Origin of the sequence: Aestuariimicrobium sp. Y1814, assembly GCF_050113895.1 — a bacterium.
GTDB lineage: Bacteria > Actinomycetota > Actinomycetes > Propionibacteriales > Propionibacteriaceae > Aestuariimicrobium.
The window spans coordinates 226,778-271,554 of the sequence record NZ_JBNJRW010000004.1 but is presented as its reverse complement, the minus strand read 5'-3'; the positions used below and the strand labels follow the sequence as shown (position 1 = coordinate 271,554).

The 44,777-nt window shown below is 69.9% G+C and carries 40 protein-coding genes, 1 tRNA gene and 1 pseudogene (1 of these 42 cut by a window edge); 22 read left to right on the top strand and 20 right to left on the bottom strand.

All coding sequences use genetic code 11. The features are described 5' to 3' along the window. Positions 1-247: 247 nt before the first annotated feature. Positions 248-1,465 carry an IS110 family transposase gene (locus tag ACQE3C_RS07090; RefSeq protein WP_434537930.1) on the top strand — a complete coding sequence of 406 codons (1,218 nt, stop codon included), beginning with the start codon at positions 248-250 and terminating at the stop codon, positions 1,463-1,465. A gap of 10 nt (positions 1,466-1,475) precedes the next feature. On the opposite strand, the gene pknB is transcribed toward ACQE3C_RS07090, so the two are convergent. From pknB to ACQE3C_RS07050, 8 genes are all read right to left on the bottom strand, one after another. Continuing rightward, positions 1,476-3,347 carry a Stk1 family PASTA domain-containing Ser/Thr kinase gene (gene pknB, locus ACQE3C_RS07085; RefSeq protein WP_434538484.1) on the bottom strand — a complete coding sequence of 624 codons (1,872 nt, stop codon included), beginning with the start codon at positions 3,345-3,347 and terminating at the stop codon, positions 1,476-1,478. 62 nt (positions 3,348-3,409) lie between these two features. Then, positions 3,410-4,843: a peptidoglycan D,D-transpeptidase FtsI family protein gene (locus ACQE3C_RS07080; protein WP_434538476.1), complete on the bottom strand. Its 1,434-nt coding sequence runs from the start codon at positions 4,841-4,843 to the stop codon at positions 3,410-3,412. Continuing rightward, positions 4,840-6,147 carry an FtsW/RodA/SpoVE family cell cycle protein gene (locus ACQE3C_RS07075; RefSeq protein ID WP_434538483.1) on the bottom strand — a complete coding sequence of 436 codons (1,308 nt, stop codon included), beginning with the start codon at positions 6,145-6,147 and terminating at the stop codon, positions 4,840-4,842. Before ACQE3C_RS07075 ends, ACQE3C_RS07080 begins: the two co-directional genes overlap by 4 nt. A gap of 116 nt (positions 6,148-6,263) precedes the next feature. Further along, positions 6,264-7,685, bottom strand: a complete 1,422-nt coding sequence (locus ACQE3C_RS07070; RefSeq protein ID WP_434538475.1) for a PP2C family protein-serine/threonine phosphatase — start codon at positions 7,683-7,685, stop codon at positions 6,264-6,266. Then, positions 7,682-8,152, bottom strand: a complete 471-nt coding sequence (locus tag ACQE3C_RS07065; RefSeq protein WP_434538474.1) for an FHA domain-containing protein FhaB/FipA — start codon at positions 8,150-8,152, stop codon at positions 7,682-7,684. Before ACQE3C_RS07065 ends, ACQE3C_RS07070 begins: the two co-directional genes overlap by 4 nt. A 1-nt stretch (position 8,153) precedes the next feature. Further along, on the bottom strand, positions 8,154-8,867 hold the full coding sequence (locus tag ACQE3C_RS07060) for an FhaA domain-containing protein (protein ID WP_434538473.1): 714 nt from the start codon (positions 8,865-8,867) through the stop codon (positions 8,154-8,156). 165 nt (positions 8,868-9,032) lie between these two features. Continuing rightward, the gene (locus tag ACQE3C_RS07055) at positions 9,033-9,437 is read right to left on the bottom strand and encodes a globin (RefSeq protein WP_434538472.1); all 405 of its coding nucleotides are present in this window, start codon (positions 9,435-9,437) and stop codon (positions 9,033-9,035) included. Next, positions 9,434-10,312, bottom strand: coding sequence for a hypothetical protein (locus tag ACQE3C_RS07050; protein WP_434538471.1), 879 nt, complete (start codon positions 10,310-10,312; stop codon positions 9,434-9,436). Before ACQE3C_RS07050 ends, ACQE3C_RS07055 begins: the two co-directional genes overlap by 4 nt. Positions 10,313-10,435: 123 nt before the next feature. On the opposite strand from ACQE3C_RS07050, the gene ACQE3C_RS07045 reads away from it, so the two are divergent. Further along, a complete protein-coding gene (locus ACQE3C_RS07045; protein ID WP_434538470.1) occupies positions 10,436-11,287 on the top strand; it encodes a hypothetical protein in 852 nt (283 codons plus the stop codon). A gap of 248 nt (positions 11,288-11,535) precedes the next feature. Here the strand turns inward: ACQE3C_RS07045 and ACQE3C_RS07040 are convergent. From ACQE3C_RS07040 to ACQE3C_RS07030, 3 genes and pseudogenes are all read right to left on the bottom strand, one after another. Further along, positions 11,536-11,612, bottom strand: a tRNA-Pro gene (locus ACQE3C_RS07040). Positions 11,613-11,700: 88 nt separating this feature from the next. Then, complete coding sequence (locus tag ACQE3C_RS07035) at positions 11,701-12,606, bottom strand: metallophosphoesterase (protein WP_434538469.1); 906 nt, start codon at positions 12,604-12,606, stop codon at positions 11,701-11,703. Further along, positions 12,554-15,116, bottom strand: a pseudogene (locus ACQE3C_RS07030) (transglycosylase domain-containing protein); the annotation flags it as partial. The gene ACQE3C_RS07035 and the pseudogene ACQE3C_RS07030, both read right to left, overlap by 53 nt. An 87-nt stretch (positions 15,117-15,203) precedes the next feature. Between ACQE3C_RS07030 and ACQE3C_RS07025 the strand changes: the two are divergent. Together ACQE3C_RS07025 and ACQE3C_RS07020 are read left to right on the top strand one after the other, a co-directional pair. Then, on the top strand, positions 15,204-15,374 hold the full coding sequence (locus ACQE3C_RS07025) for a DUF4177 domain-containing protein (RefSeq protein ID WP_434538468.1): 171 nt from the start codon (positions 15,204-15,206) through the stop codon (positions 15,372-15,374). Further along, positions 15,371-15,829: a RidA family protein gene (locus ACQE3C_RS07020; RefSeq protein WP_434538467.1), complete on the top strand. Its 459-nt coding sequence runs from the start codon at positions 15,371-15,373 to the stop codon at positions 15,827-15,829. Before ACQE3C_RS07025 ends, ACQE3C_RS07020 begins: the two co-directional genes overlap by 4 nt. A gap of 7 nt (positions 15,830-15,836) precedes the next feature. On the opposite strand, the gene ACQE3C_RS07015 is transcribed toward ACQE3C_RS07020, so the two are convergent. Then, complete coding sequence (locus ACQE3C_RS07015; RefSeq protein ID WP_434538466.1) at positions 15,837-16,577, bottom strand: Crp/Fnr family transcriptional regulator; 741 nt, start codon at positions 16,575-16,577, stop codon at positions 15,837-15,839. A gap of 111 nt (positions 16,578-16,688) precedes the next feature. On the opposite strand from ACQE3C_RS07015, the gene nth reads away from it, so the two are divergent. Genes nth through ACQE3C_RS07000 form a run of 3 tightly spaced genes read left to right on the top strand, consistent with a single transcriptional unit; the run spans position 16,689 to position 18,609 of the window. After that, a complete protein-coding gene (gene nth, locus ACQE3C_RS07010) occupies positions 16,689-17,375 on the top strand; it encodes an endonuclease III (RefSeq protein WP_434538465.1) in 687 nt (228 codons plus the stop codon). Beyond that, the gene (locus ACQE3C_RS07005; RefSeq protein WP_434538464.1) at positions 17,372-17,962 is read left to right on the top strand and encodes a redoxin family protein; all 591 of its coding nucleotides are present in this window, start codon (positions 17,372-17,374) and stop codon (positions 17,960-17,962) included. Before nth ends, ACQE3C_RS07005 begins: the two co-directional genes overlap by 4 nt. After that, a complete protein-coding gene (locus ACQE3C_RS07000; protein ID WP_434538463.1) occupies positions 17,959-18,609 on the top strand; it encodes an NUDIX hydrolase in 651 nt (216 codons plus the stop codon). Before ACQE3C_RS07005 ends, ACQE3C_RS07000 begins: the two co-directional genes overlap by 4 nt. A 6-nt stretch (positions 18,610-18,615) precedes the next feature. On the opposite strand, the gene ACQE3C_RS06995 is transcribed toward ACQE3C_RS07000, so the two are convergent. Genes ACQE3C_RS06995 through ACQE3C_RS06985 form a run of 3 tightly spaced genes read right to left on the bottom strand, consistent with a single transcriptional unit; the run spans position 18,616 to position 21,240 of the window. Next, a complete protein-coding gene (locus ACQE3C_RS06995) occupies positions 18,616-19,242 on the bottom strand; it encodes a phage holin family protein (protein WP_434538462.1) in 627 nt (208 codons plus the stop codon). 44 nt (positions 19,243-19,286) lie between these two features. Further along, a complete protein-coding gene (gene nhaA / locus ACQE3C_RS06990) occupies positions 19,287-20,474 on the bottom strand; it encodes a Na+/H+ antiporter NhaA (protein ID WP_434538461.1) in 1,188 nt (395 codons plus the stop codon). A gap of 7 nt (positions 20,475-20,481) precedes the next feature. Then, positions 20,482-21,240, bottom strand: coding sequence for a class I SAM-dependent methyltransferase (locus tag ACQE3C_RS06985; RefSeq protein WP_434538460.1), 759 nt, complete (start codon positions 21,238-21,240; stop codon positions 20,482-20,484). Positions 21,241-21,330: 90 nt separating this feature from the next. Here ACQE3C_RS06985 and ACQE3C_RS06980 point away from each other — a divergent pair, with 90 nt between their 5' ends. From ACQE3C_RS06980 to ACQE3C_RS06945, 8 genes are all read left to right on the top strand, one after another. Further along, positions 21,331-21,837 (top strand): mycothiol transferase, encoded by a 507-nt coding sequence (locus tag ACQE3C_RS06980; protein WP_434538459.1) that lies wholly within the window; start codon positions 21,331-21,333, stop codon positions 21,835-21,837. A 53-nt stretch (positions 21,838-21,890) separates the two neighbouring features. Next, a complete protein-coding gene (gene ssd / locus ACQE3C_RS06975; RefSeq protein ID WP_434538458.1) occupies positions 21,891-22,913 on the top strand; it encodes a septum site-determining protein Ssd in 1,023 nt (340 codons plus the stop codon). Then, positions 22,910-24,070: a TadA family conjugal transfer-associated ATPase gene (locus ACQE3C_RS06970; RefSeq protein ID WP_434538457.1), complete on the top strand. Its 1,161-nt coding sequence runs from the start codon at positions 22,910-22,912 to the stop codon at positions 24,068-24,070. The genes ssd and ACQE3C_RS06970 overlap by 4 nt, the downstream gene beginning before the upstream one ends. Further along, positions 24,067-24,885, top strand: coding sequence for a type II secretion system F family protein (locus tag ACQE3C_RS06965; protein WP_434538456.1), 819 nt, complete (start codon positions 24,067-24,069; stop codon positions 24,883-24,885). Before ACQE3C_RS06970 ends, ACQE3C_RS06965 begins: the two co-directional genes overlap by 4 nt. Next, complete coding sequence (locus tag ACQE3C_RS06960; protein ID WP_434538455.1) at positions 24,882-25,649, top strand: type II secretion system F family protein; 768 nt, start codon at positions 24,882-24,884, stop codon at positions 25,647-25,649. The genes ACQE3C_RS06965 and ACQE3C_RS06960 overlap by 4 nt, the downstream gene beginning before the upstream one ends. A 122-nt stretch (positions 25,650-25,771) precedes the next feature. Next, complete coding sequence (locus tag ACQE3C_RS06955; RefSeq protein ID WP_434538454.1) at positions 25,772-26,053, top strand: DUF4244 domain-containing protein; 282 nt, start codon at positions 25,772-25,774, stop codon at positions 26,051-26,053. Between the two features lie 82 nt (positions 26,054-26,135). Then, on the top strand, positions 26,136-26,480 hold the full coding sequence (locus ACQE3C_RS06950) for a TadE family type IV pilus minor pilin (protein ID WP_434538453.1): 345 nt from the start codon (positions 26,136-26,138) through the stop codon (positions 26,478-26,480). A 29-nt stretch (positions 26,481-26,509) separates the two neighbouring features. Continuing rightward, a complete protein-coding gene (locus ACQE3C_RS06945; RefSeq protein WP_434538452.1) occupies positions 26,510-26,848 on the top strand; it encodes an Rv3654c family TadE-like protein in 339 nt (112 codons plus the stop codon). Here the strand turns inward: ACQE3C_RS06945 and ACQE3C_RS06940 are convergent. Genes ACQE3C_RS06940 through ACQE3C_RS06930 form a run of 3 tightly spaced genes read right to left on the bottom strand, consistent with a single transcriptional unit; the run spans position 26,781 to position 31,400 of the window. Continuing rightward, positions 26,781-28,436, bottom strand: coding sequence for an FAD-dependent oxidoreductase (locus ACQE3C_RS06940; RefSeq protein WP_434538451.1), 1,656 nt, complete (start codon positions 28,434-28,436; stop codon positions 26,781-26,783). The two genes, ACQE3C_RS06945 and ACQE3C_RS06940, sit on opposite strands and share 68 nt — an antisense overlap. Positions 28,437-28,441: 5 nt before the next feature. Beyond that, complete coding sequence (locus tag ACQE3C_RS06935) at positions 28,442-29,953, bottom strand: FGGY family carbohydrate kinase (protein WP_434538450.1); 1,512 nt, start codon at positions 29,951-29,953, stop codon at positions 28,442-28,444. Positions 29,954-30,008: 55 nt separating this feature from the next. Next, positions 30,009-31,400, bottom strand: coding sequence for an FAD-binding oxidoreductase (locus tag ACQE3C_RS06930; RefSeq protein ID WP_434538449.1), 1,392 nt, complete (start codon positions 31,398-31,400; stop codon positions 30,009-30,011). A gap of 126 nt (positions 31,401-31,526) precedes the next feature. Between ACQE3C_RS06930 and ACQE3C_RS06925 the strand changes: the two genes are divergently transcribed. Both ACQE3C_RS06925 and ACQE3C_RS06920 read left to right on the top strand, forming a co-directional pair. Continuing rightward, positions 31,527-32,540, top strand: coding sequence for a YhfZ family protein (locus ACQE3C_RS06925; protein WP_434538448.1), 1,014 nt, complete (start codon positions 31,527-31,529; stop codon positions 32,538-32,540). Positions 32,541-32,577: 37 nt separating this feature from the next. Then, positions 32,578-33,753 carry an AAA family ATPase gene (locus ACQE3C_RS06920; protein ID WP_434538447.1) on the top strand — a complete coding sequence of 392 codons (1,176 nt, stop codon included), beginning with the start codon at positions 32,578-32,580 and terminating at the stop codon, positions 33,751-33,753. A gap of 18 nt (positions 33,754-33,771) precedes the next feature. Here the strand turns inward: ACQE3C_RS06920 and ACQE3C_RS06915 are convergent, their stop codons facing one another. Together ACQE3C_RS06915 and ACQE3C_RS06910 are read right to left on the bottom strand one after the other, a co-directional pair. Next, a complete protein-coding gene (locus ACQE3C_RS06915; protein WP_434538446.1) occupies positions 33,772-34,527 on the bottom strand; it encodes an HNH endonuclease signature motif containing protein in 756 nt (251 codons plus the stop codon). A 432-nt stretch (positions 34,528-34,959) separates the two neighbouring features. After that, on the bottom strand, positions 34,960-37,227 hold the full coding sequence (locus ACQE3C_RS06910; protein WP_434538445.1) for a DEAD/DEAH box helicase: 2,268 nt from the start codon (positions 37,225-37,227) through the stop codon (positions 34,960-34,962). An 89-nt stretch (positions 37,228-37,316) separates the two neighbouring features. Between ACQE3C_RS06910 and ACQE3C_RS06905 the strand changes: the two genes are divergently transcribed. The 5 genes from ACQE3C_RS06905 to ACQE3C_RS06885 all read left to right on the top strand — a co-directional run. Beyond that, a complete protein-coding gene (locus ACQE3C_RS06905; RefSeq protein WP_434538444.1) occupies positions 37,317-38,816 on the top strand; it encodes a DUF7059 domain-containing protein in 1,500 nt (499 codons plus the stop codon). A gap of 108 nt (positions 38,817-38,924) precedes the next feature. Next, the gene (topA, locus tag ACQE3C_RS06900) at positions 38,925-41,756 is read left to right on the top strand and encodes a type I DNA topoisomerase (protein WP_434538443.1); all 2,832 of its coding nucleotides are present in this window, start codon (positions 38,925-38,927) and stop codon (positions 41,754-41,756) included. A 12-nt stretch (positions 41,757-41,768) separates the two neighbouring features. Further along, the gene (locus tag ACQE3C_RS06895) at positions 41,769-43,199 is read left to right on the top strand and encodes a hypothetical protein (protein WP_434538442.1); all 1,431 of its coding nucleotides are present in this window, start codon (positions 41,769-41,771) and stop codon (positions 43,197-43,199) included. After that, the gene (gene tmk / locus ACQE3C_RS06890) at positions 43,196-43,816 is read left to right on the top strand and encodes a dTMP kinase (RefSeq protein ID WP_434538441.1); all 621 of its coding nucleotides are present in this window, start codon (positions 43,196-43,198) and stop codon (positions 43,814-43,816) included. Before ACQE3C_RS06895 ends, tmk begins: the two co-directional genes overlap by 4 nt. 92 nt (positions 43,817-43,908) lie before the next feature. Next, positions 43,909-44,777, top strand: the 5' portion of a protein-coding gene (locus ACQE3C_RS06885; RefSeq protein WP_434538440.1) for a DNA polymerase III subunit delta'. Its footprint extends 319 nt past the window's final position; only the first 869 of its 1,188 coding nucleotides appear in the window; its start codon is at positions 43,909-43,911; the stop codon falls past the right edge of the window.

Below are 44,777 nucleotides of genomic sequence, written 5' to 3'. Positions count from 1 at the left end.
TGGGGTGGACGAGGCGAATCGTCTTGTCTGCACCCCGGGTCCATCGGGCCACTGCCAGGCTGAGCGAGTCGCCCTTCGGGGACGACCTGGCTGAGAGTTGCAGGGCTCGGTGGCCCGGGACGCGCAGATCGGCCATAGGGCTATGCGCCAAGGACCCGGCAAGGTCCCGGAGCGCCTCAGTGAGCGACCGACCGTCACGTCCCGGACCGGAGTGCTGAATCCGTGGGCTGACGGAAGGAGCACTCTCATGATTGAGGCTACGCCCACCTACGCCGGGATCGACTGGTCCTGGCAGCACCACGCGCTGTGCATCGTCGACGACGACGGACAGCGCATCGAGGAAGCAACCGTGCCGCACACACGGCCCGGGTTGACCAAGATCACCACCCTGCTGCGTCGCCATGGCGTGGAACGGATCGGGATCGAGCGCGGCGACGGACCGGTGGTCGAGCACCTGATCCGCGACGGGTTCGAAGTCGTCGTGATCAGTGCACGGCAGGTGAAGTCACTGCGTGCCCGCTACGGCTCCGCGGGGAACAAGGACGACCGGTTCGACGCGTTCGTGCTGGCCGACGCGTTGCGCACCGACGCCGGTCGCTGGGCGATCGTGCAACCAGACAGCGAACAGACGATCGCGCTGCGGATGCTGGTGCGCGCCCGCCACGATCTGATCGATCACCGGATCGCCGTGCACAACCAACTGCTCGCAGTGCTGCAGCACAACTTCCCCGGCGCGATCGGCCTGTTCAGCCAGCTCGACATCCCCATCAGCCTGGCGTTCCTGCGCCGATTCCCCAGCGAAGCCAAAGCAGCCTGGCTCAGCGAGCTGCGGATGGCGCACTGGCTCAAGGCCAACGCATACTGCGGCCGCCACACCCCGACCCGGCTGGTCGACCACCTGCACGAAGCTGCGACCGGCCGCGTCAGCGGCGCGGCAGCCGAAGCCAGCGAGGTCATCGTGCTGACCCTCGTTGATCTGCTCGCCACCCTGCGTGATGAACAAGCCCGGCTCGAGGCCCGGATCAAGGAAGCACTCCTGGCTCACCCCGACGGCCCGATCTTCCAGTCCCTGCCCCGCGCCGGGACCGTCCGCGCAGCCACCCTGCTGGCCGAGATCGGCGACTGCCGGGCCAGGTTCCCCGACCCCCCAGCACTCGCCGCAGCCGCCGGCGTCGCACCATCGACCAGGCAGTCCGGCAAGCACCTCAACGTCGCCTACCGACGCGGCTGCAACAAACAACTCCGGGCAGCACTGGTCGACTGGGCCCAAGACACGCCCCGCGCGAACGCCTGGGCACGCGACACCTACGACCGCGCCCGAGCCCGCGGCTGCCGACACCCCCACGCAGCAAGAATCCTGGCCCAAAACTGGACCAGGATCCTGTGGCGCTGCTGGCACGACCACACGCCCTACAACCCCGACCTACACGGCCGACTCAACAGCCTCCTGACGAAGGCTGCTTGACATAGGGCTCTCAGCCCCCGGGCGTCGTGCTCGGGTCGGTCGAGCTGGCCGGTGGGCTGCTCGGCGGGGAGCTCTCGGCGGTGCTCTCCGGGGTGGACGGGTCCGGCGAGGACTCCGGCGGGCTGGACGGCGGGTCGGTCGACGGGGTGGTCACCGGTGTCGTGGGTGCCACCGCGATGACCACCACGATCGGCTGGGTCCGGTCGGCGGCGATGCCGTCACCAGGGGTCTGCCGGAACACCTGGCCCGGGGTCTGGGTGGACTCCTCGGACTCAATGGTGATGGTGAACCCGCTCTGCCGGGCCAGTGCCTCGGCCTCGGCCGCGGTCTTCCCGTTGAGGTTGGGCACCAGCGACATGCCGGTGGCGATGGTGATGGTCACCTCCGACCCCTCGGGCACCTGGGCGCCCTCGGCGGGGTTCACCTTGGTGACGTTGCCGGCGGTCGCGTCGGTGGGTTCTGCCGCGGGAGTGTCATCCTCACGTTTGACCGTGAACCCGGCAGCCTTCAAGGCATTCTCGGCCTGCTCGGCGGTCATCCCCGTGAGCCCGGTCGGCACCGTCGCGGTCTTCGGGCCGAGGTTCACCACCAGGTTCACCGGGGTCCCCTCGGGCACCTCGGTCGTTGCCGCCGGGTTCTGGCTGACCACCGTGTCGACGGGGTCCTCCTCCTGGTTGACGTAGTCGACCGTGCCCACCCGCAGGTTGGCGTTGATGATGATGGAGCGGGCAGCCTCTTCGGTCAGCCCCCGCACCGCGGGCACCGGCACATTGGTGGCCACCGGCTCGTCGATCGGCTTGAAGACCTGCCACAGGCCGATGCCGACGGTGGCCAGCAGGGCCAGGACCAGCACCCCCACGACGATTGGCAGGGTGCGCCGCTTCTGCTCGACCTCTTCCTCGTCGGGGTTGACCACGGCCACGGCACCACCGGTAGCCGCCGGGTCACCCTCGGCCGGCACCGCGGGCTGGGAAGCGGTCTGCCACGGCTCGGGCGGCAGCGGCACCGGGGTCTGCAGCACGGCGGTGACCTTCTCACCAGCCAGCAGCCGGGCGATGTCGTCGTGCATCTCTTCGGCGCTCTGGTAGCGGTCGGCCGGGTCCTTCGCCAGCGACTTCAGGACGATGGCGTCCATGTCCTTGGTGATCTCGGGGTCGAGCTCGCTGGGTGCCTGCGGCAGTTCACGCACATGCTGGTAGGCGACGCTGACCGGTGAGTCACCGATGAACGGCGGACGACCGACCAGCAGTTCGTAGAGCAGGCAGCCGGCCGAGTAGATGTCGGAACGGTTGTCGACGGTTTCGCCGCGCGCCTGCTCGGGGGAGAGGTACTGGGCGGTGCCGATCACCGCCGCCGTCTGGGTCATCGTCGCCGAGGTGTCCGACACCGCCCGGGCGATGCCGAAGTCCATCACCTTGACCACCCCGTCGGTGGTGAGCATGACGTTGGCCGGCTTGATGTCGCGGTGGATGATGCCGGCCCGGTGGGAATAGGCGAGTGCGCCCAGGGTGCCCTGGACGAACTCCAGGGCGCGCTCGGGAAGGATCTTGCGGCCGTCACGCAGCACGTCCTTGAGTGTGTGGCCCTCGATGAGTTCCATCACGATGAACGGCACCGGGATCTCGGTGTTCGGGTCGTCCGCCTCGCCGGTGTCGTACACGGCGACGATGTTGACGTGGTTCAGCCCGGCCGCCGACTGCGCCTCGCGGCGGAAACGGGCCTGGAACATCGGGTCGGTGGCCAGGTCGACCCGCAGCCGCTTGACGGCCACGTCACGGTCGAGGCGCACGTCGCGGGCCCGCCAGACCTCGGCCATGCCGCCGCGTCCGATGATTTCGTCGAGCCGGTAGCGGTCACCGAGCACACTGCCCTGCACCGACATGGTCTTCGTCCTTTCCATCGGCGGCATTTCGCGGGTCGCATCAAGTTCGTCGTTGTGGTCACTCATGGTCTCAGGGCCTCGATCACTGCTTTCGCGATGGGGCCGGCCAGTCGACCGCCGGCGATGTCATTGCGTTCCACTTCTGCATCTTCGATGAACACCGCCACGGCGATGTCCGGGTTCTCGCTGAAGGCGACGAACCACGCGTAGGGGGGTCGGTCGGGGTCGGACTGGGCGGTGCCGGTCTTGCCACCGACCCGCGCCCCGTCAACCTTGGCGGCGCTGCCGGTGCCCTCGTTGACGACCTTGACCAGCATCTCCTGCAAGAGTTCGGCATTGCCGGTGCTCATCGCCTTCTCGAGCCGGACCGGGCGGTTCACGTGCACGATCGACAGGTCGTTCGCCCGCACCTCCTTGACCAGGTGGGGCTGCATGACCTGCCCGTCGTTGGCGACCGCACCGATGACCATGGCCATCTGCAGGGGGGTGGCGGCGACGTCGAACTGGCCGATGGCGCTCAAGGCCGTCTGCGGGGAGTCGAGTTCAGTGGGGAACTTCGAGGCCGACCACGGCACGTCGGTGGCCAGGTTCTGGTTGTTGAAGCCGAACTTCTCGGCCTGGGCGCGCAGCTTGTCAGCACCCAACTGCATGCCGATGTTCGCGAAGGAGGTGTTGCAGGAGTTGATCAGCGAGAACTCCAGGGTGACCTGGCCGTCGCCGCAGTCGACCTGGTTGGTCAGCACGGTGTTGGTCAGCGGCAGCCGCAGTTCGGCGGGCGCATCCCACAGGGTGTCGGGGGCGGTGCCGTCCTCGAGGGCGGCGGCGGCCGTGATGATCTTGAAGGTCGACCCGGGCGGGTAGATCTCCCGGGAGGCCCGGTTGGCCAGCGGCCGGTTGGGGTCGTTGTTCAGCGACTCCCACGCCTCGCGGGCCACGTTCAGGTCGGTCGACGACAACGCGTTCGGGTCATAGGTCGGCAGGCTGACGTAGGCCAGCACCTCACCGGTGGCCCAGTTGATGGCCGCCACCGCACCCTTGCGCCCGGCCAGCCCGTCATAGGCAGCCTGCTGGGCGCGGGGGTCGATCGTCGTGGTCACCGAGCCGCCGGCCGGGTCCTTGCCGGTCAGGGCATCGACGATGCGGGTGAAGAACTGGTCGTCACTGGTGCCGGCCAACTGCTTGGAGTAGTTCAGCTCGATGCCGGCGGAGCCGAAGTCGTAGGCGTAGAAGCCGGTCACGTGGGCGTACAGCAGCGGCTGGGGGTAGGTGCGCGCGAAGGCGAATCGTCCGGTGCTGGGCACCGACTGGGCGATCGCCTGGGTGCCGACCATGATGGGCCCCCGGTTGCGGGCGTACTCGGCGTCGGTGACCCGACGGTTGCGGGTGTCGCCGTTCAGGGTCTGTGCGCGGCCGATCTCGAGCCAGCTGGCATTGGCCAGCAGCGCGAAGACCATCAGGGCGGCGAGCACGGCCACCTTCCGAATCGGACGGTTCATCGGTTCACCACCTGGGTCTGGGCGTTCGAGATGTCGGGGTGCACCAATTGGACCGGTTTGCGGGCCTGGTGGCTGATCACGACCAACAGGCCGACGATCACCCAGTTCGCGACCAGGGACGAGCCACCCTGGCTCATGAACGGTGTGGTCAGGCCCGTCAGCGGCAGCAGCCGGGTGACCCCACCGATGATCGCGAAGACCTGCAGCGCGAACACGAACGAGAGGCCGGCGGCCAAGAGCTTGACGAACTCGTCCGAGCTGGCCAGCGCGGTGCGCAGGCCGCGGGAGATCAGCACGGCATAGATCATGATGACCGCCATCAGCCCGGCGATGCCGAGTTCCTCACCGATGGCGGCGGCGATGAAGTCGCTCTTGGCGAGCGGGGTCAGGCCCGGACGACCCAGCCCCCAGCCTCGTCCGGTCAGCCCGCCCCAGGCGAACCCGAACTGGGCGCTGATCACCTGCAGGTTCTGGTCGTAGTTCTCGAACGGGTGCAACCAGGCGTTCACGCGCACCCGGACGTGCCAGAACAGCCGGTAGGCGAGCACCCCGCCGACGGCGAACATGCCCAGGCCGATGACCACCCAGCTGGGTCGTTCGGTGGCGACGTAGAGCATCATCACGAACAGGCCGAAGAACAGCAGCGCGGTGCCCAGGTCGGACTGGGTGACCAGCACCAGCATCGCCGCACCCCACATGATCACGATCGGCAGCAGGTCACGCAGTCGGGGGATGCGCAGCGGGCCGAGCTTGTGGCCGCCGAGGGCCAGCAGTTCACGCTTCTGCACCAGGTAGGACGCGAACGCGATCGCCAGCACGATCTTGGCCACCTCGGCCGGCTGGAAGGAGAACCCGGCCACCCGGATCCAGATCCGCGAACCGTTCAACTCCACGCCCAGGCCGGGTACCAGCGGCAGCATCAGCAGCCCCAGCCCGGCCAGGAACAGCAGGTAGGGGAAGCGGTCGAGGCGGCGCAGGTCGCGCAGGAAGAACAGCACCAGCGCGAACAGCACTATGCCCAGCCCGGTCCAGACGAACTGGGTGTAGGAGTCGGTGCGCGGTGGGGTGGGAATCAGGTCGATGCGGTGGATCATCGCCAGCCCGAGGCCGTTCAGGGCAATCACGCAGGGCAGGATCAGCGGGTCGGCATAGGGGGCCCGGAAGCGGATCAGCAGGTGGGCGCCGAGCGCCATGGCCACCCACAGGCCGCAGACCCAGGGCCAGTTGTCGGGCACGGCCCCGTTCATGTTCAGCCCGGTCAGCAGCCACCCGCCCAAACCGAAGGCGCACGCCACCAGCAGCATCGCCAACTCGGTGTTGCGACGCTTGTGGTAGGCCACCAGGACAGCCCCCGGGGTGGCCGTCCTGGGCAGGTCGGCCGGTGCCGCCCCGGCAGGGCCGACCAACTGCGGGCCAGCCATCAACAGCCCTCGCCCGGCGGCGGTTCAGCTGACGGGCTGGTCTGGGGGAGCGTCGGCACCTGGGACAGCACCGGTGAATCCTGGGGCTGCTGCGGCCCCGACGGCTCGGTGCTCGGGGACGCACTGGGGCTCGCCGAGGGGTCCGTGGTGGCAGTGGGGGTCGGCTGGTTGCGTTTGGCCTTGCAGGCGTTGGCCAGTACCCGCAGTTCGGCGACGGTGGAGCGGGCCGCATCGAGGTCGGACGCGTCGATGTTGCCCTGGACCTTCTGCTGGTAGTAGTCGGGCAGGTCGCTGACCTTGACGTCGGTGGTCTCGGCGGTGCGCTGGAACTTGACCCCCAGCAGCGACCCGGGCACCCCGTTGAAGATCGTCACGTCGTCACCGCTGGTGCCGACGTAGTACTGGGTGCGGGCATAGGCCGACCCGCCGACCCCGATGCCGAGCAGGGCCAGCAGGATCAGGACGGTGCTGAGCACCGGCGCGATCCAGCGTCGTGGCTTGACCAGTTCTGGGGCATAGCGAATCGACTCGATCTGTTCGGGGTCGATCACCACCGGGGCCGGGGCACGGGGCACCCGGTCACCGCCCTCGTCGTAGCGCGGCCCGTCGTCGCCGAGGTCGATGCCGGCCTCGGGCACATCGGGGATGCGGGTGGTGACAGCGGCACCGATCACGGTGGCGGGCGCGGCGTCGAGGTCGTCGTCCTGCGGCACCACGTCGGCCAGGACCACAGTGATGTTGTCGGCACCGCCACCATCGTGGGCGGCCTGGACCAGCCCGCGCATGACCTCGTCCAGGTCGTCCTTGGCCAGGTGCTCGGCGATGGTGGTGTCGGTGGCGAAGCCGCACAGGCCGTCGCTGCAGACCAGGATCCGGTCGCCGAGCTCGAGGTCGAACAGGAACGAGTCGGGGGTGTGGGTGGGCTGGCCGTTGAGCACCTTCAGCAGCAGGTTGCGGTGCGGGTGGGTCTCGGCCTCCTCGGGGGTGATCTTGCCCTCCTTGACCAGCGCCATCACCCACGAATGGTCGGTCGTGATGTGCTCGAGGGTGCCACCGCGGTACAGGTAGGCGCGTGAGTCGCCGATGTGGACGAAGCCGAGCTGCTCACCGGAGAACATCGCGCCGGTCACCGTGGTGCCCATCCCGTCGAGGGAGTGGTCGGCGGCGACCAGGTCGGCGAGCTTCTCGTTGGCCCGGGCCACGGCCCCGCCGAGCACCTCGAGCATCTCGTCGCTGGTGTGGCGTTCGTCGACCCGCTCGACGAAGCTGATCGCCACGGTGCTGGCCAGGTCACCGGCCGCCGCACCGCCCATGCCGTCGGCGACCACGAGCATGTTGGGCGAGGCGAAGCCCGAGTCCTGGTTGTTCTTGCGCATCGGGCCGGTTTCGGAGTGCGATCGCACGTCGAGGCTGAAGGTCATGGGCGTTCCAGCCTCATCACGGTGCGTCCGATCCGGATGGTGTCACCGGTCTGCACCTGCACCGGCGCGCTCACCCGCACGGTGTTCACGCTCGTGCCGTTGGTGGAGTTCAGGTCTTCCAGCCACCACTGGCCGTTGTCGTCCATGGTGATCTGGGCGTGCCGGGTCGAGGCGTAGTCGTCGTCGATGTTGAGCGCGGAGTCCGCGGCCCGGCCCAGGCCCACCACCCCGGCCAGGGGGATCGACAGCCCGGCCTGGCGCCCCTCGATGACGACGAGGCTGGTGGGGGCGTGGCGCGAACGGCGCTTCTTGCGTGGTTTGGCGGGGTGCTCCAGAGCTGTGTCGGGGCTGGTGGCGACCTGGCGTCCGAACATGTCGGTGCGAATGATGTTGGCGGCAAACAGGATGAACGCCCACATCATGGCCAGGAAGGCGAGCTTCAGCGCCCCGACGATCAGCTCACTCACATCATGACCCCGCCGGTGAATGCACCAGCATGCGCGTCGTGCCGATCTCGAGGCGGGTGCCATCGCTGATGGTGGCCTCACGGCACTTGGTGCCGTTGACGGTGATGCCGTTGGTGCTGCCGAGGTCCTCGATGTGTACTTGAAGGTTGGTGCCCTCGCCGGAGACGTGGATCATGGCGTGCTTGCGGCTGACGCCGGGGTCATTGATGCGCAGGTCGGCCTCGGAGCCGCGCCCGATCAGCAGCCCGGGTGGGGTCAGCGGGTGGCGCACACCATTGACCTCGAGCACCAGCGGGGAGCGGCGCGACCGGGGGGTGGCGGGGTGGCCCGGGGCGCCCTGGACCCCGGCCTCGGCCGAGCTGGTGACCGTGAACCGGCCGGTGGGCAGGCTCTCGTCGAGTTCGTAGTCGATGACGATCGGGCCGTTGAAGACGTAGCGGCGTTCGGCGGCGTGGTCGCGCAGTTCGGGCACGATCTCGGCGTTGAGCGTCTTGGCGTAGGGGACGAGCCGCTCGTAGTCACGCTTGGACAGGCCGACCACGAAGGAGTTGGGCACCAGCCGCTTGTCGCGGGTGAGCAGCTTCGCCTCGGAATCGAGCTCACGCTGCAGCCGGGCGGCGATCTCCACCGGCTGGACGTCGCCCTTGAAGGCGCGGGCGAACACGCCGTTGACGGCGCCCTCGATGGACTTCTCCATCTTGTCGAACAGGCCCACGCTCACTCCTTTCACAGTGCCTTGTCAGGGCAGCGGCACCCCAACATCGTCCATGCTAGCGACGGGTGGTCAGAGAACAGGGTACCTGCAGCGCGGGGCCGGGCCACTTGGGGCGATCTTCTCGGGGGAATCTCAGCCGTGGGTATGGCGAGCCGGGCCGCCGGGTCAGACGAAGGTGTTGACCATCGCGTGGGCGGCGCGCTCCAGGTAGTCGCGCAGGAGCGCGTCGAGTTCGGGGGGCAGGTCGGCCTGGTCGACGCCGGCCATGACATGGGTCAGCCAGCGGTCACGGGCCTCGGGGGTGACGCGGAAGGGGGCGTGGCGCATCCGCAGGCGGGGGTGGCCCCGGGTCTCGGAGTAGGTGGTGGGCCCGCCCCAGTACTGGGACAGGAACAGTCGGAAGCGTTCCTCTGCCGGGCCGAGGTCTTCTTCGGGGTACATCGGCTTGAGCAGCGGGTCGGTGGCCACGCCCTCGTAGAACACCCGGGCGATGGTGGCGAAGGTGTCCGCGCCGCCCATCTGCTCGTAGAGCGTCCTTTCGTCCGGGGTGGGTTCGGCGGCAGTGCTCACTCGGCGGCCCCCTGGTGTGCCCCGGTCAGCTGTTCGAGGGGGACGCGGTGGGCGGCCACCTTCTCGGGCGACCAGGGGCCGGTGTGCTCGGGGTCGGGGACGAACATGCTGGTCATCATGCTGGTGAAGGCGAGGCTGGGCAGGGTCCACTCGGCGAACTGGCCGGTCTGGAAGGGGTCGCCCTGCCAGACGGCGGTGGCCTCGGGGCTGGCGATGTCGTGCAGCGTCAGGCCTTCCAGCACGCCCATGCCGGCCCGGGCCAGGGCGACCGGGCTGACGTCCGGCAGGTGAGGCTGCATGCGGTAGCCCAGCGCGGTCATGAACGTCTGGTACAGCTCACCCATCTCGGTCAGGAAGGTGGCTTCCGTGGAGCGCAGCGAGTCCTGCAGGTCCTGCTGCAGGTCGGCCTCCTCGGGCAGCGTGGCCAGTGTGGCCCGCAGGGTCAGGTGCACCTTCCAGCCAAGGGAGCTGGTCAGCGACTGGTAGGTGTGCCGGGCGTTGAAGCGGCAGATGTCGATGGCCATCCGCAGGCGGCCCTCGTCGGTGGCCAACTGCGAGTCGGCGCCTTCCCAGTGCTCGAGCAGGTAGGTCACGCTGGCCTCGCGGTAGGCGGCTGCGACGGGGAAGGGGCGCTGGGCCAGGTTGCGCAGCAGGTCGGCGTAGAAGTGGTGCTTGGTGGGCCAGCGGCGGTAGACCGCGCTGCGGGCCACCCCCGCCTCGACGATGATCTCCTCGAAGCGCAGCAGGTCGAAGCTGACGCGCAGCCCCTCGTCCTCGACCCGGCGAACTCCCGCGGCGAGCATGCGCTCAGCGGTTTCCTGGTCGGAGAGCCGTTCGGAGCGGCCCCGGCCGAAGGGGTCGCGATCAGCGGGCATGCAAGTACTTCCATTCGATGGTGTGTATGGACAACGTACCAGTGTAGACAAGTACTTGTGTGTCTTCCGGCTAGCGGAAATGGTGGACAATGGAGGATGCACCCCTAGGAGAGCGAGACCCCCATGCCCAACGATCCTTTCGGCCGAGCGCACCGCTCGCCCCGATTGTCGGACCAGGAGACCGCTGAACGCATGCTCGCCACGGCCGGGCGTCGGGTGCAGGATGACGGCCTGCCGATCAGCTTCGACCTGCTGCGCTTCGAGGAGATCATCGTCGAGGCGGGGGTGGCCCGCAGCGCGGTCTACCGTCGCTGGCCCACCAAGAGCCACTTCTTCGCCGACCTGTTGCGTGACCTGGCCGGCGCCAACCACCCGGCGACGGCCCGCTACGAGCGCGAGAGCATCGCCTCAGCCCTGGGCGTGGCCCTGCAGAACACCGCCTCGCTGGCCACCGACGAGGGTCGCCGGTGGCTACTGGTCGAGATCCTGCGGCACGCGGCGCTGGCGAACTTCCAGTCGCTGGTCAACTCCCGCAGCTGGAGCACCCACGTGACCCTGATGGCCACGCTGAGCTCGCTGCCCGAGAACGCCGACCTGCAGGAGGACCTGCGCCGCGCGCTGTTCGAGTCGGACGAGGCTTTCTACGGCGAGATGGCGGCCACCTATGGCGCGCTGATGTTCCTGACGGGTCACCAGGTGCGCAGCGACCTGCCCGGGGTGACCACCATGACCATCGCCCAGCTCGGTGCTGCCGTGGTGGAGGGGCTGACCCTCAACGCGATCTCGAACACCTCATTGGCCGAGCAGCGGTTCACGATTGACCCGTTCGGTGTGGGCGAGGCGGAGTGGTCCCTGGCCGGTCTCGGCTTCACCCAGCAGTTGATGTCCCTGGTCGAGGCCGATCCCGGCCAGGCCGGCCACTGGGACGAGGCAACCATCGCCGAGCACGCCGCGATCCTGACCCAGTTCGCCTGAGCCAGTTCGCCTGGGAGGAGTCGGCCGCGCCACGTTTGCAGTCCGGCGCCACGTCTGCAGAGCCTGTTCGCGTCTGCAGGCCGAGCATGCGTCTGCATGTCTGTACGACGGGCAGACTCAGGCCCGGGCTGCGGATGGGGATTGGGGCTGCAAACAGGCCCCCGAACTGAACCAGGCCCTGAAGTGAACCAGGTCCGAAACAAGCGAAGTCCCGAGACATCCGCTGACGATGTCTCGAGACTTCACAATGGTCGGGGTGACAGGATTTGAACCTGCGGCCTCGTCGTCCCGAACGACGCGCGCTACCAAGCTGCGCCACACCCCGATGGCCCACCGAAGTGGACCGACGATGAGTGTATCCCAACCCGACCCGAACGCGCCAAACGAGGTCGGACGAGCATCTCGCTGCCCCGTCAGTTCGCCCGGGGGACCAGCCGCAGCAGCGTCGCCTCGGGGCGGCAGAACAACCGGTAGGGCGCAAACGGTGAGGTGCCCAGGCCCGCCGAGACGTGCAGGGCACTGGTTCGTCCGTCGACGCTGTGGCTGCTGAGGCCCTTGACGCGGTCGGTGTCCAGGTCGCAGTTGGTGATCAGGGCACCGGTCGGCAGGCAGACCTGGCCGCCATGGGTGTGACCGGCCATGACCAGGTCGAGCCCGTCACGAGTCATCGCATCGAGCAGCCGCAGGTAGGGGGCGTGCGTCACCCCGATAGAGAGGTCGGCGGCCGTGTCTGCTGGGCCGGCCACCGTGTCGTAGCGGTCACGCTCCAGGTGGGCGTCGTCGGTGCCGCGCAGCTCGATGGTGTGCCCGGCCACCTCGAGCAGCGCTCGTCGGTGGGTCAGGTCGGTCCAGCCCCGGTCGGTGAACCCGTCGCGCAGGCGCTCCCAGGGCAGGTCGTCAGCCTTCGGCTTGGACGCCACTGGCGCGGCGCTCGAGGGACGCAGCAGGTAGCGCGCCGGGTTGCGGAACTTCGGCCCGCGGTAGTCGTTGGAGCCGAACACGAACGCCCCGGGCACGTCCAGCAGCCCGTCGAGGGCCTCGTACAACGGGTCGATCGCCTCGGCGGAGGTGATGTTGTCACCGGTGTTGATGACCAGGTCCGGCTCCAGGTCGGCCAGCGCCGCGACCCAGTCCTGCTTGGCCCGCTGCGAGGCGACCAGGTGGATGTCGCTGATGTGCAGCACCGTGAACGGCTCGCTGCCGGGCACCAGCACCGGTGCGCTCACCCGGCGCAGGGTGTACATCCGGGCCTCGGCAAGGGCGTAGCCGAACACCCCCACCCCGAGGCCGGCCATTGCGGCCAGCACCGAGGTGGCCATGCCGACCCGACTCACCTATCGGGTTCCGTGGGCTGGGGCCCGCCACCGCGCCGGGTCGGCTGGGCTGCCGCGGTGGTGGCCGGCACAGTCGCCGGTGGCTGGGTGGCCGGGGCCTGGGTGGTCGGGGCCTGGGTGGTGGCGGGCGCAGTGGTGCGCGGCGCAGTGGTGCGCGGCGCCGGGGCCGGGCCCGAGGAGATCTGCAGGTAGATCGTCGCACCGACCGGCTGCTGCCCGCCCGGGGTGGCGCCCAGGAAGGTGCCTGCCCGGTAGTTCGAGTAGCGGCGCCAGGTCACCGTGTTGAACCCGGCGGCCTGCAGCGTGCGGCGGGCCTCCTCCAGACTCATGCCACTGGTGTTGGGCACCTGGACCTTCTTGCCCTCCAGGATCTCCTTGGACGGTGCGGTGAACTTGGTGTTCGGCTTGCCCTTGAGTGCCTCGGCCATGGCGACCTGGTAGATCTTGCCGGCGTCACCGGAGCCGGAGCCCTCCAGCCGCAGCCCGGTCGACGGCACCACCCAGCGGCGCAGCGACCGGTTGCGGTCCTTCCAGTAGTCAGCGCCCTTCTCGACCGAGATCATCGAGATGCCGGCCATCTGGGGGGTGTAGCCGGCGAACCAGACCGCCTCGTTGCTGTCGGTGGTACCGGTCTTGCCGGCCTGGTTCCAGCCGCCGGGGATCACGGCCCGCACACCGGTACCGGGGCGCTCCATGACCTTGCTGAGCACGTAGTTGACGCCGTCGGCGACCTCGGGCTCCATCACCTTCTTGCACTCACCCGGCGGGACCTCGAACTCGTTGCCGGCCTTGTTGACCACCGACTTCAGGATCAGCGGGTTGCAGTGCACGCCGCGGTTGGCGAAGGTGGCGTACGACTCGGCCATGGACAGGGGGGTGACCTCTGCCGAGCCGAGCACGAACGAGGGGTTGCTGCCCATGGCCTTGTTCATGTCCTCGCCGCTGGCGAGCTTCACCCCGGTGCGCTGGGCCATGTCGGTGACCGCACAGATGCCGACCGACTGCTCCAACTGCACGAAGTAGGTGTTCACCGAGCCCTGGGCGGCCTGGACCATGTTGATCGTGCGACCGTCGTAGCCGCCCACCGAGTTCGAGACCGACCAGTCCTGGTTGAAGACGAAACTTCCCTCGCAGTTCTTGAACGTTTCGCCACGGAACTGCTTGGTGCCGTAGGCGGTGTAGGTCTGCTCGGGGGTCATCCCCGCCTCCAGGGCAGCAGCCACGGCGTAGGCCTTGAACGTCGAGCCTGCCTGGAAGCCCATGGCGTCACCGTAGGCCTTCTCGACGTTGTAGTTCAGGAAGGTCTGACCGGCGCCGGTACCCATCTTGTTGCGCGACTGCGCCATCGCCACGATCAGCCCGGTGCTGGGCTCGATGATCACCGACGACGCGATGGCCGGGTCGGTGGGGGCGATCATGTCGGCGATCGCGGCCTCGGCCGCACGCTGGGTGCGCGGGTCGATCAGCGTCTGGATCGTCAGGCCACCGCGCTTGAGCAGGGCCTCACGCTCGGCCTGGGTGCCCCCGAGGCTCGGCATCTGGTCGCTGATCAGGGTGCGGCGCACGTAGTCGCAGATGAACGGGAACTCCGAATACAGGCAGCCGTTCGGCTGGGGCTGGATCTTGGCCGGGCTGAACTCGACAGCGGTCGAGGTGGCCAGTTCCTCGGGGGTGATGTAGCCGAGCTCAGCCATGCGGTTCAGCACCACGTTGCGGCGCTGCACCGCAGCGCCGGGGTTCAACCGCGGGTTGGTCAGGTTCGGGTTCTGCACCAACCCGGCCAGCATGGCGGCCTGGTCGATGGTCAGTTCCGCGGCGGTGGTGTCGAAGAAGTGCCTGGCGGCTGCCTCGACGCCGTAGGCGCCGTCACCGTAGTAGGCGATGTTGAGGTAGCGCTCGAGGATGTCCTTCTTGCTCAGGCGCTTCTCGAGGGCGATGGCGTAGCGAAGCTCGCGGACCTTGCGGGCGATGGTTTCCTCGGTGGCCCGCTGCACACCCTCGGGGTCGTTGTTTAGTTCGGCTTCGTTGACCAGCACCTGCTTGACGTACTGCTGGGTGATGGTCGAACCACCCTGGGTGGACGAACCGGCAGTGTTGCGCAGCAGTGCGCGAAGGGTGCCGGTGGGGTCGAAGGCGCCGTGCTCGTAGAAGCGGTGGTCCTCGATGGCGATCTGGGCCCACTGCATGTGCTCGTTGATCTCGCTCAGCGGCACGTAGACGCGGTTCTGGTCGTAGAAGGTACCCAGCACCGAGCCGTCGGCCATCAGGATCGTGGACTGTTCAGCCTGCGGCGGGACCTCCAGCGATGCCGGCAGCTGGTCGAGGCTGTCGGCACCCGCCTTCGTCACGCCACCGAGCATGGCGACGAAGGGGACGACGAGCCCGGCGGTCAGCACTCCGCACAGGACGCTGACCGCGAAGAACATTCCCAAGGCATACAACCTGTTGGCCCTCGTTCGCTTCATGCCCCACAGATTACGTGACAGCCCCAACAATCCCGGCATCGCCGGGGCGCCCGGCGGCCCGCCTGCGCGCCCGGAAGTGGGCATCTCCACAGTTGTTCCACAGCTAGGCTGTCAGCCATGACCACTTGGGAGTACTTCACTGCACCGATCCTGACCCACGTCTCGACGCAGATCCTGAACAACTTCGGACGAGAGGGCTGGGAGCTCGTCCAGATCGTCCCCGGGCCCAACCCGGACAGCCTCGTCGGCTACTTCAAGCGCCCCCTGCAGACCCCGACGCAGCCGTGAGCACGCCCACGCAGCGCCTGGCCGAGCTCGGGCTCAGCCTGCCGCCGGTCGCGACCCCGGTCGCGTCCTATGTGCCGGCCACCCGCGTCGGTGACCAGGTGTGGACCTCGGGCCAGCTGCCCCTGGTCGGCGGCACCCCGACCGTGCTGGGCAAGGCCGGCGCCGAGGTGAGCGCCGAGCAGGCCAACGAGGCCGCGCGCGTGGCGATCCTCAACGCCCTGGCTGCTGCCGCTGACGTCGCCGGTGGGCTGGACAGCATCACCCGCGTCCTGAAGGTGACCGCCTTCGTGGCCTCGGCCCCCGGTTTCACCGGTCAGCCGGTGGTCGCCAACGGCGCCTCCGACCTGCTCGGTGAGGTCTTCGGTGAGGCCGGTGCGCACGTGCGCTCGGCCGTCGGGGTGGCGGAACTGCCGCTCGGCGTGCCGGTCGAGATCGAGCTGGTCGTCCAGGTCTGAGCTGCGTTCACTCCATCCGGGCGAGCAGGCGCTGCGGCTGCAGGATGCGCACCTCGCGGGGGCGCACCTCGATCACGCCACGCGACTCGAAATCGGTCAGCACCTTGTTGACCGTCTCGCGGGAGGCGCCCACGATCTGGGCCAGTTCGGTCTGGGTCAGGTCGTGGCGCACCCAGCTCGGGTTGGCGACCGGGTCGGAATCGGGGCCGAAGCGTTCCAGCAGGTGCATCAACAGCCAGGCCACTCGTCCGGACACATCGGAGAGCACCATGCCCGTGGTGTGGTCGTCGCTGCGTCGCAGCCGGGTGGCCAGCATGTTCAGCATCGCCAGCGCCACGTCCTGGCGCTGACCGACCAGGGCGGCCAGCTGGCTGCCCTCGAAACTCAGCATGGTGGCCGTGGTGACCGTCGTCGCGGTGGACGAGCGGGTGCCCTGGTCGAAGACTGACAGTTCACCGAACAGGTCACCGGGGCCCATGATCCACAGCAGCGACTCACGCTGCTGCACCTTGTTGACCCGGCCGCCGGTCCCCGGCCGGGCGGGGGCGGGCTGGTGCTTGGCCGAGCGGGTCAGCTTCACCTTGCCGGTCAGCAGCAGGTAGCACTGCCGGGCCGGGTCGCCGGTGTGGAACAACTGCTCGCCGCGGTGCACCTTCAGTTCGGTGGCCAGGTCGAGGACCCGTTCGCGCGACGACTCCGACAGCGCGGACAGGAAGGGCACATGCTGGGTGCTGGTGATGCTGACCATCGTCATCCTCCCTGGAGGGTGGTGGGGAGCTCCGGTGGATCCCGTCAAGGGCAGGTTATCGAAGGTTGAATCAGCGTCTGACACCAGATACCCGCAACTACACTGGACGCCGTGTCCCGATCCGCCCGCGCCCAGGCCGCCACCGTCAACGACCTGTTGGCCGGCTGCTACCCCGACGCCCGCTGTGAACTGGACTTCACCACCCCGCTGGAACTGCTGGTCGCCACCGTGTTGTCGGCCCAGTCGACCGACCGTCGGGTCAACTCGATCACCCCGACGCTGTTCGCGGCCTACCCCGATGCGGCCGCCTACGCCGCGGCAGAGCTGGCCGACCTGGAGGAGATCATCCGCCCCACCGGTTTCTTCCGCAACAAGGCGAATGCGCTGAAGGGCATCGGGACGGCCCTGGTCGACCAGTTCGACGGCCGGGTGCCGGGCACCCGCGAGGAACTCGTGACTCTGCCCGGGGTGGGCCGCAAGACCGCCAATGTGGTGCTCGGCAATGCCTTCGGGGTGCCCGGCATCACCCCCGACACCCACCTGGTCCGGGTGTCCGGACGACTCGGCTGGACCACCTCCACCAAACCTGATGTCGTCGAGTCCGATGTCGGCAAGCTGTTCGACCCTGAGGAGTGGGTGATGGTCTGCCACCGGGTGATTTGGCACGGACGACGCCGCTGCCACGCCCGTCGTCCGGCCTGCGGTGCCTGCCCCGTCCAGGGGGTGTGCCCGTCGTTCGGCACGGGCCCGACCGACCCGGACGAGGCTGCCGCACTGGTCAGGGAGCCGCGCGGATGAGGCGCCGACTGATGGCGGGTGTGGCCGCCCTCGTCCTGCTGGCCGGCTGCACCACCGGAGCCACCACCGAACCCGAGGACAACCCCGAACGGCAGCAGGCCTACCAGGCTGCCGGGATCGACCCCTGTCCCGAAGCCCCGCCCACCGCAGCGGTGGAGGGTGGCCTGCCGGAGTTGACGCTGCAGTGCCTGTCGACCGGCAGCGAGTCGACCCTGTCGGGGTTGGCGAAGGGTCGTCCGATGGTGATCAACTTCTGGGCGCAGTGGTGCGGGCCCTGCCGCGCCGAGGCGCCGTTCCTGAAGTCGGTGAGCGAGAAGACCGCCGGCCGGGTGAACTTCTTGGGCATCGACACCGTCGACCCGCAGCCCGACCTGGCCATCGAGTTCGCCCGGGTGGCCGGCTGGACCTACCCGCAGCTGACCGACCCCGACAAGCACAGCTACGGCCCGCCGCTCAACGTGCCCGGCCTGCCGCACACCATCTTCGTCGACGCCGAGGGTCGGATCGTGGGGCAGCATGTCGGCCAGATCGCCTCGGAGGAGGAACTGGACGGCTACCTGCGTGACCTGCTGGGGGTGGACGGGTGAGCACCTTCACCGGGCTGGTCGAGAACCTGGACGGACTGGGTGGTCCGACCCCGGTCGTCGACCCCACCAACCTGCCGTTCCCGCCGCCGGCGCGCTCCTCGGCGATCCTGGCGCTGCTGTCCCGCGGTGGCGCAACCGGGCAGCCGGACCTGCTGTTCACCGAGCGCGCCCATGACCTGCGCAGCCACCCCGGGCAGGTGTCCTTCCCGGGTGGGCGGATCGACCCGGGTGACCCGACCCCGGAAGATGCCGCGGTGCGGGAGGCCGCCGAGGAGGTCGGCCTCGAACCCGAAGCCGTGGAACTGCTGGGGCGCCTGCCCAGTTCCCCGCTGGTGGCCTCGTTCAACGCCACCGTCGTGGTCGGGGCCTGGGACGGCGACCACGCGCTGGTCCCCGAACCCGGCGAAGTGGCGCAGATCCTGCGCTACCCGGTCGACCTGCTTGCCAGCCCCGACGTACGGCGCTCAGCCAAACTGCCCAACGGGCGAAGCGGCCCCGCGTTCGTGGTCGACGACATCGTCATCTGGGGTTTCACCGCCCACCTGGTCGACCGGCTGCTGGCGCTGGGCGGGTGGGCCGGTGACTGGGACACCGACGCGCTGATCGACGTGCCCGAACGCTTCTGGCGGGGGCGGCGGATCAGGTGAACCGGCTCAGGCCTGGCGGCGGTTCTGCTTGTCGATCTGCGCGATGGCCTTCTTGTCGGCCTTCAGGCTGGCCCGGTCGGCGGAGTTGACCGCCACGGTCTGCTGACCGCGCTTGAGGGAGTCACCCAGGGCGGCGATGCTGGCCTTGAACTCTGCCACGGTGGCCTCGGGCTTCTGGATCCGGTCGATGAAACCGAGCTTGGCGACCAGCAGCATGACCAGCGCGAGCAGGATCATCACCACGGCCATGGTGACGAACCCCAGGCCGGTGGCCGGCAGCAGGCTGAAGCTGGGGATGATCGCCTGCCACATGCGTCCGAAGGCGAAACCGCCGGCCATGAACAGCAGGCCCAGTGCGGCGAGCACGAAGTACAGCGCGACGACGGCCAGCCCACCGGCGATGCCACCCTTGACGGCGATCGGGGTGACCTCGGCCTTGGCGAGGGCGATGTTGTCCTGCACCATGCGGGTGCCGTCGACCTTGAGGTTGTTGACGATGTCGCCCAGCGGCGCGAACCCATGGCTCTGCGCGGGCTGGTCGTGCTGGGTGCCGTACCCCGTGTTCACGTAGGCGGCGCCCTCAGCGGTCGGGCGTTCGAATCCAGTGGGCTGGCCGGACTGCGGCTGGGTCACGGGAAGTCTCCTTCGGTCGGGGAGTCGGGCTCCACACCCAAACCCTATCGTCCCCGGGCCCTCAGCAGGATGCCTCCGAGCACGGCGGCCAGCGTCGAGGCGGTCAGCACCGCGGTCTTGGCCACCTCGACGCGGCCCTGGTCATTGAAGGCCAGGTCACTGATCAGCATCGAGACGGTGAACCCGATGCCACCCAGGACAGAGACGGCCGCCAGGTCACGCCAGGTCACACCCTCGGCCAGCGTCGCCTTCGTGAACCGGGTGGCCAGTCGGGCGGCGAGGAAGATCCCGATCGGTTTGCCGACCACCAGGCCGGCGATGATGCCCAGTGGGACGGGGTCGCTCCAGAGCCCGCCCAGGACCCCCGGGTTGAGCGGCACCCCGGCGGCGAACAGCGCGAAGACGGGCACGGCCACCCACGCGGACCACGGTTCGACGCGACGCTGCCACCGGTCGAGGTTGTCGTCCATCTGGTACTCGTTGGTGCGCACGAGCAGCCCGAGTGCGACGCCCGCGATGGTGGCGTGGACGCCGGACTGCAGCATGCACCACCACGTGGCGACCGCGATCGGCACGTACCACCAGCCGCTGCGCAGGCTGCCCTGGCGTTGCAGGGCCCACCACGCCACCAGCAGCCCGGCGGCTGCGGCCAGCCAGCCCAGTTGGAGGTTCTCACTGAAGAACACCGCGATGACCGCGATCGCGCCGAGGTCGTCGACGATGGCCAGGGTGAGCAGGAAGGCGCGCACCCCCATCGGCAGGCCCTTGCCGACGACGGCGAGCACCGCCAGCGCGAACGCGATGTCGGTGGCCATCGGGATCGCCCAGCCGGACAGGTCGCCGCCGGCGCGCAGGTTCACCAGGGTGTAGATGCCGGCCGGGACGAGCATGCCGCAGACCGCGGCGATGATCGGGACGAGCGCGTCGGCGGGCCGCGACAACGACCCCTCGACGAACTCGCGCTTGAGTTCCATGCCGGCGACGAAGAAGAACACGGTCAGGATGCCGTCGCTGGCCCAGTGCGCCACCGAGAGTGGGCCCAGCTGCAGGTGGGAGAGGTGCTGGTAGCTGGTCGGGGCGAGGTTGGCCCACAGCAGTGCGGCGATCGTCGCGACCAGCATCACCACCCCACCGGCGGTGGTGTTGCGCAGGATCTGGGGCAGGTGCAGGCGGTTGGCCAGTCGTCCGACGCCGAGGACGATCCGCGGGCGTGGCGCGGGGGTCGGGTTCATCGACCGGTCAGATCGGGATGACCAGGCCAGTGTCGTCGACCTCGATCGGTGCGGTGAGCTCCTGGTGGTCGACATTGGCTCGCCAGCAGCGCAGGGTGTAGGGCAGCCGCAGGCTGTCGGCGCCCGGGGCGGATTCGTCGTAGAGCGCCTCGATGGAGGCCAGGAACTCCTGGCGTTCGGGGGCATCGAGTCCGCGGGTGACCGGCAGGTTGGCCGCCATGGACACCAGCGCCTCGCGGCTGGTGGGCACCCAGTGCCGGAAGCTCTTGTGCGTCGAGGTGGGGAAGTACTTGCTGTCGAGCAGTTCGCCGACCGAGTCGTCGCCGAAGGCGCCGGTCATCGCGCTGGGGTCGAGCTGCTGCACCAACCCCACCAGCCGGCGGACCCACGGCACCGAATCGTCCCTGACCAGGTACGAGACCGCCGCATGCCCACCGGGGCGCAGGACCCGCGCCATTTCGGAGAGCACCAACCCCGGCGCGTAGCGGTGGAAGACCTGGTGGGCGGCCACCACCTGGAAGGTGCACGGGTCGAAGGGCAGCGACTCGGCCTGGGCGACGACGGTGGTGATCTGGTGGCCGGCGGCGAGGTCTGCCACCACCCGGGTCTGCTTGTCGATGGCGAAAACCTGGTGGCCGGCGTGGTGCAGGGCCCGGGGCAGGGCAGCGCCGGACAGGGTGAGCACCTGCCGGGGCGCCTCGCCGATGAGCCAGTCGATGGCTGCAGGGGGCAGGTGAAATCCTCCTGAGGGGCCCGTCGCTGACATGGCATTGATCGTAGTCAACCGAGGCTGGGATCGGTGGGATGTGCGGTCTGCGCGTGCGCAGGCGTCGGTGTGGCGGCCAGACTGGGGACCATGAACACCACTGAACTGCTGCGTGACCTGGCCGCTCGTCCGCTGGGGGCCCTCGACCTGATCTGGGACAGGCTCGGGGACGAGCTGCTGAACGTGCACCCCGGCGGCCACCCCAACTCGCCGGCCTGGCTGTTGTGGCACAGCGGGCGCGAGATCGACCAGCAGGTCGCCGACCTGGGTGGCCCGGAGGTCTGGAACAGCCAGGGCTTCTTCGTCCGGTTCGGGCTGCCGGTGGCCGTTGACGAGCACGGTTACGGGCACAGTGCCGAGCAGGCCGCCGCGATCGTGGTGGACGACCGTGACCTGCTGCGCGACTACCTGGCGGCGGTGACCGAGGCGTCCCTGGACTACCTCGGTGGGCTGTCCGAGGCCGACCTGGACGAGGTGGTGGACCGTAACTGGGACCCGCCGGTCACCCGCGGGGTGCGGCTGGTCAGCGTCTACGCCGACGCGCTGGAACACCTGGGGCAGGTCGCCTATGTGCTGGGGATGCCGCACCCGCACTGATTTGGCCTGTGGACAACTGAGCAGTTGGGACCGATCGAGCCCATAACCGTCATGTGAGTGGACGCAGCCGCGAGTCGTTGATCATCTGCCGGGACGAGGGGCTCGTTGAACAGGTGCTCGCGGCCGCCGCGGCCGTCCGGTCACCGATGCGACGGGTGCGGGAGTCCGGCGACCTCAGACAGGCCTGGAAGGGGGCGCCGAGCATCTTCGTCGGCGCTGACCAGGCGGCCTGGCTGGTGGGGCTCGGGCTGCCCACCCGTCGCGGGGTGCACGTGGTCGGACGATCCGCCGACGAGGTGATGGCCTGGTCGGTGCCGCTGGAGGCGGCGGTGCTGGTGCTGCCAGACCAGGCGGGCTTCATCAGCGCGATCCTCGACAGCGGTGCCGCCGACGCCGGGGGCACATTGCTGCGGGTGCTCGGCGGCTCCGGTGGGCTGGGCGCCTCGACGTTGGCTGCCGGGCTGGCCCAGGTGGCGGCCCGACAATGGCCTTCGGCGCTGGTGGAACTGGCCGACTGCGGTGGCGGCATCGATGTGATGCTCGGGGCTGAACAGGTGCCGGGTTGGCGGTGGGACGACCTGTCCGGCGCCTCCGGTCACCTCGGTGAGGTGACCGACCGGCTGCCCCACCAGGCCGGGCTGCCGATGGTGGCCCTGGGGCCGAGCGGCCGGATGCCGGGGCCGCAGGCGGCAGCCGCGGTGTTGCGCACCGTGCTGCGCAGCCACCGGGTGGTGGTGGTCGACGCCGGCCGTGGCGAGCAATCGTCGGGGGAGCACTGGTCGCAGAGCCGCAGCCTGCTGCTGGTCGGCGCCGACGTGCGCAGTGTGCTGGCTGCCCGGGCGCTGGTCGCCGAACGGGGCTGGCGTGATGTGGAGCTGGTGGTGCGCACCGGTCCGGGCCGATCCCTGTCACCCGACGATGTCGCCCAGGCGCTGGGGTTCGGGGTCGTCGGTCGGGTTGGCCACCACCCGAGGCTGCCCCGCGACCTGGCGCACGGGGTGCCACCGGCACTGGGGGCGCGCTCCCGCTTCGCCCGGGAATGCCGGACGATCCTGGCGGCGGTGATGGACACGTGACCCCCGAGGAACTCGAGTCGCTGCGGCTGCACCTGGCCGGGCTGGGTCGCGCGCACACCCCGGACGACGTGGCGGCGGGCATGCGTGCCCTGGGGTTGGTGGTCTCGGACTCGGTGGTGCTGTGGGCGTTGGAGGCGCTGCGCCGCACCTCGGTCGGGGCGGGCCCGTTGGATGCGCTGCTGCGGCTTCCGGGGGTGACCGATGTGCTGGTCAACGGCCCCGACCAGGTCTTCATCGATCGCGGGGCCGGACTGGAACGCGTCGAGGTCACCTTCGCCGGCGATGAGGAGGTGCGCCGGCTGGCCACCCGGTTGGCCGCGGCTGCCGGCCGGCGACTCGACGACGCCTCACCGTGGGTGGATGCCCGGATGGCTGATGGCACCCGGGTGCATGCGGTGCTGGCCGCGCTGGCCTCACCGGGCACCTGCATTTCGCTGCGGGTGCCTTCGAGTCGCGCCCTGTCGCTGCAGGACTGGCGCGACGGCGGTGGTCTCGATGCGACCGGCCTCGAGGTGCTCGAAACGCTGGTGGCCAGCCGAGCCGCCTTCCTGATCAGTGGTGGCACCGGGTCGGGCAAGACCACCCTGCTGGCCTCACTGCTGGGGGCGGTGGCTGACGACCAGCGGCTGCTGGTGGTCGAGGACTCCCGCGAGCTGAACCCTGACCACCCGCATGTGGTGCGGCTGGAGGGGCGGGTGGCCAATGCGGAGGGGGCCGGGGCGGTGACCCTGACCACGCTTGTGCGCCAGGCCCTGCGGATGCGTCCTGACCGGCTGGTCGTCGGTGAGGTGCGTGGGGCGGAGATCTGTGACCTGCTGATGGCCATGAACACCGGCCACGAAGGGGGCTGCGGGACGATCCACGCCAACTCGGTCGCCGATGTCGGCGCCCGCATCGAGGCGTTGGCGGCGCTGGGTGGCTTGGGTCGGGACGCCTGCCACGCGCAGGCGCTGGCCGCGCTCGACGTGGTCGTCCATGTGGCGAGGTGGCCGGACGGTCGCCGGCGGCTCACCCAGGTCGGGGTGGTCGGCGGCAGCGTGGGCCGGTTCGTGGTCGAGCCGGCGCTGGTGTGGGCGCCGGGGCAGGTCGGGCCTCGGCGTGGCCCGGGCCATGACGGGTTGGAGGCGCTGTTGGCGGGCCGGGGGTGGGCGGCGTGAGTGCGCTCGTGCTCGCCGGTGCGGCCGCGGTGCTGGTCTGGGTGCTGGTGCCGCCGCCTTCGCGGACCCCGGGGTTCGTGGCGGCGGCGACCCAGGGGCGCCATGCTGCCCGGCTGCCGGGGCGACGCCTGGTGGCGGGGCCGGTGGTGCTGCTGGGCGCGGTCTCGCTGGGGCTGGTGGCGCTGCTCGGGGTGGACTGGTTCCCGTTGTTGGTGGCGGGCGTGGTGCTGGTCGCGACGGTGGCGGTGTTGGTGGGTCGTGCCGGGTCGCAGCGGCGCAGCCTGGCGACCGCCCAGCAGGTGGCTCGGGGTGCCCAGGTGCTGTCGGGGCAGTTGCGCATCGGGCAGGTTCCGGTGGTGGCGCTGCAGCATGCCGCCGAGGACTGCCCGGTACTGGTGCCGGGGGTGGCGGCGCACCGGGTCGGCGGTGACGTCCCCGGCGCCCTACGGCGGGAGGCCGACCGGCCCGGGGCGGCGGGGTTGCGGTCCCTGGCGGCGGCGTGGCAGCTGGCCGAACGCTCCGGTGCGCCGATGGCCGAGGCCGCCGAACGGGTGGCGGCCGACCTGTCCGACCGGGCCCAGCTGCGACGCTCGGTGGCCGCCGAGCTGGCCCCGGCGCGGGCCACGGGGAAGCTGCTGGCGGTGCTGCCCCTTGTCGGGATCGCCATGGGGTTCATGGTCGGTGGGTCGCCCGACGAGTTTCTGGTGTCCACCACAGTGGGCCGCTGGGTGCTGGCGGTGGCGGTGAGCCTGGCCTGCGTGGGCATGGTGTGGACCGAGTGGCTGGCCGAGCACGCGGAACGCAGGACGCGGTGAGCCTGGTGGTGAATGGCGCGGTGGTGGCGGGCCTGGCGGTGGTCGTGCTGGTGGGGCTGCTGCGGCCACCCGAGGTCGGCCGCGACCTGCTGCGCCGTCCCCCGGGACAGCCGGGTCAGCCGGGCCGGTCGGGGCGGCGGGTCGGGCCCGGCAGCGGTGGGCAGCAGCGGGTGCTGGTCAGTGCTGCGGCGGGGCTCGCCACGGGGGCGCTGGTGGCGTCGGTGTGGGCGCTGCTGGTTGCACCGGTGGTCGGCGTGGCGGCCTGGTTCTGGTTGGGGCAACTGGACGATGCCGGCCTGGTGCGTCGCCGCCGGCGGCTGGCCGAGCAACTGCCCGAGGTGCTGGGCCTGCTGGCCAGTGCCCTGTCCGCCGGTTCACCGACCCGGGTCGCCATCGATGACGTGGCGGCGGTGAGCCTGCCCGAGTCCCGGGCGGTACTGGAATCGGTCGGCAGCCACCTGCGGGTGGGGCGAAGCGAGCAGGAGGCCTGGCAACAGGTGGCCGACGACCCGGCACTGGCACCGGTGTGGGGCGGCCCGGCGCGGGATCTTGCCCGCAATGCCACCTCGGGTGCCGCGGTGGTCGAGGTGTTGCAGGTGCATGCGACGCAGGCCAGGGCGAACCACCGCGGTGAGGTCGAGAAGCAGGCCAGGACTGTGGGCATCCGGTCGGTGCTGCCGTTGATGACCTGCTTCCTGCCGGCCTTCGTGCTCGTCGGGGTCGTGCCGATCATCGCGGGACTGGTCAGTTCCTACCTGCCCTGAGGGTGTGGAGGGTGCTGGCGGCCGAGTTGTCCACAGGGTGTTGTCCGTTTGGAGCAGGCACCGGTCGGCGACTCATGGTCGTGACGAACCCACGAGCGTGGGTCGCAACCGAAAGGATTCACATGTCCGAGATCTCCACCCCGGTCGGCGCCAACCAGGGCGTTGACCTGCTCGACACCGAGGCCTTCGCGCCGCAGCGCACCTCGACCCTCGCCCGGGTCCACCGGGGCACCCGTCGGCTCGCCGAACGTGGAATGTCCACCGCGGAGTACGCCGTCGGCATCCTCGCCGCCGTCTCGTTCGCACTGGTGCTGCTGCGCGTGGTCACCGACGCCGAGTTCTTCAAGACCGCACTGAAGGTCGTCCTCAAGATCCTCGGCTGGGTCGGGGGCCAGATCCGCTGAGTTGTCGCGGCGGCCGGCGGGGGAGGGGAACACCCGCCGGTCGCCGCACCAGTTCCGCAGCCCGGTGAGCAAGGGAGACAGCATGAGGCAACGGGGAATCGAGCAACGGGGAATGGTGACCGCCGAGCTGGCCGTGGGCCTGCTGGTGGCGGCGCTGGCCCTGTTCGGTGCATCGTCGGTGATCGGCCTGCTGATCCTGCAGGACCGTGCCGAGACCATCGCGGTGCAGGCCGCCCGGCATGCCGCCCGCGGTGATGCCCAGCAACTCCAGCGGGTCAAGCAGGTGGCACCCAGCAACAGCACGATCGACGTCAGCACCCGCGACGGCTGGGTCCACGTCACGGTGACCGCCACCCGATCCTGGGGGCCGATCGGGCCGGTCGAGGTCAGCGCCACCGCCCAGCAACCGCTGGAGCCGGGGCAGTGACGCGGGGTCAGCGCGGGGCTGGGACCGTAGTGAGCGGAACCCTGGCGCTGGGGTTGGTCGGGTTCATGCTGTTGGGCCTGTGGGCGATCGGCTGGATCGCGAGCGCCCACCGGGCCCACCGCATCGCCGACCTGGCCGCGCTCACCGGCGCCCACACCCTCACGCAAGGAGGTGACCCCTGCGCTGCGGCCCGGGAAACAGCCCGCCGCAACGGGGGTGAGGTCACCACCTGCACCCTGAAGGGGGACGCGGTGAGCTTCGTCCTGCTGGTGGAGGCCAGCACCCCGCTGCGGCCGGCGATCACCCTGCCGGGTGTCCCTCGTCGGGCGTGGGGTGCTGCAGCCGCCGGCCCGGCAGGTTCCCCCTGACCAGCGCGGTGTACTGCTCGACCTCCTCCGCGCGACGATCGTCGTCCCAGCCGAGCTCGGCGCCGAGACTGCGGGCAATCCCGTCGACCTGCTCCAGCGTGCCCGGCGCGTCCCAGAAGAACAGCGACGTCCGGCGGACCAGCAGGTCACTCAACGTCAGGCACATCTCTTCGGCGACGCAGTAGGCGACCTCGGCCCGGGTCAGGCCGCGTGGACCGACCACCTCCCGGGCTGCCTCGTCGGCCTGCCACCGGGCCAGGACCTTGCCGGCGTTGCTGCCGTAGCGGCGCACCCAGGTCTGGGCAATGTGGTCGGGCACCCCGGCCGAAGCCGTCGCCACGAGCAGGCCGAGTGTGCTGGCGGGGCTGCCCCCCGAGATGGGTGTCCGGTCCGCGACCGACCTGTCCGTCGGTCGCTGCAACTTGCCCATCACGGCATCGACGAGGTGCTTGGCCATCACGCGGCTGCTGGTGAGCTTGCCCCCCGAGATCGTCAGCAGCCCCGTGGCTCCCTCGGTGATCACATGCTCCCGGCTGGTGTTCCCGGTGGAGGCACTCGGGTCGGCGGCCACCAGCGGACGCAGCCCCGCCCACGCGCCGACGATGTGCTGGTCGGTCAGCCGCGCCTCGGGGATGGTGTGGTTGGCGACGTTGAGCAGGTAGCCTATGTCGGACTCCTCGGGGACCACATGGTCGGGGTCCCCGGTGAAGTCGGTGTCGGTCGTGCCGATGTAGACCAGGTCATCCTCCAGTGACGGGGTGGGCCACACCACCCGGTTGTCGTCAGGGGAGCGCAGGAACACCGCCGTGTTGAGGGGGAAGTCGCTCTTGCGGACCACGATGTGCACCCCCTTGCTGGGCCGCAGGCTGCTCACGTGGTCGCCCCGCTCCATGGCCAGGGTGCGGTCGGTCCACGGACCGGTGGCGCTGACCACCTGCCGGGCATGCACCTCGAACTCCCGCCCGTCGAGCTGGTCGACGACCCGGACCCCACGCGTCTGCCCTGCCTCGATGACCAGGCCGGTCACCGCCGCATGGTTGAGCATCCGGGCACCCGCCTCGGCGGCCCCCTTGGCGTGGTCGACCGTCAGCCGGGCATCGTCGGTGAGCACGTCGTAGTAGCGCCCCGCCCCCACCAGTCCACTCGCGCGCAGGTGCGGTTCGAGTTCGAGCACCTTGCGGGCGGACAGCATCGAGTGGCGCCGCTTGAGCCACGCCCCGGAGGCCGCGTCGTAGAACGTCAGTCCCAGGTTCAGCAGCGCCCTGCCCTCGGGGTAACCCTCGTAGAGCAGGTACAGGAACGGGCGCACCTCGGTGAGGTGGGGAGCCATCGTGAGCATTCGCTCACGTTCGCGCACGGACTCTGCCACCAGCTTGAACTGGTAGGTCTGCAGGTAGCGAAGCCCGCCATGGATGAGTTTGGACGACCGGCTCGAGGTGCCGGAGGCGAAGTCGTCCTTCTCGACCAGCAGGACCGACAGCCCGCGCAGGGCCGCGTCGCGAGCGGTGGCCACACCGGTGATGCCACCACCGATCACGATGAGGTCGAACAGGGTGCCGGTGAGGTCGTCGGGCAGTGGGCGTTCCATCGGCCTCACTCCGCCTCGGTGTCGCGCTTGAGCCAACCGCGGGAGCGTTCCACCGCCCGCTGCCAGCCGGCATAGGCCGCGCTGCGGTCGGCATCGTCGGCGGCCGGCAGGAAGCTCCGGTCGATCTCCACCATGGCCACCGCCTGCTCGGGGGTCTCCCACACACCGGTGGCCAACCCGGCCAACAGTGCTGCGCCCAGGCTGGTCGCCTCGGTGTTCTTCGGTCGAGTGACCTCGGCATCCAACTGGTCGGCCTGGAACTGCAGCAGCAGGTTGTTACGGGCGCCGCCACCGTCGACCGCGATCCGGGTGATCGCGTGGCCCGAGACGCTGCTCATCACATCGACGAAGTCACGCACCGAGAACACGATCCCCTCCAGCGTCGCCCTGGCCAGGTGGCCGCGGGTGGTCCCGGGGCTGATGCCGAAAATGGTGCCACGGGCATAGGCATCCCAGCAGGGGGCCGACAAGCCGGTCAACGCCGGCACGAAGTAGACCCCACCGTTGTCGTCCACGGTGGTGGCCAGCGACTCCGACTCCGCCGACTGGCTCAGGATCTCGAGCCCGTCACGCAGCCACTGGACGGCCGCACCGGTGGAACCGGCGTACCCCTCGAGGGCGTAGACCGTCTCACCGTTGATCCGCCACGCGATCTGCGAGGTCAGGCCGCTGGCGGTGTCGATCACCGGCGTGGTGCCGATGGTCATGTCCAGGAAGGTGCCCGTCCCATGGGTGCACTTCACCATGCCCGGTTCGATGCAACCCTGGGCGAACAGTGCGGAATGCTGGTCGGCGATTGCTGAGGCGATCACGACCTCAGCGCCGAAGGCCTCCACCGTGGTCGTCCCCATGGTGCCGGAGTCGTCGACCACCGCCGGGTACATGGCGACAGGGATGCCCAGCGCTTCCAGCCACTCGGTGTACCACTGGTCGGTGGTCAGGTCGTACGACCCGGTCACCGAAGCATTCGAGGCGCTGATCACATGGCTGGCTCCGCCGGTCAGCTTGTGGATGAGCCACGAGTCGATCGTCCCGAAGGCCAACCGGCCGGCGTCGGCCAGTTCGCGCAGCCCGGCGACATTGTTCAACATCCACTCGATGCTCAGGCTGGAGTACACCGGGGCCAGGGACCAGCCGGTGCGGCTGTACACCTTCTCACCCCACTCGGGGGCCAGCTCCGCCGCCCGGTCAGCGGTGCGGGTGTCCTGCCAGACGATGGCCCGGGTGACGGGTTCACCGGTCTCGCGGTCCCACAGCACAGTGGTGGCGCGCTGGTTCGTGATGCCGATGGCGGTGATGTCGCCCGGCGCCAGGGCGGCGTCGGCGAGGGCCTGGGTCATCATGCGTTGCGTCGCGTCCCAGATCTCATTGCCGTCGTGCTCCACCCGGTCGGCGCCGGGGTGGTACTGCGGGAACTCGGTGTAGGCCGTGGCCAGGACCTGTGCGGTGTTGTCGTAGATGAGGGCACGGATGCCGGTGGTGCCGGCGTCGATGACGAGGATGCGGGTGGAGGACATCGTTGGCTCCTTGGACGTGGGTGGGGGTGCGTGGGGGTGTGTGGGGGTGCTCGGGTCAGAGCCCGAGCTTGCCGGGGTTGAGGATGCCGGCCGGGTCGAGCGCGGCCTTGAGCTTCTGCAGCACCAGGTGGCCTGAGCCGAGGGACTGGCGCGAGTAGGGGGAGCGGGCCAGGCCGCCACCGTGGTGGTGGGACAACTCGGCGCCCTGCTCGAGGCAGACCGCCATCGCGGTGTCCCAGATCTGCTGGATCCGCTCGACGGCGGCCTCGTTGGTCGCCGCGCGGCCCAGCAGGATCACGTACATCGACGTGCCCTGGGTGTAGACGTGCGAGAAGTGCGACAGCACCTCGTCGGCGAGTGGTGCCAGTGCCTGCCGCATGGCCAGGTACAGGTCATTGATCCCGTCCCAGTTGTGGGCGACCTCGATGGTCTCGGCGAACCCGCCGGTCTCGGCCACCAGGTTCTCGACTGTCGAGAAGTCGAACCGGCGCCCCATCCAGCCGTGGACACCATCAGGGCCCAGTTGCTGGCCGCCGTGCTCGGTGGCCAACCGGCCCAGCACAGCGAGTTCGGCGTCCACGACCTCTTGCGGGCCGCGGGCACCGATGAACAGCACCGGGGACTCGAAGCCCGGGTCCTGCATGGCGTGACGGGCCTCGTCGGTGTCGTAGAAGCGCAGCAGGAAGGGTCGAAGGCCCAGCAGCGCCTGGTCGCGCATCACGGTCAGGCCGGCCTCGACCGTGGGCAGCGCCCAGGTCTGGACCTCGGTCGGCAGGTCGGCGGGGAAGAGCTTCAAGGTCACCTCGGTGACCAGGCCCAGGGTGCCCTCGGAACCGATGAACACCTTGCGCAGGTCCGGCCCCATCGCCGCGCGGGGGGAGGCCTTCACCTCGACCTGTTCACCGGTGGCCAGGACGACCTTGTAGCCGGTGACCAGGTCTTCGATGCCCCCGTACATGGACGAGAACTGCCCGGTGGCCAGGGTCGCCACCCAGCCGCCGACGCTGGAGCGGTACAGCGACTGGGGCGAGTGGCCCAGGGTCAACCCGAGGGCAGCCAGCGCGTCCTCCAGCTCGCCGCCGTTCTGGGAGGCCGACGCGGTGACGGTCATGTTGTGCTCGTTCACCGTGTAGCCGGCCGGTACCCCCGAGACGTCCAGGACGATGCCGCCCCGCACAGGCAGTGGCTGCCCGGTCACCGAGGAGGCGAGTGCCCGCACGGTGACCGGCACCCGGTGCTCGGTGGCCACGGCGAACACCGCCGGGGCCTGGTCAAAGCTCGACAGGCGCACGACGACGTCGGCCTGGTGGGGGTGCTCGCCAACCATGGCGCGCTTGGTCATCAGCGGCCAGGTGTCCTGGCTGCTGGCGGCCAGGCCCGCGGCGGAGGTGTCGACAGCGGTGGGCCCGACGATGTCACGCAGGGAGCCCAGCAGCTTTTCGTTCAACCGCATCATTCTCCTAATAATCCAGAAATGGAGTACTCGATGTGTGGAACTATTGCAGGGCGTCCGGCGGGGTGTCAAGAGGGTGGTGCGGAAGGGCCGCTAGCCTCGGTCACGAAAGGGTGGGGCATGCAGAAGCACCGGAACGAGCCGGCCTCGACGAGTTCGAGTCAGCAGGGACTGGGGTCGGCCATGCGCGCCCTGGCCGTGGATGCGCTTGCCAAGGGGGTCGGCGGGACCCTGGTGAAGAACACCGCGCTGCGTGACGACCTGGGCATCAGCGCGGGTACCGTGCAGCGCGCCCTCGACGTGCTGGCCGACCGCGGTGCGCTGCACACCGTGTCGCGCGGCCACCTGGGACGACGCATCGAGCAGGTCGACGTTGGCCGTTGCTGGCATTCGGCCGGTCTTGACCCGCTGAGGGTGCTGTTGTCACCCGCCGGTGCAGTCGAGATGGACGTGCTCGAGTCCACCCTCGCCAGGACGCTGACCGACCTGGGCATCCCCCACTCCGTGAGGCACTCCCGAGGTGGTGCGCCCCGCATCCACTCGGTCATGGCTGGGGAGGATGACCTGACGGTGACTTCGGCGGGTACCCTGGCCGGCGTCCGCAGCCTGGCCGGGGCGGGCTGGCGGGAGGTGGAGCGGGTGCTCGGGCCCGGCACCTACTACGCCCCCGACCAGCTGGTGATCCTGCGGCGCCAGGTCGATGTGGACGAGGGACTCGCGCCAGCACGGGTCGCGATTGACCGCGACTCCTTCGACCACGAGGCGCTGACGGCCGGCGAGTTCGGCGAGGCCCCCGTCGAGTTCGTGGACATCAACTTCCCGGAAGTTCCTGCCTATGTGCATGCGGGGGTGGTTGACGCTGGGGTCTGGCACGTCACCCGCTCGGCCATCCCGCCGCGCCGGGCCGGGTTGGCGTTGGTGGCCTTCCAGCAGCCGCGTGGCCGGGCCGTCCGGGACGAGTTGTCTGCGGCGGCCATCGTGGGTTGGTCCGGGCGGCCTGAGCTGCGGGCGGTGCTCGAGGCCCTGGACCTCAGCACCCTGGACGCTGACCAGCGCGCCGGGTTCGAGGAGGAACGCAGTCGGAGTGCGGCGCTCGAGGCCGCGGTGCGCACCCAGGCCAGCCACATCCGTTGAGAGCCGTCATGTCGACGCGGATGCCTAGTCTGTGGGCATGATCACCACGCTGGCCATCCACGGCTACCGCTCGCTGCGCGAACTGGTGCTCCCGCTGGCACCGATGACGCTGGTCACCGGGCCGAACGGAGCGGGCAAGTCGAGCCTCTACCGGGCGCTGCGACTGCTGGCCGCCACGGCCGAGGGCGGCGTGGTCGCCCCGCTGGCCCACGACGGCGGCCTCGAGAGGGTGCTGTGGGCCGGCCCCGAGATCATCTCCGGTGGCATGCGTCGCGGCGAGGTGCCCGTCGAGGGTGCGGCCCGCCGCAAGAAGCCGGTCAGCCTGATGCTCGGGTTCACCACCGACGACCTCGGCTACCTGATCGACATCGGCCTGCCGCCCGTGGGGCACAGCCTGTTCGTGCACGACCCGGTCATCAAGCGCGAAGAGCTCTTCGTCCCACCGCTGTTCCGGCCGGCCGGTGCCCTGGTCCGCCGCAAGGGCGCCACCGTCACGCTCATCGGCGAGCGCGGCAGCCGACCGGTACTGGACGACCTGTCGACGCGCACCAGCATGCTCGCCGAACTCGCCGACCCTCAGGAGTACCCGGAACTGCGCCTGATGCGGCGCACCGTTTCGTCGTGGCGCTTCTACGACAGCTTCCGCACCGACACCCAGGCGCCGGCCCGCGAGAGTTGCGTCGGCACCTGGACCCCCGTGCTGGCCCCTGATGGCCATGACCTCGCCGCCGCCTACGCCACGGTCGCCGAGTCGGCCTGGGGCGGGCCGCTGGTCGAGGCCATCGACCAGGCCTTCCCGGGGACGACGGTCTCCGTGGCCGCCACCTCCGAGGGCAGGTTCGGGCTGGTTGTCCAGCAGCCGGGGATGCTGCGCCCCCTGACTGCGGCCGAGCTGAGCGACGGCACCCTGCGGTTCCTGCTGCTGGCTGTGGCGCTGCTCAGCCCGCAACCACCCAGCCTGCTGGTCCTCAATGAGCCCGAGACCAGCCTGCACCCGCACGCGCTGCCGATCCTGGCTGAGCTGATCTCCCGGGTGGCCGAGCGCACCCAGGTCATCATCGTGAGCCATGCCCAGGACCTGATCCGCCCGCTGGTCGAGGCCGGCGGCGAAGAGCGCGTCGTCCACCACCACCTGGTCAAGAACACCGGTGAGACCCTCATCGAGGGGCAGGGCCTGCTGACCACCCCGACGTGGAACTGGGGCAGCCGCTGACGTCGTGGCGTGCTCGGGTCAGGCGGCGGGTGCCCGGTCGGTGCCCGGTGGCGCGGGTGGTTCGGGGCCTGCCCCGGGCTGCGCGCCGGGTGGTGGGGGTTCGGGGTCAACGGGGTGTTCGGCACTGTTGAAGTAGACCGCGCCGAGGTCGAGGCGTTCCCCGCGGATCCCGACCCGTATCGGTTCCGGCCGGCCTGCCAGCACTCGGAGTGGTTGTTTCGGCATGCCGTAGCCGATGTACTTGCCGACCCTGCCACTACCCCCGGTGAACACCAACCCATCCACCCGACCAGGGTCACCAGAGATGCTGTACTCACCCAGGTGCACCTGCCGATGATGCAACGGGCACAAGGAGACCAGGTTGTCCGGGTCGGTCGGCCCACCATCCTTCCAATGCACCAGGTGATGATTCTCCAGGAACCCACCCACCCCGCACCCGGGGTAACGACACCCACGGTCCCGGTCCTCCACCAACACCCGCGTGCGGTCCGGCACGATCCGCAACGACCTGCCCACCGCCACCGGCACACTCTGGGTTTCCCACACCGGCTCCAAACCCGCACCACGCTCAGCGACCCGCACCAACGCCCGCGCCTGCCCAGCCGACACCCCCGCATAGACCTGCAACCAGTGCTCCGGGGACTTCACCCCGTCACCAGCCCACCCCGACCCCGCCAACAACTCCCGAGTCAGTTCCACCAGACCGGCCTGCGCCTGGGCAAGCTCACCCGCGAGCCGTCCCGCCCGCTTCGTCCAAGCACCCCACCGATCCATGTATATATAGTACACATGTTCGAAACCATGGACAAGACCCTGGGCTCAAGAAACCCTCGAACAGTCAGCGAATCGGCCAACTTGAATGTTCAACTCCCGTACCCCCCTTCCCAGGATTTGATCCGTGAGGCAGACTGGCAGTGCAGTTGAGGCGGGATGAGGCGAAAGACTTCCTGAAGGTTTATCGAAACCTCGTTTCCCGGCTTGGCAGCACCCCAGGGGACCGGCCTAGGCTGGTTCCTACCAGGTCGACATCGACCTCCCACGATCCTCGTGGTTGATTCATCACCTTGGCGGGGATGAATAGCGCTAGGCGCGCCGCGGGGGAGTGTGCGTGGCCCTTCTCTGAGGGGATGAGGGGCCACGCACATCACCTTCGCCCACTTCTCAGATCGCAGCGCTTTCGCGCCGCACCGCGCCCACGCAGGACCCTCAGCCCAGCATCGCCCGCGCCAACCGCAGTGCCGCCTCCTTGTCGAGCAGCTGGTTCCCGTTGCCGCACTTCGGTGAGACCACGCACGCCGGGCAGCCCGATTCACATTCACAGGTCGCCAACCGCTCCGCCACCGCCCGCAACCACGGCTCGGCCGCCTCGAAGGCCCGCTCGGCGAAACCCGCCCCACCTGGGGTGCCGTCATGCACGAAGATCGTCGCCTCCCCGGTGTCGGGATGCAGCGGCGTCGACAGCCCGCCGAGGTCCCACCGGTCACACGGGGCGAACAGGCCCAGCAGGCCGATCGCCGTGTGCTCCAGGGCATGCGCAGCCGCCCCCAGCCCCAGGCCCTCCAGCCCCACCTCCGTGCACAGGCCGGCCGGGATCGTCCACCACATCGACCGGGTCACCATGGTGTGCTCGGGCAGGTCCAGCGGGGTCTGGTCCCAGACCTGGCTGGTCCGCTCGTCGCGGCGCAGGTACCCGGTCACCCGACTCGTCTGGCGCACGTCACCCAGGTGCAGCAGCACCCCCGACGGGCCGAAGGGCGCCGACTGCTTCGTCCGCAACACCTGCAGGTCGCTGACCTCGACCGGCTGGGTCCAGTAGTGGGGGCTGACGGGGTGCACCAGCGCCTGGGCCACCTCCGGCAGGTACTCATCGACTAGCCACTGCTCGCCCTGGTGCAGGTAGATCGCCCCGGGGTGCACGGTGCGGTCGGCCGCAGCGGCATCGACCTGGCCGATGATCCGCCCGGTCGACTCCTCGATGACCTGCACCGCCGCCCCGGTCATCGAGCGCAGGTTGATCCTGTCGACAGCCCGGTCGGGGCGGGTCCAGAACCACGTGTCACCGCGGCGGCGCAGCACCCCCTGGCGCTCGGCATGCTCGACCAACGAGACCATCCCCGCGCCGAACCAGCGTTCGTCCGCCGTGGTCAACGGCAGTTCCTGGGCGGCCGCAGCCAGGTGCGGACCGAGCACGTGCGGGTTCTCGGGGAACAAGATCGTGCGTTCCACCGGCGCCCCCAGCACCAGGTCGGGGTGCTGCACCAGGTACTGGTCGCGCGGGTCCTCCCCGGCCAGCATCACCACCAACGCGTCCCGGTCGCCGCGCCCGGCTCGTCCGGCCTGCTGCCACAGCGACGCCATCGTCCCGGGGAAGCCGGCCACCAGCACCGCATCCATCCCCGAGATGTCCACGCCCAGCTCGAGCGCATTGGTGGCTGCCACCCCGGCCAGTTCGCCGGTGTGCAGGGCCGACTCCAGGCGCCGCCGGTCACCGGCCAGGTAGCCCGACCGGTACGACGCCACCTTCGCCCCGGAGGCCACCGCCTCCGTCGCCCGGGCAGCCACCAGTTCGGCCTGGGTCCTGGAGCCCACGAAGGCGATGGTCTGGCGACCCTGGTCGACCAACCGGGCCAGCACCTCAGCCGCCTCGCGATGCACGCTGCCCTCGGGTTGCCACAGCAGCACATCGCGCGCGGGGCGCGGTGAGGCATCGGCATCGACCACGGCCACCGAGGGCTCCCCGATCAGGGCGCCACCAGAGGCTCCCGCATCGGTGGCGGTGGCGCTGGCCAGCACGAAGGTGGGGTCCGCCCCGTGGTGGGCGCAGACCCGCCGCAGCCGGCGCAGCACCTGTGCCACCTGCGCCCCGAACACCCCGCGGTAGCGATGCGCCTCATCGACCACGACATAACGCAGCGACCCCAGCAACCCGGCCCACCGGTGGTGCTGCGGCAGTACCGACAGGTGCAGCATGTCGGGGTTGGTCAGCACGAACTCGGCATGGTCACGGGCCAACCGGCGCTCGGCCTGGTCGGAGTCCCCGTCCAGCGTGGCAACCCGCCAACCCGGTGGCCCCACCTGCTTCGCGGCCCGGAACTGGTCGTGCGCCAACGCCTTGGTCGGCGACAGGTACAAGGCAGTGTGCGGCCGGGCCGAGGTGATCCGGTGGCGCCGATCGCCCACCGGGCGACCCAGCGAGGGTTCGGACGATGCAGTCGCTGCCATCACCGCCATCAGGTAGGCCAGCGACTTGCCCGAGGCGGTCGAGGTGCAGATCGCCGCGTGGGTGCCCGCATGGACGAGGTCGGCCAGTTCGGTCTGGTGCCGCCAGGGGGCCTCGATCCCGGCAGCGGTCACCGAGGCACGCACATCGTCGGGCAGCCAGGCCGGCCACGCCGTCACCTGCCCCGCCCGGGCCGGGCGATGATCATGGTGCACGACCCGCTCATCACCTGCCAGCCACTCCGGAAAGCCCACGCCCCGAAGCATGCCACGGCCCACCGACACGATCGTCCGAGGCACACACCCGCAGCCCGCGCTCGCCCCGATCCGGCACACTGGCACCCATGACCGCCACCAGCCGCCCGCCGCACGAGACCCCACTGCTGGACGAGGCGGCCACCGCCCACCTGCGAGCTGCCCTCACCGAGATCGGCTACACCGTCGACCAGGTCCTCGAACGCATCGGCGAAGAGGGCCAGGACGGCCTGTCCCGCAACATCACCGTGCCGGCAGACATGGCCCTGACCAGCGGTGATGCCCTCGACGACGCCATCCGCCTGTGGCTGCTGCAGCGCCCCGTCCCGTCGGGAAGGCTCGCCGAACACCTCGACCTGAACGCCCTGGCCGCCGCCGGCATCGTCGGTTTCGAGGCTGACCAACTGCGCGCCGGCGTCGACATCCGCCCCTACGGCTCACCGGACGACGGCGCATCCGGGTGGCTGGTCAGCGACCTCACCCCCGGTCTGGACCACCAACCGGTGAGCATGCGCGGCGACTACGTGCTCGGTGCGAGCCCCGCCTCCACCACCCTGGCCCAACTGGTGATGCGGACCCCGGTCACCTCCGCGCTCGACCTGGGCACCGGCTGCGGCATCCAGTCATTGCACCTGTCGCGGCACGCCGAGCGGGTGGTGGCCACCGACCTCAACCCGCGCGCACTGCAACTGGCCGAACTCACCGCGGGGCTCAACGACATCTCCCTCGACCTGAGGCTCGGGTCGCTCTACGACCCGGTGCCGGAACGGTTCGACCTGATCGTCACCAACCCGCCCTACGTGATGAGCCCGCCGAACACCCGGCGGCTGGTCTACCGCGAAGGCGGTTTCGTCGGGGACGATCTCGTCCGCGCCGTGGTCGAGGGTGCGGTCGACCACCTCAACCCCGGTGGGTCGCTGCAGGTGCTCGGCAACTGGGCGCTGACCGCCGACCAGCCCTGGCAGGAGCGGCTGGCCGACTGGGCGCCCGACGACGCCGACCTGTGGGTTCTCGAACGCGAGCGCCTCGGCGTGCACGAGTACATCGAGATGTGGCTGACCGATGCCGGCCTGCACCAGACGCTGCGCTGGCGCGAGGCCTACCAGGAATGGCTCGACTACTTCGCCGAACTCGGCATCACCGCGGTCGGGATGGGCTGGCTGGTGCTCACCCGATCTGAACGCGACGACCCGCTGCGGCGCTTCGAGGACTGGCCCTGGGCCGTGCAGCAGCCGGTGGGCGCCGCCTTCGCGCGCCACCAGGCCGACCTGACCACGAGCCGGCTGCCCTGGCCCGAACTCGCCGCGACCCGGTTCACCATCGCCGACCATGTCACCGAGGAGTCCACCGGCGCCCCCGGCGCGGCCGGCCCGGAACACATCGTGCTGCGCCAGGGCAGCGGGCTGCGGCGTGCCATCGATGCCGGCACCGCGCTCGCGGCGGTGCTCGGTGCCTGCCAGGGCGACCTCGACCTGGGCAGCATCATCGGCGCGGTCGCCCAACTGCTCGAGGTCGACGCCGAGGCCCTGCGCACCGAGCTCGAACCCGAGTTGCGCAAGGCGGTGCTCGACGGCTTCCTCAACCCGTGAGACGGTTTTGTCCGAGCCACATGGCACACTGCACTCTTGACGGACCCCGGTACGGTTCTCTGGTGTACGCGGCCCATCCGCCGTCAAACCCCCAACAGAAGGTGTTCCATGGCAGGCAAGCGGCTCGTGATCGTCGAGTCACCCACCAAGGCGACCAAGATCGCCAGCTACCTCGGCGACGACTACATCGTGGAGTCGAGCCGGGGTCACGTGCGTGACCTGCCGCGCAACGCCGCCGAGGTGCCCGCCAAGTACAAGGGGGAGAAGTGGGCCCGCACCGGCGTCAACGTCGACAACGACTTCGAGCCGCTCTACGTGGTCGACGCCGACAAGAAGGCGACCATGCGCCAGCTCAAGGAGCACCTGGCCGACGCCGACGAACTGCTGCTCGCCACCGACGGTGACCGCGAGGGTGAGGCGATTGCCTGGCACCTGCTCAGCGAACTGAAGCCCAAGGTGCCGGCCAAGCGGATGGTCTTCCACGAGATCACCCGCGACGCCATCACTGAGGCCGTCGAGAACCCCCGCGAGCTCGACCTCGACCTGGTCGATGCCCAGGAAGCCCGCCGCATCCTCGACCGGCTCTACGGTTTCGAGGTCTCACCGGTGCTGTGGAAGAAGGTCAAGCCGAAGCTGTCGGCCGGCCGCGTGCAGTCGGTCGCCATGCGCCTGGTCGTCGACCGGGAACGCGAGCGGATCGCGTTCACCAGCGCCAACTACTGGGACATGGACGCCGAGCTCGAGGCCGAGGGCACCCGCTTCACCGCCCGGCTGACCGGGTTGGACGACGCCCGGGTCGCCACCGGCTCAGACTTCAACGCCCAGGGGCAACTCACGCGTCAGGGTGCCATCGCCCTCGACGAGCAGCGGGCCACCTCGCTCGCCGACGGCCTGGCCGGCGCCGCGTTCAGCGTCGCCTCGGTCGAGTCGAAGGCCTACACCCGCCGCCCCTACGCCCCCTTCCGGACGACCACGCTGCAGCAGGACGCCGGTCGCAAGCTGGGCTTCAGTTCCGACACCACCATGCGGATCGCCCAGCAGCTCTACGAGGGCGGCTACATCACCTACATGCGTACCGACTCGGTGAACCTGAGCTCGCAGGCGATCAGCGCGGCCCGCGCCCAGGCCGCGCAGCTCTACGGTGCCGACTCGGTGCCCGACCGCCCGCGGCAGTACTCGTCCAAGGTCAAGAACGCGCAGGAGGCGCACGAGGCGATCCGTCCCGCCGGTGACTCCTTCCGCACCCCCGCCCAGACGGGGCTGACCGGTGACAAGTTCCGGCTCTACGAGCTGATCTGGCAGCGCACCATCGCCAGCCAGATGATCGATGCCCGGGGAAACACCCTGACCGTGAAGATCAACGCCACCACGGGATCGTCCATCGCCCTGGCCGACGACCTGTCCGTCACTGACGCGACCTTTACCGCCTCGGGCCGCACCATCACCGAGCCCGGTTTCCTGCGGGCCTACGTGGTCGCGGTCGACGAGGGTGACGCCGATGACGCGCAGGCGCGGCTGCCGCAGCTGGCCCAGCAGCAGGCGCTGGGCCTGGTCGAGCTGACCCCGGCCGGCCACGACACCAAGCCCCCCGCCCGCTACACCGAACCGTCGCTGGTCGCCAAGCTCGAGGAGCTCGAGATCGGTCGTCCGTCGACCTATGCCTCGATCTTCCAGACCCTGATCAGCCGCGACTACGTCTGGAAGAAGGGGTCGGCGCTGGTGCCGAGCTGGTTGGCGTTCGCCGTCACCCGGCTGCTGGTCGAGCACTTCCCGACGCTGGTCGACTATGACTTCACCGCCAAGCTCGAGGACACCCTCGACGAGGTCGCCAGGGGCAACGCCAAGCGCCTCGACCTGCTCAAGGCTTTTTACTTCGGCGAGAACAACGACTCGCTGGGCGATGCCTTCGACGACTTCCGCGGCCTGTCCTCCCTGGTCACCGAACTGGGGGAGATCGACGCGCGCGCACTGTCCACCTTCAGCCTCGGCGACCTGGACGACTCAGCCATCGACGTGAGGGTGGGGCGCTACGGCACCTACCTCGAAGACGACAAGGGTCGCCGCGCCAACGTTCCCGACGACCTTCCGCCGGACGAACTGACCCGCGAGAAGGCCGAGGAACTGTTGGAACGCCCGATGGGCGAGGAGCGCGAACTGGGCCTCGATCCGCAGACCCACACCCCGATCGTGGTGCGCAACGGCCGCTTCGGCCCCTACGTCACCGAAGTGCTGGACGAGGGCGACAAGACCAAGCCGCGCACCGGCAGCCTGTTCTCCTCGATGACCCCCGAGACGGTGACCCTCGAGGACGCACTGAAGCTGATGAGCCTCCCGAGGGTGGTCGGCACCGATGACGACGGCGTCGAGATCACCACCCAGAACGGGCGCTACGGGCCCTACCTCAAGAAGGGCAGCGACTCCCGCTCGCTCGCCAACGAGGACCAGATCTTCGACCTGACCCTGGACGAGGCGAAGGCGATCCTCGCCCAGCCCAAGACCCGCGGACGGGCGGCGGCCGCCCCACCGCTGAAGGAACTCGGCAACGACCCGGTCAGCGGCAACCCGATGGTGGTCAAGTCGGGCCGCTTCGGCCCCTACGTCACCGACGGTGAGTACAACGCGACCCTGCGCAAGGACGACTCCGTCGAGGAGCTCACCGCCGAGCGCGCGGCTGAGCTGCTGGCCGAGAAGCGGGCCAAGGGCCCCGCCAAGAAGACCACGCGCAAGAAGGCTGCCGTGAAGAGGACGACAGCGAAGAAGACGACAGCGAAGAAGGCGACGGCCACCAAGGCTGCGGCGAAGAAGACCACGGCCGCCACCAAGACGACGACTGCGAAGAAGACCACCACGAAGAAGACGGCTGCCCGCAAGACGACGGCCGCGAAGACGACCGCCGCGAAGGCGACGGCCGCCGCCCCCACCCCTGCTGCTGAGGACTAGGCGGACACTGCCATGGGACGACGACGCAAGCTGTTCTTCGAGTTGCCCTACTCGCTGGAGGCGCCGCGGCTCACGAACCCGAGCGTCGGCATCGACCGGTTGACCGAGCGCAGCGACGCCACCTTCGAGATGGTGATCACCCTGCTCGACGCCCCTGACCAGCGGCTGCTGCGGGCCGGGGTGATGCTGGCGCACCGCGTCGTCGACGGCCTCGGCGACTGGTATCTCGACGCCCCGACCTGGCAGCCCTGGCTGCCGACCGACCACTCCGAACCGCTGGGTGCCGCCGGTGACCTGCCCGACGACCTGGCCGAACTGGTGCGCCCCTTCCGGCGCCGCGCCACCCTCGGCCCGGTCGCCGCGGTCACCATCGAACGCCACTCCTACTCGTTGAAGGACCCCGAGGACGTCTCCCTGGGCAGCATCCGTGACGAGCGGATCACCATTCGGCGCGGTGGGCTGACCACCGCCCGCTTCCGGGAGGTGACCCTGGTCCCCAGCCCCGCCATGACCGGCCCGCAGCGCAGGTTCCTGGTCGAGTCGCTGACCCTGGTCGGGGGCATCCAGGTCGACGCCTTCCCCGACCTGGTCTCCAGCCTGGGGGCGCCGGCCACCGGGCTGACCGACTACCCCGAGCCCCGAGAATGGGACTCCAAGGTGAGCTTGGAGACCTTCGTCTCGCAGGTCTTCGCGACCCGGCTGCAGGACATCATGCGCGCCGACCTGGCTCTGCGTGCCAGCGAACTGGCCCAGCGGGTCAAGGACGCCGAGTCCGACGAGGACGCATCGGCCGAACCGGCGCAGGGCATGGGCATCGAGCCGCTGGTCAATGAACTGAGCGGCCTGCGCCACCAGATCTCGAGCCTGGCCTCGGTGCTGGAACCCTCGTGGCGCGCCGGCATGGAGAACGACCTGGCCGCGGTGATCGCCCAGGGCAGCGACCGCCACCTCAGCGCGCTGGACGAGCGCTACTACGCGGTGCTGGACGGGTTGATCGCGGCCACCCGCGCACCCCAGCTGGGGGACCTCAGCAACCGCCAGGCCGCCCCGGTGCTGCGCCAGCAGCTGGAGGCCGGCACCCGGATCCTGCTGGACCGCTGCTCCAAGCTGCGCGCCGACAGCCCCGATGACGCGTGGGAGGCGGCGCTGGTCGCCACCCGGGAACTGCTCGGCACCGTGCAGGGGCTCGGCATCCTGTTCGGCAAGCTGGCCCGCAAGTTCTCCAAGCAGTTGCGAAAGATCCAGGGCCTGCTGGAACCGGCGCAGCCGGTGCCCACGTGGCCGGCCGAGCAGGACCTGGCCGAGTGGACCACCGCGCAGGCCTTCGAGGCTGGACGAGCGCTGCAACGCGCCGGCGACACCCGTGATGCCGCCCGGGGCCGGTTCGAGGAGGAGTGGCCCGGGTTGCGCCGCAAGATCATCTCGCTGCGGGCGATGGTATGAGCGGGGTCTTCGTCGTTTTCGAGGGTGGCGACGGGGCCGGCAAGTCCACCCAGGTGCGGCTGCTGGCCGGCTGGCTGGCCGAGCAGGGCATCGCCCACCGGGTGACCCGGGAACCCGGCGACACCTGGCTCGGCGGGCACCTGCGCCACCTGCTGCTCGACCCGGCGTCCGGACCGATCTCGCCGCGCGCCGAAGCCCTGGTCTATGCCGCTGACAAGGCCCAACACGTCGACGAGGTGGTCGTCCCGGCCTTGAGCGCAGGGGAGGTGGTGGTCTGCGACCGCTACGTCGACTCGACGTTGGCCTACCAGGGGGCCGGTCGCCGGATGGACCTGGCCGAACTGGAGCACATCGCCCGCTGGGCCACCCGCGACCTGCGCCCCGACCTGACGGTGGTGCTCGACGTCGACCCCGACCTGGCGGTGCACACCAAGGCCGAACCCGACCGGCTCGAGGCCGCTGGGCAGGAGTTCCACCGCAACGTCCGGCGGTTGTTCCTCGAGCTGGCCGAGCGGGACCCGGAGCGCTACCTCGTGCTGCCCGGCCGCGACCCGCGCGAGCAGTTGGCCGCCACGGTCCGCGAACGGGTGCGCGAGCTGGTCGAGCGGAACGCCTGAGGCTGCGTCCGGGGTCCACATTTGTCGGGGGGCGGTGCAACGATGGGTTCCACGCAGGTGTGGCGGTGTGAGCCGATGACGGAGGGGGAGTGATGACGTCAGTCTGGGACGAGCTGGTCGGCCAATCGGCCGTCGTTGAGACCCTCCGGCGGGCCGTGGAAGCCACCCATTCCGGGACGGGCCACGCGATGACCCATGCCTGGCTGTTCACCGGGCCGCCCGGGTCGGGCCGCTCGAACGCGGCCCGCGCCTTCGCCGCGGCGCTGCAGTGCGCGACCGGTGGCTGCGGCACCTGCAATGAGTGCCGGACCTCGTTGTCGGGGGCGCATCCCGATGTGAAGCTCGTGCGCACCGAGAAGCTGTCGATCGGGGTGGACGAGGTGCGTGACCTGGTCCGTGATGCCTCCTTGAGCCCGCTGACCGGCCGGTTCCAGATCATCGTGGTCGAGGATGCCGACCGGGTCACCGACCGCGGTGCCGATGCGCTGCTGAAGGCGATCGAGGAGCCCGCCCCGCGCACGGTCTGGTTGCTGTGCGCCCCCAACCCGGACGAGGTGATCATCACCATCCGTTCGCGCAGCCGCCAGTTGCAGTTGGCCACCCCCACCGACCAGGCCGTCGCTGACCTGCTGGTGCGCCGCGACGGGGTCGACCGGGTGATGGCGACCTATGCCGCCCGCGCTGCCCAGGGCCACATCGGGCGGGCCAGGGCGCTGGCCCTCAACGAACAGGCCCGTGACCGCCGGCGCCGGGTGCTCGAGATTCCCTCCCAGTTGACCTCGATCGGCGCCTGCCTGGTCGCCGCCGACAACCTGGTCAAGGCCAGCGCCGAAGAGGCTGCTGCCGCCACCGCCGAGCTCGACCAGCGGGAAACTGCTGAGTTGTCCGAGGCGCTGGGCATGGGCACCAAGGGGGCCCGACCCAAGAACGCCGCCGCGGCTCTCAAGACCCTGGAGGAACA

Excerpts from the sequence above, each read along its gene's own strand:
- ACQE3C_RS07070 (WP_434538475.1), bottom strand. The coding sequence starts at position 7,685 with ATGACCTTCAGCCTCGACGTGCGATCGCACTCCGAAACCGGCCCGATG.
- ACQE3C_RS07005 (WP_434538464.1), top strand. The coding sequence starts at position 17,372 with ATGAGGCGCCGACTGATGGCGGGTGTGGCCGCCCTCGTCCTGCTGGCC.
- ACQE3C_RS07045 (WP_434538470.1), top strand. The coding sequence starts at position 10,436 with ATGCCCAACGATCCTTTCGGCCGAGCGCACCGCTCGCCCCGATTGTCG.
- ACQE3C_RS06915 (WP_434538446.1), bottom strand. The coding sequence starts at position 34,527 with ATGGATCGGTGGGGTGCTTGGACGAAGCGGGCGGGACGGCTCGCGGGT.
- ACQE3C_RS06940 (WP_434538451.1), bottom strand. The coding sequence starts at position 28,436 with ATGGAACGCCCACTGCCCGACGACCTCACCGGCACCCTGTTCGACCTC.
- ACQE3C_RS07035 (WP_434538469.1), bottom strand. The coding sequence starts at position 12,606 with ATGGCCACCTCGGTGCTGGCCGCAATGGCCGGCCTCGGGGTGGGGGTG.
- pknB (WP_434538484.1), bottom strand. The coding sequence starts at position 3,347 with ATGTCGGTGCAGGGCAGTGTGCTCGGTGACCGCTACCGGCTCGACGAA.
- ACQE3C_RS07025 (WP_434538468.1), top strand. The coding sequence starts at position 15,204 with ATGACCACTTGGGAGTACTTCACTGCACCGATCCTGACCCACGTCTCG.
- ACQE3C_RS06985 (WP_434538460.1), bottom strand. The coding sequence starts at position 21,240 with ATGTCAGCGACGGGCCCCTCAGGAGGATTTCACCTGCCCCCTGCAGCC.
- ACQE3C_RS06950 (WP_434538453.1), top strand. The coding sequence starts at position 26,136 with ATGAGGCAACGGGGAATCGAGCAACGGGGAATGGTGACCGCCGAGCTG.
- ACQE3C_RS06935 (WP_434538450.1), bottom strand. The coding sequence starts at position 29,953 with ATGTCCTCCACCCGCATCCTCGTCATCGACGCCGGCACCACCGGCATC.
- ACQE3C_RS06980 (WP_434538459.1), top strand. The coding sequence starts at position 21,331 with ATGAACACCACTGAACTGCTGCGTGACCTGGCCGCTCGTCCGCTGGGG.
- ACQE3C_RS06895 (WP_434538442.1), top strand. The coding sequence starts at position 41,769 with ATGGGACGACGACGCAAGCTGTTCTTCGAGTTGCCCTACTCGCTGGAG.
- topA (WP_434538443.1), top strand. The coding sequence starts at position 38,925 with ATGGCAGGCAAGCGGCTCGTGATCGTCGAGTCACCCACCAAGGCGACC.
- tmk (WP_434538441.1), top strand. The coding sequence starts at position 43,196 with ATGAGCGGGGTCTTCGTCGTTTTCGAGGGTGGCGACGGGGCCGGCAAG.
- ACQE3C_RS06955 (WP_434538454.1), top strand. The coding sequence starts at position 25,772 with ATGTCCGAGATCTCCACCCCGGTCGGCGCCAACCAGGGCGTTGACCTG.
- ACQE3C_RS07080 (WP_434538476.1), bottom strand. The coding sequence starts at position 4,843 with ATGAACCGTCCGATTCGGAAGGTGGCCGTGCTCGCCGCCCTGATGGTC.
- nhaA (WP_434538461.1), bottom strand. The coding sequence starts at position 20,474 with ATGAACCCGACCCCCGCGCCACGCCCGCGGATCGTCCTCGGCGTCGGA.
- ACQE3C_RS07075 (WP_434538483.1), bottom strand. The coding sequence starts at position 6,147 with ATGCTGCTGGTGGCGTGCGCCTTCGGTTTGGGCGGGTGGCTGCTGACC.
- ACQE3C_RS06905 (WP_434538444.1), top strand. The coding sequence starts at position 37,317 with ATGACCGCCACCAGCCGCCCGCCGCACGAGACCCCACTGCTGGACGAG.
- ACQE3C_RS07090 (WP_434537930.1), top strand. The coding sequence starts at position 248 with ATGATTGAGGCTACGCCCACCTACGCCGGGATCGACTGGTCCTGGCAG.
- ACQE3C_RS06925 (WP_434538448.1), top strand. The coding sequence starts at position 31,527 with ATGCAGAAGCACCGGAACGAGCCGGCCTCGACGAGTTCGAGTCAGCAG.
- ACQE3C_RS07015 (WP_434538466.1), bottom strand. The coding sequence starts at position 16,577 with ATGGTCAGCATCACCAGCACCCAGCATGTGCCCTTCCTGTCCGCGCTG.
- ACQE3C_RS07050 (WP_434538471.1), bottom strand. The coding sequence starts at position 10,312 with ATGCCCGCTGATCGCGACCCCTTCGGCCGGGGCCGCTCCGAACGGCTC.
- ACQE3C_RS06920 (WP_434538447.1), top strand. The coding sequence starts at position 32,578 with ATGATCACCACGCTGGCCATCCACGGCTACCGCTCGCTGCGCGAACTG.